We start from the raw sequence: 57,671 nt of genomic DNA on the forward strand, positions 1-57,671 counted from the left end.
TCGCGTAGTCATCCAAGCGGCGGTCATAGGGCACATCGACCGGTTTGCCGTCGATAAATGCGGTGCCGCGATCGTAAGGAATGTCGTACTTGTATTCGCTGTAGGCGATGTTAAAGGAGGCCTGGTCGCCGAACCAACTGAGCGAGGGGGCGATCAGCGTGTGTTCGTCGCTGCCGAAATTGCGCCAGTAATCTGCGTGCTGGCGTTCGGCGATCAGGCGAAAGGCGAAGCCGCCGCCCAGCGGGCCGGTCACATCGACGCTGCCGCTGCCGCCGCCAACACTGTTGGTGGCGCCGCTGATGCGGGTGTTCCAGTCATATTGCGGTTTTTTGCTGATCAGATTGATGACGCCGCCGGGGCTGAGGATGCCATACAGCAGCGAAGCGGAACCTTTCAGGACCTCAACGCGATCGGTGGTGGCGTCCATGCTCAACCCCTGGTTGCTGCGCACGCCGTCGATGAAGACCGAGCCATCGGAGTTAACCCCGAACCCGCGTTTGACGAAGCCATCCTCCGTGCCGCCGAGCGTGTTGCCCTGGGTGACGCCGCTGACGAACTTCATCGCGTCATTGACGCTTTTGACCTGGAAGTCGTCAATGACCTGAGAGGTGACGACGCTGACCGATTGCGGTACCTCGGCGATCGGCGCGGCGGTCTTGCCGGCGGTCGAGGCGGTGTCGGCGCTATAGCTGCCAGAAGGCTGGGCCGCGGCGGTCACCGTAATGGATTCCTCCGTTTTTGCGCCGGGTGCGGCGGCGATCGCCAGGGCGGGGAACAGGCCGGCGAACAGGGGCAGCGAGCGAAAAACGTGATTTTTTTTGTTTTTGTTGGGGTGGCGAAGAACTGAGTGGCGCATATAATTCCGTAAAAAATAATAAATAGTAACGATTATCATTATAATTATCATTTATGCGTTTTGAATAGTGGGGAATGCCTGTATCCCTTCACTGCGCGATTTAATTTTGTCTTTACGGTAAAAGGCGGCGATTTTGCCGGTAAAAAATCGGCTGGGTGGCAATAACGATCGTAGTGACGGGAGGGGCGCGGCAGTTTGTTCGCCGGAATGGGGATTCCTGTCAATATATTGATACACAAATATATTTTCCCTTGATGAATAAACAGGTGTCCGGGCAGGCAAAACTGGCAATAATAGGCGGGTCGGCCGTTTATCTTCGCCTCATCGCCGACGGTTGTGACGCGAACAGACGGTCACTTTATGCTAGCGGAAGTCTCTGGATCCAAGATGCAAACCACCTCGTTGTCCGATACCCGGAAAATCTGGCCCGCGCTCATCATTTTTTTGCTGGTGTTCACCCTGTGTCTGCTGGGCATCGTGAGTCGCCCCGGCAGCTTTCTGGCGATATTCTGGCCGGTGAACGCCGTACTGCTGGCCGTTTTGGTGCGGCGGCCACAGTGGGCTACGCGGGCCGGCTGGGGCATGGCGGTGCTGGGCTATCTGGCGGCGGATCTGTTGACCGGCAGTTCGCTGCAAAAGACGCTGCTGCTGAACGTCGCCAATCTGACCGGCGTCGTGGTGGGGTATCTGTTGTTCATGCGGCTGTCGCCGCCGGCGCGCACGTTGCAGCGCGGCACGTCCAGCATGTACCTGTTCGGTATCTGCCTGGCTGCCGCCGCCGCGACCGGCGCGGTGGGCGCCGCAACTTCGCAGTGGCTGTTCGGCAGACCGTATCTGACCTCGCTGGCGCTGTGGTTCTCGTCCGAATTCACCAACTACGTCACGCTGATGCCGTTTATTCTGGCGTTTCCCGCCGATTGGCGACGTCGCCTTGCGGCGGCCGGCGCCCTGTTCACCCAGCGCAGCCACTGGCCGCGGGCGGGGCGAAAACTCACGGTATTGGCGCTGCTGTTACTGGCGGCGGTGTGTAGCGTGCTGATTGGCGGCCCCGGGGCGGTGATCTTTCCCATGCCGGTGCTGCTGTGGCTGGCGATGTCCTTCTCATTGTTCTGCACCATGATTGCGGTGCTGATTTATGTGCTGTGGTGCCATCTGGCGATCGATTTCGGGTTGCTTAGCACGACGCTCGACATGAAGGTGTTGCAAAACGCGGTATCGATGCGTTTGGGCATCGCGCTGCTGGCGCTGGGGCCCATCGCCGTGGCCAGCATGAACTATGCGCGTAATGCGCTGCTGCGCACGCTGGAGCACGTGGCGAATCACGATGCGTTAACGCACGTGCTGACGCGCAATGCGTTTATGCAGCGCGGCGAACGGTTGATAGACCAAAAGGGCGAGCTGGTGTGCGTCATGATGCTCGATATCGACTATTTCAAATCGATTAATGACCGTTTTGGCCATGCCGGCGGCGATCAGGCACTGATGGCCTTTACCCGCGCGATCGCCGCCGATCTGAGCGTCGGTGACCTGTTCGGCCGCATGGGGGGCGAAGAGTTCGCCATCGTTTCGACGCTCGGCCAGCCGCAGCAAGGATGGCAATTGGCCGAACGCCTGCGGCAACGCATCGAAACGGAGTCTATCCTCATGCCGGCCGGGCATCCGCTGCAGATCACCGTCAGCATCGGCATGGTGACCTGCCCGGGCGGCGCCGGCCAAAGCCTGGCGGATCTGCTGAAGCTGGCGGATCTGGCGGTGTACAAAGCGAAAAACTCCGGCCGTAACCGGGTTGCCACACCGGAATCGTCTCCGCCGGCTGCTCATGGCCGCTGAACTTCCGATCCGCGCTCTGCCCCGGCCGTCTAAACTGGTAGGGGGCGCGGGCATTTCCGCCTGCGCCGAACCGACTGTCCTTAATCAGACAAGAGGATGCCAGAATGAAATACGTAGACGGGTTTGTGGTGGCGGTACCGGCCGCCAATAAGGAGGCCTATCACCGGTTGGCGGCCGCAGCGGCGCCGCTGTTCAAAGAGTTTGGCGCCACGCGCATCGTGGAATGTTGGGGCGATGACGTGCCCGACGGCAAACTTACCGACTTTCGCGGCGCGGTGAAAGCCCAGGAAGACGAAGTGGTGGTGTTCAGTTGGATAGAGTACCCCTCCAAGGCGGTACGTGACGCCGCCAACGAAAAAATGATGAACGACCCGCGCATGAAAGCGCTGGGCGAGATGCCGTTCGACGGCAAACGCATGATCTTCGGCGGTTTCGCGCCGATCCTCGATGCGTAAAGGAGGCACAGATGGCCAGAATTACGCAACATCTGTGGTTTGAAAAAGACATGGAAGCGGCGCTGAATTGCTATGTCGCGTTGATCCCCGGTTCGTCCGTGAACTGGTTTTCCGAGCTGCCGGCGGATACGCCGAGCGGCCCGGCCGGCAGCGTGAAGCTGGCTTCCTTCACGTTGGGCGACCAGCGCTATGCGGCGATCGAAGCCGGGCCGTTGGATCCGTTCAATCACAGCTTCTCCGTGATGGTGGAATGTGACGATCAGGCGGAGGTCGACAGGCTGTGGGACGCGTTGAGCGAGGGCGGCGAGGCGGAGCAGTGCGGCTGGCTGCGCGATCGCTGGGGGCTTTGCTGGCAGATCGTGCCGCGGCGCCTGACGGAGTTGATGAACGATCCCGACGCCGCCCGCGTGCGGCGTGTCACGGAAGCGATGCTGTTGATGGGCAAAATCGACATCGCCGGGTTGGAAGCGGCGGCGCGCGAGTAGTGCAACGCTCACTGAGGGAGAGAACGGATGCACCGAGAACGGCACAGTATTGAACGCATCGGCTGGCTGCGGGCGGCGGTGCTCGGCGCCAACGACGGCATCGTTTCAACGGCCAGCCTGCTGCTGGGCGTCGCGGCGGCCAGCGCCTCGCATTCCGCGCTGATGATCGCCGGTGTCGCCGGGTGGGTGGCCGGCGCAATGTCGATGGCCACCGGCGAGTATGTGTCGGTCTCGTCGCAGGCGGATACCGAAAAGGCCGCGCTGGCAGAGGAACAGGCGGAACTGCTTGAAGACTACCCGGGGGAGTTTCGCGAACTGACGTCAATCTACGTGCATCGCGGTCTGGATCCGGCGTTGGCCCGGCAGGTGGCGGAAAAGCTGATGGCGCATGATGCGCTGGAGGCCCACGCGCGCGACGAGCTGGGCATTTCCTCTGCCACCCGCGCCCGGCCGCTGCAGGCCGCGTTGGCGTCGGCCCTGAGTTTCTCTCTCGGCGCGCTGTTGCCGCTGCTGGTGGCGCTGTGGGTACCGGTCGCCTGGACGCGGCCGGCGCTGGTGGCGTCGGCGCTGATTTCCCTCGGCGTTCTCGGCGGCATCGCCGCGAAAACCGGCGGGGCGCCGATCTTGCCGGGCGTGGCGCGCATCCTCATCTGGAGCGCACTGGCGATGGCAGTTTCTTCCGGCGTCGGCCTGCTGTTTGGCGTTACGGCCGGCTAACGTCGCACTTGCATCAATCTATTGCACCTCAAGCTCAGAATTTATCATTTGTCAGCCGCCGGCGTTCGCGGCAAGGTGACGGCAACGCCAACCTCAGTCAGGGACACTTATGCAGAAATCACAGATCCTATCGTGGGTCGCCCAGCATCCGCTGTTGCAACGCATGGTCGCGCTAGAGCCAATCACCTGGTTCAATCCACGCGCGACAACGTTGGCCGCAGGGCTGCCCCACGTCGGGTTGACCGCCGCCGACGTCGCCGACGCGGAGCAGCGCCTGGCGCGCTTCGCGCCTTATCTCGCCGCCGCCTTCCCGGAAACCCAACCCACAAAGGGGATCATCGAGTCCGAGCTGGTGGCGCTCCCCGTCATGCAGCTCGCGTTGGATCGGCGCTATGGGCAGACGTTGGGCGGACGCCTGCGGTTGAAAAAGGACAGCCATCTGCCGATTTCCGGCTCGATCAAGGCGCGCGGCGGCATCTATGAGGTGCTGACGCACGCGGAAAAGCTGGCGCTGGAGGCGGGGCTGCTGCACACCGGCGACGACTACGCCCGGCTGTTTTCCGACGAGTTCCGTCAATTCTTCAGCCAGTACCGCATCGCCGTCGGATCGACCGGCAATCTGGGATTATCCATCGGCATCATCAGCGCCCGGTTGGGGTTTGACGTCAGCGTGCACATGTCGGCGGATGCGCGAGAGTGGAAAAAACAGAAGCTGCGCGAAAATGGCGTGACGGTGGTGGAGTACGCCGACGATTACGGCGTGGCGGTCGAACAAGGGCGCAAACAGGCGGCGGACGATCCGAGTTGCTTCTTTATCGATGATGAAAACTCGCAAACCCTGTTCCTCGGCTACGCGGTGGCCGGCGGTCGCCTGAAGCGGCAATTTGCCGAACAGGGCATTGTGGTGGACGCGCAGCATCCGCTGTTCGTGTATCTGCCGTGCGGCGTTGGCGGCGGGCCGGGCGGTGTGGCCTTTGGCCTCAAGCTGGCGTTCGGCGATCACGTTCACTGCATTTTTGCCGAACCGACCCATTCGCCCTGCATGCTGCTCGGCGTCTACAGCGGGTTGCATGACGGCATTGCGGTGCAAGATCTCGGCATCGACAACCGCACGGCGGCGGACGGGCTGGCGGTGGGGCGCGCCTCCGGCTTTGTCGGCCGGGCGATGGAACGTCTGCTGAACGCGTTTTACACTCTCAGCGATGAAGAGATGTTTGCGCTGCTCGGGTTGTTGGACCGGTACGAGCATATCCAACTGGAGCCGTCCGCGTTGGCGGGCATGGCCGGACCGTGGCGCGTTGCCGCCCATGCGAAGGCGCTCAGCGAGCAAGGCATCAGCGCCGAGCACCTGGCGCAGGCGACGCATCTGGTGTGGGCGACCGGCGGCGGCATGGTGCCGTCGGCGGAAATGGCGAAGTACCTCGCCGCCGGGCAGGCGGCGGAGTAAGGCACAGTAAAAAGGGGCGAAAATCGCCCCTGATTGTCTGTCGTGCGGTTACAGCTGTTCGCCGTTGCTGGCGATCACCTGGCGATACCAGTCGAAGCTTTTCTTGCGCGAACGTTCGAGCGTGCCGGTACCGTCGTCGTGTTTGTCGACGTAGATAAAGCCGTAGCGTTTGCTGTACTCACCGGTGGTGAACGACACGCAGTCGATGCAGCCCCACGGCGTGTAGCCGATCAGATCTACGCCGTCTTCAATCACCGCTTTCTTCATCTCTTCGATATGGGCGCGCAGATAGTCGATGCGATAGTCATCGTTGATCTGGCCGTCCGCCTCCACCTTGTCGAAGGCGCCGAAGCCGTTTTCCACGATAAACAGCGGCTTCTGGTAGCGTTCATACAGCACGTTCAGCGAATAGCGCAGCCCGACCGGATCGATCTGCCAGCCCCAGTCGGAGGCCTTGACGTGCGGGTTCGGCACGTTGCCCGGGAAGCCGAACATGCCGTCGCTGCCGTCCACCGCGTTGGCCTGCAGCGCATTGCTCATGTAGTAGCTGAAACCGATGTAGTCGGTGCAGCCCTCGCGCAGGATCTGCGCGTCCTGCGGCTGCATCTCGATCTTCAGCCCTTTGCGTTCCCAATCGCGCAGCAGGTAGCTTGGGTAGTAGCCGCGCATCTGCACGTCGGTATACAGATAGCGCTGGTGCATCGCCTCGACGGCGTACATCACGTCGTCCGGCTTGCAGGAATAAGGATAGAACGGCACGCAGGCCAGCATGCAGCCGATTTTGAATTCCGGGTTGATCTGATGGCCGAGTTTGACCACCTGCGCGCTGGCGACGAACTGGTGGTGCAACACCTGGTACAGCGCCTGTTCCGGGTTGTCTTCCTGGGTGTAATCCACGCCGGAACAGCAGTAGCCGAACAGCGGGTAGCGGTAGTTGCTCTGGTTGTTGATCTCGTTGAAGGTCATCCAGTACTTCACTTTTTCGCGGTAGCGACGCATCACCACCTCGCTAAAGCGCACGAAGAACTCCACCACCCGGCGATTTTTCCAGCCGCCGTAAGCTTTCACCAAATGGTAAGGCATTTCGAAGTGGGACAGGGTGATCACCGGCTGGATGCCGTATTTCAGCAGTTCGTCGAACAGGTCGTCGTAAAACTGCAGGCCGGCCTCGTTCGGCGTCGCTTCGTCGCCGTTCGGGAAAATGCGCGTCCAGGCGATCGAGGTGCGAAAACACTTGAAGCCCATCTCGGCGAACAGTGCCACGTCCTGCTTGTAGCGGCCGTAGAAGTCCACCGCTTCGTGGTTGGGGTAACGATAGCCGTCGAGCACGCCGTCGGTCATCACGCGATCCACGCCGTGCGAGCCGCCGGACAGCACGTCGGCGATGCTTGGCCCTTTGCCGCCCCGATCCCAACCGCCTTCAACCTGGTGCGCGGCGACCGCGCCCCCCCACAGAAAATCCTTCGGCAACTGTTTCATCGTCAATGTCTCATCGGTTTATTTAATGAAGGGTAATAACGCTGCGTTGAGAACAGAGTAGCAAGACCGAAAGAAATGTCACGATATAACAAATCACCGTGAAAAGTGATTTGTCACAATAAAAAAACAGCCTGTTTTATTTTTCCGAATTAATATGCCCGAGCCGTTTGCCGATGGTTTCAATAATGTAAAGTACGGGGATCTGCGTGGTAATATTGTGATGCCCGCCGATCAAATGCTGCGGAACGTGGTAGGAGAGGTTGAAGTCCGCCAGCCGCGCCAGCGAAGAGGTTTCGTTGTTGGTGATGCTGATGATCTTGCAGTGGTGCAGGCTGAACTGGCTGGCCAAACGCAGGATCTCTTCGGTCTCGCCAGAGACCGACAGCATGATCGCCACCGCGTTTTTATACATATCGCTGTTGACGGGATAATAAGGATCGTCGATATGGGTGCTGAATTTCCCGACGTTGGAAAAGAAACGCGCGCCATATTTCCCCAATGCGCCCGACGTACTGATGCCGACGAAAATAATTCGCTCGGCGGCGGCGATATGTTGCACCGCCTGATCGATCAGCTGATTAAATTCTTCGTTGCTGACGCTTTTAAAAAAGCTGAGGATTTCGCCGATGCCAGAATCGACCGGTGGCGCATCGGTTTGTTCCAGATACAGCTTGAAACGGATGCGAAATTCCGAATAGCCGTCACAGCCCATTTTCTTGCAAAACCGCAGCACGGTGGTGGTGGAGACGCCGGCGGCCTCGGCCAGCTCGCGGATGGTCATGTACATCACTTGATTCTTGTGTTTGCTGACGTAGGTATAAACCATCAGCTCCAGGGCGTTGAGCTCGGCGATTGCTTTATGGGTAAACATGAGTCGGTCCGGCGGCTGAAAACGGGAAGCTTATCTGCGGGTTAACATAGCAAAATTCACCGCCGCTGGCACTGCCGGGCAAAAAGAAAAGCCGCACCAGTCAGGCGCGGCCCAGGGTTCACGACGAACAAATTAAAGCAAAACGTTCCGGAAGACATGCCATGAAAACGCGTTTCATCACACAGGGTTAGCATAGGTCAGCTTATTCCGGTGGCAAAATGCCGGTTTCTGCTTTCTAAAGCCAAAGCGCGGCAAAGGCTATGGCGTCTCGGGTTTATCTTCGGACCAGCGGGCGGCGTTGACGTCCACCTTAACCGGCAGCAGCCCGATGGCGGTGAATTTATCCGCCAACTGCTGTTGCTGCCTGAACACCTCCGGCGACATGCGCTGGCTGCCGAACGGCATGCGGGCGATGGCTCTGGCCCAAATGGCCTGATCCAGGCCGGTGCTCTGCGCGAGGATCGCCGCCGCTTCCTGCGGATGGCCGTTGGCCCAGTCGCTCAGCACGCCGAGCTGTTGAATCACCTGCTTGGCGCTGTCCGGGTAGGTTTCGGCAAAGCGGCGGCTGGCGAGATAGAAGGTGTAGTGCGGCACCAGGCCTTCCGCGTCTTTCAGCAGGCGGGCGTTAGCATGGGTTTCCACCTCGGCGTAGTAGGGATCCCAAATCACCCAGGCGTCGACGCTGCCGCGCTGGAAGGCGGCGCGGGCATCGCTCGGCGGCAGATAGACCGGCGTGATGTCCTTGTAGCTCAAGCCGGCCTGTTCCAGCGCGCTCACCAGCAGGTAATTGACGTCAGACCCTTTGTTCAACGCCACGCGTTTCCCTTTCAGATCGGCCACGGAGCGGATCGCCGAATCCTGCGGCACCACGATGGCTTCGGTTTTCGGGCTGGGCGGCGAATGCGCCAAATAAACCAGATCGGCCTTGGCGGCTTGCGCGAAGGCCGGCGGAGCGTCGCCGGTCGCCGCCAGATCGATGCTGCCGACGTTCAACCCTTCCAACATCTGTGGGCCGGCGGGGAATTCTATCCAGCGAACCTTGATACCCTGCGGCTCCAGGTTTTTTTCCAGCGTACCGCGGTATTTCAGCAGCGCAAAAATGTTGGCTTTCTGGTAACCGATGGTGATTTGCTGCGGTTTCTCCTGCGCGCCGGCCGGCAGGCTAAACAGGCCGAGCAGCAGGGCGGCGATCAGCGGCGTTGTGAGTTTTCTCATCATGATCTTCCGATAGGCGAAGTGAACGGTAGCGATGACGCGCTGGGCGTAACGCCATGAAACGGCATTTAAATTTTCCTGCGGCGGGATAAGGGCGATGATAATGAGCGGCGCAGTGGCGTGTAAAGCGCCCGCTTATGCTGAATAATGCCTTGCTTAGCCATAAATCAGCTTAATCGGGAGAGGGTGAGCTCGACGCTACGCCGCGTCACGCTCACGCGAACGCGCCAGCAACAGCGGAACCAACAGATACAGGGCGGCGGCCAACGCCCAGACCAGGCCGGGCCAGACATCGCGCGTGGCGGCGTACAGCGCCGTCGCGACCAGCGGCCCCGCGACGCCGATCAGGCTGCCCATGCTGGCCAGCGTCCCTTGCAGCTCGCCCTGATGATCGTCGTCCACCTTGTGCGCCATCAACGCCTGCAGCGCCGGCAGCGCCATACCGCCCGCGGCGAAGAACGGCAGCAGCGCAAAGGGCGCCCAGCCGCGGGTGGCGATCGATAACAGCACCAGACCCAGCGCGTCGGCCGCCAGGCCGATCAGCAGTGCCTTGCGCTCGCCGAGCCGTGCGACCAGCGGGCCGATGGCGAAGGCCTGCGACAGCGCGTGGCAGGCGCCGTAACCGGCCAGCGACAGGCCCGCCACCATCATGCTCCAGCCGAAACGATCCTGACCGTATAAAATCCACAGCGTGGCCGGCGCCTGTGAAACCAGCGCCATGATCAGGTAAATACCGGCCAGCGGCAGCAGGCCCGGTTTGCCGTGCAGCCGACGCAATGACGAAAACGGATTAAGGCGGATTTTCTCGGCGGCGCGGGCGCGGGGTTTACGCGATTCCGGCAGCAGGAAAAACGCCATGATCAGGTTGAGGGCATTCATCGCCGCCGCCGCCAGGAAGGGGGCATGCAGATGCCATTCGCCCAGCGATCCACCGAGCAGCGGACCGACGATAAAACCGACGCCGAACACCGCGCCCACCAGGCCAAAACGCCGCGCGCGCTGGCCGGCGGGGGTAATATCGGTGACGTAAGCGGTGGCGACCGCCATGTTGGCGCCGGTGATGCCCGCCAGCAACCGGCCCAGATAGAGCCAGGCCAGCGTCGGCGCGAACGCCATCAGCAGATAGTCGGCCGCCGCGCCGGCGAGCGAAATCAACAGCACCGGACGCCGGCCGAAACGATCGCTCAGTGCGCCGAGGATCGGTGAAAACAGGAATTGCATCAACGCATACGCCGCCAGCAGCGCGCCGTAATGCACGCTGCCGGCGTCGAGGCCGCCCAGTGAGCGCAACAGCGCCGGCAGGATAGGCATGATCAGGCCGATGCCTACCGCATCCAGCAATACCGTCAACAAAATAACCAGCATAGGTTTTTTCAAAATTGCGACTCTAACAGTGATAGAGTATTGAGTATTCCATAGTAACCCTATCAGTGATAGAGAGATGAGCGAAAAAAATACCGCGACGCGTTTAACGCGAGAGACCGTCCTGCGCGGGGCGCTGGCGTTGTTGAATGACATCGGCATCGATGCCCTGAGCACCCGTCGCCTGGCACAACATTTGGGGGTGCAATCTCCCACGCTCTATTGGCATTTCAAGAACAAGGCCGAACTGCTGAAGGCGATGGCGGAAACCATCATGTTGGATCACCGTGAAGAGGTGCCCGCCGACATGCCCTGGCAGGATTGGGTCGTTACCAATGCGAGCCATTTCCGTCGGGCGCTGCTGGCTTACCGCGACGGCGCGCGTCTGCATGCCGGCACCCGGCCGCAGGAACCGCAATTCGCCATCATTGAGGCCAAGGTGGCGCTGTTGTGTCGGGCGGGGTTGACGCCGGAACGCGCCGTTAATCTGCTGTTCGCCGTCGGACGTTTCGTGGTGGGCTGGGTGCTGGAAGAGCAACAAATGCAGTCGGACGATGCGCTGAATGACGCCGATCGCCAGCGTTACCCGCTGCTGTGCGAAGGCTGGGAAACATTGCAGGATAAGGGCGCAGACGCGCTGTTCGAAGCCAGCGTGCGGCTGTTGGTTGACGGCGCCGAGGCCGAATTGACGATCGACAATAATCACGGCCAGCAATCATAAAACCGGGCTTATCTATAGGAAATTTATAGGAAATACCCACTTTTCGTTAAAGCCATGGCGGCTACATTCCCTTAACATCATCATGTCTTTTGATGATAATTATTAGCACGCTGCTCAATTGTTCTTCGCAGTGATGTTACGGATTAAATCCGTTTGTTTAAGGGATAGTTTCACCATGGAAATCAATGTTAATGGCCGGGTGGTTCCACTCGGCAATCTCGCGCCCGACACGCCGCTGCTGTACGTTTTACGCAACGATCTGCAATTGAATGGCCCCAAATACGGCTGCGGCCTGGGGGAATGCGGCGCCTGCACGGTGCTGATCGACGGCGTCGCCGCGCGCTCTTGTTCAATGCCGCTGTCCGCCGTAGGAAGCAAATCCGTCACTACCCTGGAAGGCTTGGGCACACCGGACGCGCTGCATCCAGTGCAGCAGGGGTTTGTCGATGAGCAGGCGGCGCAGTGCGGTTACTGCACCAACGGCATGATCATGACGCTGGTCGCGTTGTTCGAACGCGAGCCGGAGGCGGACGAGCAAACGATCAAGAAAGCGCTGGCCTACAACCTGTGCCGCTGCGGCACTCACCTTGAGATCTTGCACGCCGCCGAGCGCGCCCGCGATCTGTTGGCAGCACGGAGGCAAGCATGAGCCGCCTCGAACTGACTCGCCGCCAGTTGTTGCAGGCCGGCGGGGTGGTGATGGTCAGCAGCCTGCTGCCCGCGCCGTTTAACGCCTTCGCCGCCGAGGCGATTGTAGCGCCTGCCGATCTGCCGCTGGATCGGGTGGACAGCTTTATCAGCCTCACCGCCGACGGCCGGGTAACGGCCTTCAATGGTCACGTCGATCTGGGTACCGGCATTCGCACCGCGCTGGCGCAGATCGTCGCCGAAGAAATTTGCGTGCCGTTCGAGCACGTCACGATGATCCTTGGCGATACGCAGCGCACGCCGGATCAGGGGCCGACCATCGCCAGCGCCACCATTCAGGTCACGTCGGTGCCGCTGCGACAGGCGGCGGCGCAGGTGCGGCACATGCTGACGGCGTTGGCGGCCAAAGCCTTCGAACTGCCGGCCGAACAGCTGACGGCGGCGGCGGGGCAGGTATTTGTGACCAAAAAACCGGGGCGCTCACTGAGCTATGCGCAGCTGGCGAGTGGGCAGAATCTGCACGTGATGCTGGATAAAAACGTTCAGTTGAACAGCGAACGCCAGAATCGCTACGTCGGCCGCGCCGTTGCCCGGGTCGACATTCCGGCCAAAGTGAGCGGTGGGCTGACCTACGTGCACGACCTGCGCTTGCCCGGCATGCTGCATGGCCGGGTGGTGCGCCCGCCTTACGTAGGCGCCGACAGCAGCGCCCCGCTGGGCGGCGGCCTGCTGTCGGTGGATGAAAATTCGATCGCGCACCTGCCGGGCATCGTGAAACTGGTAGTGATCAACGATTTCATCGGCATCGTGGCCGAGCGCGAGGAGCAGGCGATCGCCGCCATGCGCCAGCTGAAAACCAAATGGAAACCCTGGGCCGGGTTGCCGGATCTGTCGCCGGAAGCGCTGCCCGCCGCGCTGGAAGCCAACCCGAAAACCGACCGCGTCCTGCGCGACGATGCGGGAACGGACGCCGCGCTGGCGGCGCTGCATACCGAAGTGCAGGCCGACTATGTCTGGCCCTACCATCAGCACGCCTCGATCGGCCCTTCCTGCGCGGTGGCGGAGGTTAAAGACGGGCGGGCGCAGGTGTGGTCCGGCACGCAAAACCCGCACGATCTGCGCAAAGACATCGCCACGCTGCTGGAATTGCCGCCTGAGCAGGTGCACATCACCCGCATGGAGGCCTCCGGCTGCTATGGCCGCAACTGCGCCGACGACGTCTCGGCGGACGCGGCGCTGTTGGCTCGGGCCACCGGCCGCCCGGTGCGGGTGCAGCTGATGCGCGAACAGGAATCTGGCTGGGAGCCGAAGGGCACCGGCCAGCTGATCCGGGTGCGCGGCGGCCTCGACGCGCAAAACCGGGTGGCGGCCTACGAATTGAAAACCAGCTATCCCTCCAACAATGCGGTGACCTTGCCGCTGGTGTTGACCGGCAAGGTGGCCAACCGGGCCGACGTGCAACAGATGGGCGATCGCACCGCCATTCCGCAATACGCGTATCCGCACATGCGGGTGATCTGTCAGGACGCCGCGCCGATCGTGCGGGCGTCGTGGATGCGCGGCGTTTCGGCGCTGCCCAACGTGTTCGCCCATGAATCCTGGATCGACGAACTGGCCTGGCACGCCGGCGAGGACCCGATCGCGTTTCGCCTGCGTTACCTGAGCGATCCGCGCGCGGTGGCCTTGATTGAGGCCCTGAAGCGGCAAGCCAACTGGCAAGACGGCCCGGCGCACCGCTCGCACGCCGCCGGCGCCGAAGTGGTGAGCGGCCGCGGCTTTGCCTATGCCCGCTACTTCCACAGCAAATTCCCCGGCTTTGGCGCCGCCTGGGCGGCCTGGGTGTGCGATCTCAGCGTCAACCGCCTTTCCGGGCAGATCACGCTCGATAAAATCTTCGTGGCGCATGACTGCGGGCGCATGATCAACCCGGCCGGGGTGCGCCATCAGGTGCACGGCAACATTATCCAATCCGCCAGCCGGGTACTGAAAGAGTTTGTGACCTTTAACGAGACGGGGGTGACGTCATTGGACTGGGGCGGCTATCCGATCCTGCGCTTCGACGAATTGCCGCAGATCGATATCCAGCTGATTGACCGCCCGGACGAAGCGCCGATGGGTGCCGGCGAGTCCGCCTCGGTACCGAGTGCGGCGGCGATCGGCAACGCGCTGTTTGACGCGCTCGGCGTGCGTCTGCGCGAGGTGCCGTTTACGCCGGCACGGGTGCTCGCCGCGCTGCGCGCCCAGGCCGGCCATTAATCCCCCGTAACGAACAAGGACAGCAAAGATGAGTAAGATGAAAAAAATCGTCGGGTGGGGCGGCGTCACGGTGATCGCCGTTGTGGTGGCCGGCGTGGTCGCGAGTTGGCAGCCGGAAATCGCGCCGCTCGCCGCCGATGCGACCCACCGTTTCAGCGAGGCGCAGATCGCGCGCGGCAAAACGCTGGCCGACCTCGGCGACTGCGCCGTGTGCCACACCCGTGCGGGCGGCGAGCGCAACACCGGCGGGCTGGCGATGGAGATCCCCTTCGGCACCATTTACACCACCAACATCACGCCGGACGTGGAAACCGGCATCGGCAGCTGGAGTTACGCGGCGTTCGAACGCGCCATGCGGCACGGCGTCGATCGCCAGGGCCGCTATCTCTATCCGGCGTTTCCCTATACCGCCTTTACTCGCACCCGCGACGAGGATCTGCAGGCGCTGTACGCCTACCTGATGTCACAGCCGGCGGTCAAATACCGGCCACCGGCCACCGATTTGCACTTTCCGTTCAATATTCGCCAGGGCATCTTTGCCTGGAACCTGCTGTTCCTGACGCCGGGCGCGATGCCGGAACAGGCGGCCCAAAGCGCCGACTGGAACCGCGGCGCGTACCTGGTCGAAGGGCTGGGGCACTGCAGCGCCTGCCATTCGCCGCGCAACGTGCTGTTCGGCGAGAAAACCGGCGGCGAGCACCTGGCCGGCTGCGTGGCGGAAGGCTGGACGGCGCCAGCGTTGACCGGCCGCTCACCCGCGCCGCTCGCCTGGACGCAGCAGGATCTGGTCGATTTCATGCGCACCGGCTACTCGGCCAACCACGGCGTCGCCGCCGGCCCGATGGCGCCGGTGATCGAAGAAGGGCTGTCGCGCTTGCCGCAGGCCGATTTGCAGGCGATCGCCGTCTATCTGCGCAGCTATCATCCTGAAACGGCGGCGGGCGCTACGGCGGCCACGTTAAACGCTCAGGCGGAACGGCAGGTGGAGCCTCTGAGTTCGGAAGGGGCACGGCTGTTTTCCGGCGCCTGCATGGCATGCCATGCGCAGGAAAAAGGCGCGCAGATGGCGGGGGTGCGGCCGTCTCTGGCGCTGAACACCAACCTGTTCGCCGATGCGCCGGACAACGCCATTCGTGTGGTGCTGGACGGCATACAGCGGCCGGCGAACGCCGAGCTGGGCTATATGCCGGGTTTTCGCCATAACCTGAATGACGCGCAGATCGCCATTCTGCTCAACTACCTGCGGCAACATTACGCCGGTCAGGCGCCGTGGCCGGACTTGGCGGCGCAGGTCAGCCGTTTGCGCACCGAAACCGCGCAGAAATAGCCGCCTGGGGCTGGACAGCCGCGCCGCGGTGACGACAATAGACCTTTTCACATGGACAGAGGCAGTAAAATGAATACGTTAGACGCGATCCGCCAACGCCGCGCCACCAAGCAGTTCGATACGCAGTACGTGATGACGCTCGAAGAGAAAAAAGCGCTGTTGAACATTGCGCTGCAGGGCGCACCCAGCGCGTTTAACCTGCAGCACTGGCGCCCGCTGCTGATCGAAGATCGCGCGCAGCGCGAGAAAATTCGCGAAGCGGCGTGGGGGCAGGCGCAGGTGACCGACGCATCGATGCTGGTCGTGCTGTGCGGCGATCTGTCGAGCTGGGAGTCACAGGTTAAAAACGTCTGGGCCGAGGCGGCGGAGCCGGTACAGCAGTTCATGATCCCGGCCGTCGATCAGTATTATCGCGGTAAGCCGCAGGTGCAGCGCGACGAAGTGATGCGCAGCAGCGGCATCTTCGCCCAGACGCTGATGCTGGCGGCCAAGGCGCAGGGCTACGACTCTTGCCCGATGGACGGATTTGATTTCGACGCGGTGGGTGAGATTATCAATAAGCCGGCGCACTATCAGATCGCGCTGATGGTCGCCATCGGCAAGGCGGCGGGGCAGCCTTATCCGCGCATCGGCAAACTGCCGTTCGACGACGTGGTGAAAACCGACCGTTTCTGATCTGAGCGGTGAATGACAAAAGGGAAGGCTTGCGCCTTCCCTTATTTTTTGGTGACGCACAGTTCGTTCCAGTAGCTGAAACGGATGCGCCGTTGCAGGCGGTGATGCCACATAGAAAACTCCTTCTACCCTACACGGTTTAAATAAATAGCACCGCGCCGGACACAAGGCGAATGCCTTATTGTGCATAGCTTGCCCGTCGGGCGGGATTAACCGATTTTACCGGCCCGGTGCGCGGCGAGCGTCCATCGCCAGCCGAAGTTCATGCCCGCTGCCGCGCCGAGAATGGCCAGCGTGCCCAGCAACTGCAGCAGGCTGAGACGGTGCCCGAACACTGCCCAGTCCACCACGATCGCCACCGCCGGGTAGATGAACGACAGGGCGCCGACCAGGGCCGTGGGGATCTTCTGAATGGCGCCATAGAGCAACGTGGACATCAAACCGGTATGCACCAGGCCGAGGGTTGCCAGCAGCAGCCAGTCGATGGGGGCCGCAGGCGAACGGTGCCAGTGCCAACGTGCCAACGGTCAGTTGAATCAACACGATGAGCTGCGGCGGCAACGCGGCCAGCCGTTTGACGATCGCCGCCGCAATGGCGTACATCAGGGCCGCACCGAGCGCCAGTACCACGCCGAGCAGGTAGTCATCGCCGCTGCCGCCGCTTTGCCGGCCGGCGACGATCAACACCATCCCCGCGAACGCCAGCAGAAGCCAGCCCAGCCGGTTAGCCGTTAGTTTTTCGCCGAACAGCAGCGCCCCCAGCGCCACCAACATAAACGGCTGAACATGGTAGGTCACGGTGGCGACAGCGATCGAAGCATGCTGATAGGCAGCAAACAATAGCGTCCAGTTGAGCACCAGCGCGATACCCCCGAGGATGGCGACAGCCAGCTGCCGCCGGTTGATTGCGCCGGGTTTCAACTGCCCAAGCGCGGCGCAGGTCGCCAGCATCGCCAGCGCGCCGAACGCGCAGCGCCAAAACACCACCGTTGTGGGCGGCTGCCCTAAAACGAGTACCGGCCAACCGACGGTGCCTGAGATGGTCATGGCGAGGATCATTTGCACTGCGCCACGCGTCTTTGTTTTCATGTTGTTGCCCTCGCTGCCTGACCATGCTTGTGGTGAAGCCGCTTAATCATTAAAATGAACAATTGGACATTATGATGAACACGCATGCAGCTGTTCGTCAATTCGAACAAGCGGATGATATAGCGAACGATGAGCAATAACCTGATGCAGAACATTACGCCGATCGGCCTCTTGTCGGCGGCGATCCGCCGCGAGCGTGAGCGATTGAACCTGTCGGTGACCGAGCTGGCGAAGCGCGCGGGCATCGCGAAGTCCACGCTGTCGCAGCTCGAAGCCGGCAGCGGTAATCCCAGCCTGGAAACGCTGTGGGCGTTGGCGATGGCGCTGGACGTGCCGGTCAGCCGACTGATTTCGCAACCCAGCAGGCCGGTGCAAGTGATCCGCGCCCATGAGGGAACGCCGGCGCTGTCGGAGCAGGGCAACTACGCCGCCACGCTGCTGGCCACCTGCCCGCCGGGCGCGCAGCGCGACATTTACCGGCTGCGGGTGCAACCCGGAGAGGCGAAACTTTCCCGGCCACATCCCCCCGGCACCGTCGAGCATGTGATCATCAGCAGCGGGCGAGCGCGCCTCGGGCCGGCGGAGCAGCCGCTGGAGCTGAGCGTCGGCGATTACATCAGCTACTCCGCCGATCGCGAGCACGTTTTCGAAGCGCTGGAGCCGGAGACCACCGCCGTGATGTTGATAGAACAGGGTTAGCCCGGGCGTTGAAGGTCCGTTTATTGAAAATGATTCTCAATTATATTAGTGTGCCCGCCTGTTTTGACGCCGGGGCAGGCGCGTAGCCCGGCGTCGCCGTTTATTGCCCTTCAAGGACCGAAGATGAAAATCGCTATTCCTTCCCTGCTGTTATTCGCCGGTTTGACGGCAACGCACCCGGCCACCGTGTTGGCCGCTACACCGCCCGTCGCGGCGGATCAGGGCCAGAACGACACGGCCAACAACGATTTCAGCTTCGTGCGCTATCGCGCGGATTACCGCGTCAACGCCAACGCCACCAACGTGAAGACGGAAAGCTACGAAGTGCTGCTGAAGACCAAGGCGGCGGTCGAAAAATTCAGCCAGATCCGCCTGAGCTACAGCGAAAAAATGGAAACGCTGGAGGTGGTCGCCGCCTACACGCTGACTGCCGACGGCCAGCGGCACGACGTGGCGCCCGATCGCATCTATACCCAGGAGAGTTACTCCAGCGCCACGGCCCCGCTGTATGCCGACCGCAAAGTGCGCGTCATCGTGTTCTCCAACCTGGCGCCGGGCTCGCGGGTGGTGTATGAGCTGCGCCGCACGCAAAACACCCCGTATTTCCCCGACTATTTCGGCCTGTGGGAGACGTTCAGCGTTTTCGATCAGTTCGACGACGCCGAAGTGACCCTGCAGGCACCGGCCAAGCTGCCGATGCATATCTTCACGCGTGGCGTGGAAGGCGGGGACAAGCCGCAGATCCGCAACGGCCAAGCGCACTGGCGCTGGCATTATTCGCGCAGCGCGCCGATGAAATCACAAAACTGGGCAGCGGACAGCTGGACCTTCAGCCCGACCATCATGGCGAGCACCTACCGCGAGTGGCCGCAGTTGGCCAAGGCCTATCAGCTGAAGGCCGGTGCGGCGGCGAAGGTGACGCCGGGCATCCAGGCACTGGCAGACAACATCACCGCCGGCATCAGCGATCGGCGCGAGCAGGCGGAGGCCCTCTATCGCTGGGTGGCGCAAAACATTCGCTACGTGGCGGTGTATCTTGGCAACGGTGGGCTGGAGCCGAATTCGGCGCAGAGCATTCTCGACAACCACTACGGCGACTGTAAGGACCACGTGGTGATCCTGGAGGCGCTGCTCGCTGCCAAGGGTATTGAAAGCTCACCGGTGCTGATCGGTATGGATGAAGGCCCGTTACTGCCTAAAGTGCCGCTGCTCAGCCGCTTTAATCACGCCATCACCTATGTGCCGGAGTTCAAACTGTACCTGGACTCCACCAATCCCTGGGCGCGGTTCGGGCAACTGCCGCAAGGCGATCTGGGGGCGCCGGTGCTGCTGACGCGCGACGCCAAGCTGGCGCGCACGCCGGGCAGCGATGAGCAGCCGGTCAAGAGCGCGCTGAGCGTCGATTTCGTGTTTGACAAAGCGGGCAATCTGCACGGACAAACCGAGCGTCGGCTGAGCGAAGTGGAAGAAATTGACCTGCGGGGCTATTTCTCGCAGATCAACCGGCAGAACCGGGCGCAGGCCGAAGCGTCGATCATGTCCGCCTCCGGTATCGACGGCAGCGGCGAAGTGGCGATGAACAGCGATCCGCTGGATCTCAAAAAACAGTTCGGTTACCGTTTCCGCTTCAAGGCGGACGACTACGTCGATTTCGGCGTGGTGGGCGGCATGACGCTACCTAATCCGCCCGGTGGCAAATCGTTCCGCACGCTGTATACCACCACGGCGGCACCGGACAACGAAACGCCGTTCTACTGCAGCGCGCAGCGCTACGACGAAACCTACCGTCTGCAGCTGCCGGCCAACGTGCCGATCATCGCCATTCCGCAAGACAGACAGTTCCGCAATGCGGCGGGCGACTATCGCGTGGCGTGGCGGCGCGACGGGCAGCAGGTGACCGTCAATCACCACCTGCAGGTGAACGCCATTCGCGGCAAGGAAGCGCTGTGCCAGGCGCAGGATTACCCGGCGTTCCGCGAGCTGTTCCAGCAGGTGCGGCGCGGTTTCCGCGGCCAGGTGGTGTACGGCGAATTGGCCAACGGCAAATAAGCCGCTGCCCCGTCGCGCTTAGCGGCGGGGCGCACGCCTCAGTTGAACTCGCCCGCGACCTCAGACCACAGGCTGACGCGGCAGCCGCGTGCGGCGAAAGCGTCCATCTCGCGCTTGATGCCGCCGCTCTCTTGCCAACCCGGCAAATCGAGCACGATCAACTCATCCATCGCCGCCATGAACAGGGCGTCGATCGGTGCCCACAGCTTGCCGATGGCGGTTTTGTCGAGCTCTTGCAAACACAGGTTGATCGGATGTGACATGCTGACCTGGCTAAAAACGGCGCTGCCGGCGCGTACGATAGCGGCGGCGACGTCGTTGCACGCGATAAAGCGTTGCTGCACGACGTTGGCGTCGGCGTGGCTGTAGGGGCAGGCTAAAAATATTTTTCTCATTACCGTTTGTTCTCTCAATAATTGATGGTCGGGGCGAAAAAAGGGCGCAGCTTCCCCGTGAGGCGGCGCCCCGTTTATTTTTATGGCTTAGGGATAAATTTAGCGAGCGGCGGCGGCGATGGCCGTCGACTGCCTTTGCGTCTGTTCTTTTTCCAGCAATTCGGCTTCCGGCACCGAGATCTTGATGGCGATCAGGACAGCAATCATGCCGCCGAGGAATTTGCCCATCATGATCGGCAACACCAGCGAAGGTTGGAAGTTGGCGGTAAACGCCAGGTGATCGCCCAGCGTGGCCTGTGCGCAGATGCCGAAGGCCACGCACAGCACCTTATCGCGGGCGCGCATGCCTTTGAACAGGTGATAAACGGCGATGATATTGGCCAATACCATAATAAAGCCCAGCGCGCCGGTATCCGATAAACCGAGCTTTTTACCGATGAAATGCATCGGCTTGCGGCAATAGCGCTGGAATAAATAACAAATGGGGAATGTGCCCGCCAACATAATGCCGATATAACCGGCGATCTCGATAGCGCGGAATAATTCGTCTTTGTCGGCAAATAACGGATCGAATACCCAGCCGCCGAACACCTTTTTAAACACACCGGTGAAATGCTCGATGATGCACAGCGCCAACACCAGCTTGATAAAGGCATCCGCCGCCTTGCCGAAGATCAGGAACCCTTTCACCATCGCCGCCGGCCGCAGCTTCAGCCCCAACGCCAACAGGAAGCACAGGGCGAACAGCGGGGACAGCAGCCGCAGCGCCTGCAGCAAGTCCAACTGCAGATAGTGCGCGGCAGGTGACGTGGTGGAGATAATCTCCCTGACCGGCAGGTTGTTGAAGGTGATGGTCACCAGGGCGATCAGCACGGCGAACGGAATGCTGATCAGGCCCGCCATGGCGCCCAGCGCCAGATATTTATGGTCGTCGCGGTTCAGCATGATAAGCCCGACCGGGATCAGGTACACGATGCTGGCGCCGGAGGTGTAGCCCACCAACATGGCGACGATCCACATGTCGCGGTTGGCGGCGATGGCGTCAGCCAACTGATAGCCGCCCATGTCCACGGCGATCACCGCCAGCGCCGCGATCGAGGCGTCGGAGCCGAGCGCCGAGAAGAAGGGGCCGATGCTGTACATGATCAGGTAAGAGATGATTGGGATCGCCGCCATGATGCCCGCCTGGGCGAGAAACACCGGGCCGATGGCGTGAATGCCGTTGACGAACTCACGTCCCAGTTCGCCTTCCGGTTTGACGATCGACGCCAGCGCACCGATCAGAGTGCCGGCCATGATGATATAGATGATGAAATTACCGAACTCAGCCATGGTGTTCCTCCTGCGATGAACGTAAGCCGCGCGAACGCGCGATGATTTCCTGATAGCGGGCAAACCAGACCGCCATATCGACCTCGGTGGGCTCCGTCACTTCATAGCGGTTGAGCACCTTGAGCGGCTGTTCCACGCCCAGCCCTTTACGCGCCAACAGCGCCACGCCCTGAGCGGTGATCTCTTTATTGGCGGGCGTAACGATGCGCTTTTGGATCAGGTTGGCGAGGAACTGCGTGAAATAGCGGTTGGCGGACAGACCACCGTCCACCGAAATGCTGTCGCCGATCGGTTTCAACTTATCCATGGCGTTGATCACCTCGGCGGAACGCATGGCGATGCCTTCGAGTATTGACTGCAGCAGATCCTTGCGTTCGGTTTCCAGCGACAGGCCGGCCCACATCCCGGCGGCGGAGCGATCCCAGTACGGGCAGGCCAGCCCGGAGAGCGCCGGTACAAAGGCCAGGCCGCGCGCGATGGCCGGCTGGGCCGGGAAATCGCCGAATTCATCGAAATCGTTGAACAGGCCTATCTTTCTCGCCCAGTTAATGGCGGAGGCGGCGTTATAAACGCCGCCGTCCAGGCCATACACCGGCTCGCTGCCGGGCAGCTTCCAGCACAGCGTGGGCAACAGGCCGGACTCGCCGGCATCGATCGGACGCGGCCCGGTGATCGCCTGTAAAAAAGCGCCGGTACCGAAGGTGATCTTCATCTGCCCCGGTTGATGGCAGCCGTGGCCGTATGTACCGGCAAACTGGTCGACGATGCAGGCCGTCAGCGGCACCGGTTTGCCGTTGAGCACGACGTCGCCGAAGTGGCCGATGTTGTCTCTGACCTCGGGCAGGCTGTCGATCGGCACGCCGAACAAACGGCACAGCTCCTCGTCCCACTGCAGGGTATGAATGTTGAACAACGAGGTGCGCGAGGCCGAGTTATAGTCGGTGAGATGCCGGCCGCACAGGTGGAACAGGAAGAAGGCGTCCATGGTGCCGAGCCGCAGGCGGCCGCGTTGCGCCAACTGCCTGGCCCCCGGCGCGTTATTCATCAGCCAGCCCATCTTGCTGGCGGAGAAGTAGGTATCGAGCGGCAGGCCGGTTTTCGCCATCACCAGCGGTTCGACGCCTTCGCGTTTCAGGCGCTGGATCTCCGGCTCGGTGCGCTGATCTTGCCAAACGATGGCGTTGTACAGCGGCAGGCCGCTGTCGGCGTCCCAGGCCAGCAGACTTTCGCCCTGATGCCCTAAACCGATGGCGTCCACCATGTCGCACTGGCTGAGACAGCGGCGGATATTCGCCAGAATCTCCAGGGCGTCGTGTTCCACCCAGCCCGGATTGGGGGTGATCTGCTTGTGCGGCATGCTGGCCGGCGAATGGTGCCTGCCGTCTTCGCCGAACACCACGACCCGGGTGCCGGTGGTCCCCTGATCAATCGCGGCATAACGTTGATTCATCATTGCTTCGCTCTCTTATAGGTTTTGTTTTTTATTGTGCCTGGTGTTGGTTGTATGACTGTTTTAATAATCTATCTTCAATTTCACACATTAAAGCAACATAAATCACAAGATAAAATAACCCCGCGTGATCGACCTCATACTTTTTGCTTATCACCGCGTTCTGCGGCTTTTTTTTGGGAGTTGTGTTGTTTTTACCATTTCAAATGCGGTTATTGTGTGGTTTTATTGTGGTTATCACATCAAAACGGGACATCAGCATGATGGAAGAACAAACGGATTGGGACATTGTCGTGATTGGCGGCGGTGTGGTCGGGTGTGCGGTATTCCGCCAATTCTGCCTGATGGGCGCCCGAACGCTGCTGTTGGAAAAGGGAGGCGATATCCTGTCTGGCGCCAGCAAAGCCAACAGCGCGCTGCTGCACACCGGCTTCGATGCGCCCAGCGGCAGCCTGGAACTGCATTGCATGCAGGCCGGGTACCGGGAATTTATCGCCATCCGCGAACGGATGAATTTGCCGCTGTTACCCACCGGCGCCTTGGTTGTGGCCTGGGATGAGCAGCAGTTGGCGGCGCTGCCCGCGATCGTGCAGCAGGCGCACGACAATGGCGTGCTGGACGTGGCACATATCGACGCCGCCGAGCTGTATCGCCGTGAGCCACAGCTGGCGCCCGGCGCGTTGGCGGCGGTCGAGGTGCCGGGAGAGAGCGTGATCGATCCCTGGAGCACACCGCTGGCGTACCTGACGCAGGGCGTCAAACACGGCGGCAACTATCGCTTCAATACCGAGGTGACCGGCGCCGAACGCGTGCCGACCGGCTGGCGGCTAACCAGCAACCGGGGTGAGTTTCACGGCAAAATCGTCATCAACTGCGCCGGCAATCAGGGCGACCGGGTAGAAAGTTTCTGCCATCAGCCCGAGTTTGAAATTCGCCCGCGCAAAGGGCAGTTTCTGGTGTTCGACAAGGCCGCCGCCGGGCAGGTCAACGCCATTATCTTGCCGGTGCCGACGGCCATCACCAAAGGGGTGCTGCTGTCGAAAACCATCTTCGGCAATCTGCTGCTGGGGCCGACCGCCGAAGAACAGCAGGATCGAGAAACGGCAACGGTAGACGAAACCAAAATGCGCGAACTGATCGAACAGGGCACCCGGCTGCTGCCCTCGCTGGCGAATTACAGCGTGACCGCTAGCTATGCCGGATTACGCCCGGCGACCGAACAGAAACACTACCGCATTCAGCACTATCCCGAGCGGCAGTGGATCTGCGTGGCGGGCATTCGCTCCACCGGCCTGACGGCGGCGCTCGGCATCGCGCAATACGTGGAGCAGCTTTACCGCGACCATTTTACGCCGTGCTTCACGCCGACGGCGCCGCAAACCGTGCATTGGCCGCAGATGCCGATGCTCGCCGACTACGCGCTGCGCGATTACGCGCGCCCGGATAACGGCGGCATCGTTTGCCATTGTGAGCTGGTGACTCAGCGGGAGATTGAGGCGACGTTCGATTCCGCCGTGCCACCGGAGTGCATCGGCGGGCTGCGGCGCCGCACGCGCGTGATGATGGGGCGCTGCAACGGGTTTTATTGCAGCAGCCGGGTGGCGGAAATGGTAGGCGATCGTTTTGGCCAGACGCTGGCCGTAGGGAGCATTGATGAAAACTGAGTATCAGGTGGCGATTGTCGGCGCCGGGCCGGCGGGGATCGCGGCGGCGACCGCGCTGCGGCAAGCGGGGATCGAGGATGTGGTGATCCTGGAGCGGGAACGGCAGGCGGGCGGCGTGCCCAGACACTGTCGGCACCCCACCTTTGGGCTGCAAACGTTTTATAGGCCGATGCTGGGATCCACCTATGTCGATAAAATACTGGCGCGCGCCGGGCAGGTGGAGATCCGTACCGGCGTGACGGTGCTCGCCATCAAGCCGGACGGCGAGCTGACCATCACGGATCGCCGCGGCGTCAGCACGTTGAAAGCGCAGCGGGTGATCCTGGCGACCGGCGTGCGCGAGACGCCGCGCCATCCGCGACTGGTGAGCGGGCTGCGGCCGCAGGGCGTACTCACCGCCGGTGCGCTGCAGCAGTTCGTCTATCTGCGCGGGCTGCAGCCAGGTAAGGCGCCGGTGGTGGTCGGCACCGAGCTGGTCAGTTTCTCCGCGCTATGGACGCTGCGCAACGCCGGCGTGCGCGCCGTCGCCATGATTGAAAGCGGCGGCAGGCCCGTCGCCTGGAGGTTGAGCGCGCTCTATGCGCGTCTGATGGGGGTGCCGATTCATTATTATTCGCGGGTGACCGATATTGCCGGCCACGATCGGGTTGAGTCCATCGAGGTGGAAAACCGCCAGGGGGAGAAGCAGCGCATCGCCTGCGACAGCCTGATCTTCACCGGCCGCTTCACCGGGGAATATACGCTGATCCGCCAGAGCCACCTGGCGCAACGGCCGGAGAGCGGCTGCCCGTTGACCGATCAGTTCGGCCGCTGTTCCGACGCCGCCTATTTCGCCGTCGGCAACATGCTGCATCCGGCGGACATGGGCGACCAGTGCTATCAGGAAGGGCTGCGCGTTGGCGAGGCCGTTGCCCGTTCGCTGCAGCGCACGCTGCCACCGGCGCGGCAAATCCTCCCGGTGCGGCATGACGAACGGATCCGCCTGACCGCGCCTACCAACGTGGCGCTGTCAGGCAAAGCCACCACGGTCACGATCAATATGCGCGTGGAACAGGCGGTGTCCGGTTCGGTGGTGGTGCGGCTGGGCGACGAAGTGCTGTATCGCAAAACGCACCGCTGCCTGCCGGAACGGCGGATCCTGCTGCGCAACATCGCCTTGCCGCCCGACGGCGAGCGTGACGCACTGCACATCAGCATAGAATCCGCCGGGTGAACGATGGCAACGGCTTGCGTCTAACGCCCTGAAACCCGTAGTATTCCGTCAGTTAACGCCGCAAGTCTCGGCGGAGGCAGTCACTCTTACTAAAGGCAGCGAGTGTAATGTGAATGGATATCTCTAATTCCGTGGAAAGGCGCAATGAAATACTGGCGCTGATCCAGGCCAACGGCCGGGTTTACGTGAATGAGCTGGCGGATAAATTCCAGGTTTCGCAGGAAACCATTCGGCGCGACCTGAACAAGCTGGAAGACTATCGGCTGATCAAGAAGATCCACGGCGGCGCAGTGAGCAGCCAGTTTAAATTCGAGCATGAATTCAACGAGCGGGCCAAAATCGCCGAGGCCGAGAAGCGCGCCATCGCGGAGAAAGCGGCGACGCTGCTCCAACCGGGCGATACGGTGTTCGTGGATTTCGGCTCCACCACGCTGGAGTTTGCCCGGCAGTTGGCGACGATCGATCAACTGACGGTCATCACCAACTCGCCGTTGATTGCCAACGTCTGTCTGGAAAATGACTCCATTGACGTGGTGCTGATCGGCGGGCAGTTCATCGACTCCAAAATGGCGTGCCTGGGTGCAATCGCGTTGAATAACATCGAGGCATTTTTCGCCGATTACGCCATCATCGGTGCCGGCGCGGTCAACGTGCAGACCGGCGTAATGGATCAGAACGTCAATGAAGCGGCCATCGCGCGCAAAATGATTGCCCAGAGCCGCAAGTGCATCGTGCTGGCCGACGAAAATAAGCTGCGCGGGCATGCGATGACCCTGGTGGCCAAATGGCCCGAGGTCGATTATCTGGTGACCTCCGACAGCGGTAACGCATTAGAAGGCTTGGTTTTCCCCGCCAACGTTAATGTGTTGGTGGCGCAGGTCTAAAGGGGGAGAAGCCTTTCTCCATGCGGAGAAAGGCTCAAACCGCTTCCGTCAGGCGATATCGACCGCGCGCACCTCTTTGGATCTCAACTTCACGCGGATCGGCACCGATTTATACGAAGGCGTGCCGCTTTCCTCATCGATGTAATGCAGCGGTACCAGCACGTTGGCCTCCGGGTAGTAGGCGCCGACCGAACCGGCTGAGATGTTGTAGGCGATCACCGTGATGCCCTCCAGGCGCAGGGTGCTGCCGGGCAGCGCCGTTTCCAGATCGACCACGTCGCCATGTTCCAGCCCCAAACGTTGCAGATCGCTGTCATTCATGAACAGCACGTCGCGCCGGCCGAAGACCCCGCGGTAGCGATCGTCCAGAGCATAGATGGTGGTGTTGTACTGATCGTGGCTGCGCAGCGTGATCAGCCGCAGCGTGTCTTTGTCTGTCGTTATCTCGTCCTCATGCAGCCCGCTGAATACGGAAAACATCGCCTTGCCCGTCGCCGTCGGCCACTGGCGTTCGGTCGGCGGCAGCGGCATGCGGAAGCCGCCGGGTTGGCGAATACGCGCGTTGTAATCGTCGAAGCCGGGAATGGTTTTTTCGATCAGCTCGCGGATCACGTCGTAATCTTCGATCAGCTCATCCCAGGGCACCTTGCTGGCGGGCATCACCGCTTTGGCCATGCCGGCCACAATGGCGGGTTCCGAACGCAGCAGTTCCGACGCCGGTTTTAATTTGCCGGATGACGCATGCACCATCGACATCGAATCCTCCACCGTCACCGATTGCCGCCCGCCGGCCTGCATGTCCAGTTCGGTGCGGCCCAGGCAGGGCAGAATGAGGGTTTCTTTTGCCACCAACAGATGGCTGCGGTTGAGTTTGGTGCCGATATGCACGCTTAACTCCAGGGCTTTCATCGCCGGGAAGCTCTGCTCGGGGTCCGGCAATGCTACGGCGAAGTTGCCGCCCAGGCAGATCAACGCCTTCGAGGCACCATCGATCATCGCCTGCATGCATTTCACGGCATCGTGACCATGGGCTTTGGGCGGCGTGAAGCCAAACACCGTTTCCAGCTTTGCCAAAAAATCGGCCGACGGTTTTTCGGTGATGCCGACGGTGCGGTTGCCCTGCACATTGGAGTGGCCGCGCAGCGGGCAGATGCCGGCGCCCGGTTTGCCGATGTTGCCGCGTAGCAGCAGCAGATCGGCGATCAGGCGCACATTGGCCGTCCCTTTATTGTGCTGCGTAATGCCCATGCCGTAGGTCACGATGGTGGCGTTGGATTTTGCGTAGGCGGTGGCGACCCGTTCCAGGTCCTGGCGCGCCAGGCCGCTCTCCGCTTCGATAGCCTCCCAATGGGTGGCCGCCAGATCGGCGGCGAAAGCGGCAAAGCCTTGCGTGTGCTCGGCAATAAAGGCGTGATCCACGGCGTTGCCTTGTGTTTCATCCAGCTGCAGCAGCGCTTTGGCGATGCCTTTGAGCGCTGCGGCGTCGCCGCCGGCCTTGACCTGATAGTAGGTGGACGCGATAGGGGTCGAACTGTAGGTCGCCATTTCGATGACGTTTTGCGGATCGGTGAAACGCTCGAGCGCCCGCTCGCGCAGCGGGTTAAACACGATAATCGGCACCTTTTTACGCGCCAGTTCATGCAGCGTGCCCATCATGCGCGGGTGATTGGTGCCCGGATTGTGCCCGATGGAGATAATCAGCTCCGCGCTGTCAAAGTCGTCCAGCGACACGGTGCCTTTACCGATGCCGATCGACTGGGGCAGGCCAACGCTGGTCGGCTCATGGCACATATTGGAACAGTCGGGGAAGTTATTGCTGCCGAACTCCCGCGCAAACAGCTGGAACAGATAGGCCGCCTCATTGGACGCCCGGCCGGAGGTATAAAACTCCACCTGCTCCGGCGGCAGCGTTTGCAAAACGGCGGCGATGCGTTGAAACGCCTCATCCCAGGCCAGCGGGCGCAATGTGTCCGTCCCGGCGTCATAGCACAGAGGGGTTGTCAGGCGGCCATAGTCTTCCAACTGGTAATCGGTTTTCTGCAGCAGCGACGTTACGGTGTTCTGCGCCAGAAATTCGGGCGTCACGCGCTTGCTGGTCGCTTCCCAGGTCACGGCTTTGGCGCCGTTTTCACAAAACTGGAAGGTAGATCGATGTTCTTTATCCGGCCATGCGCACCCCGGACAATCAAAACCGTCGGGTTGATTGGTGCGCATCAGCGTCACCGGCGCTTCTAAGGTGTCCATCTGCGTGCGCACGGCGATGGCCGTCGCTTTTAGTGCGCCCCAACCGCCGGCGGGCCCATCGTAGGGATGCACCCCGGGTACTGCTCGTCTTTTCGCCATTGTTGATTGCCTCCGACATCGCTTACGATAAATGCAGGTGATTGATTTACTGAAAATATTATTTTTATCGTCCAAGATGGAACGCAAGCGCCGTCGCCGTTAAACGCGAGCCTGTCGATTCAGTATAGATGAGTGAAAAAGGGAGCAACGTCAGTCTGTGCGGGGAGAACGGCGGCCCGGCGTGGCTGAAGCGGGCCGCCGGCGCGTTACTTTTTCACCACCAGTCCGACGCCGCGGCCGCGCGGATCTGATGCGGTTTCCGGCGTGCGGCCATCGATGCGGATAGCCTGAATATCCCCCATGTTCCAGCCCTGGTCTTCGAGGGTGTAACCCATGGCCTTCAGCTCGTCCGCCGGTTTGCCGGTCAGCGGCGCAAAGCTGTCATAGTAGACGGTGTCCTTCGGCAACAGCTGATGGTGCACGCGCTGGGCGGCGACCGCCTGCGCCAGCGGCAGGTGGTAATCGTAGAGGTTGTTGATCACCTGGAAGATCGAGGTGAAGATGCGTGAACCGCCCGGGGTGCCGATCACCAGGGTGACGTCGCCGTCGCGGGTGATGATGGTCGGGCTCATCGAGGAGAGCATGCGCTTGCCCGGCTCGATGGCGTTGGCGTCGCTGCCCACCACGCCGAAGGCGTTGGCGACGCCGGGTTTGGCGCTGAAGTCGTCCATCTCGTCGTTAAGCAGGAAGCCGGCGCCTTTGACCACCACGCCGCTGCCGAAGTCCCAGTTGAGCGTATAGGTGTTGCTGACCGCGTTGCCGGCGGCATCGACGATCGAGAAGTGGGTGGTTTGGTGGGTTTCCAGCCCCGGCCGCACCTTTTCGGTCGGCGAGATCGCCGTCGGGTTGATCTCGGCGGCGCGTTTTTTCAGGTAGTCGGGGGCGATCAGCTGCGCTTCCGGCACCTGGGTGAAGTCCGGATCGCCGAGGTAGTCGGCGCGATCGGCGAACACGCGTTTTTCGATTTCCGCCAGCAGGTGGATGTAGCGCGCCGAGTTCAGCGGCACGCCCTTGAAGTCGGCGGCGCGATCTTCTTTGATCCCCAGCAGCTGCGCCAGCGCGATGCCGCCGGAGCTGGGCAGCGGGGCGGTATACACGGTGTTGCCGCGCCAGCTGATGCGCATCGGTTCACGCCATTTCACCCGATAGTCGGCCAAATCCGCCGCGCCGATCAGCCCGTTGTCGCGCTGCATTTGCGCCACCAGCAGGCGAGCGGTTTCGCCGTGATAAAAATCGTCGGCGCCCGATTTGGCGATGCGCTCAAGGGTGGCGGCCAGCTCCGGCTGCTTGAACACCGTGCCGGGCTTCATGGCGCCGAAATAGTCGCCGAAGTTGGTTTTACCGGCGAACAGCTTGTTGGCGTCTTCGCGGTACTGATACTGCTGATCCGCCACGGTGAAGCCTTGCCGGGCGTAACCGATCGCCGGCGTCAGCAGCTCGGCCCAGGGCAACTTGCCGAAGCGTTTATGCGCTTCCCACAATCCCAGCACGGTGCCCGGCACGCCGGCGGCGCGGCTGCCCACCAGGCTGAGATTCTCGATCACTTCGCCTTTCTCGTTCAGATACATAGTTTTGCCGGCGGCCTTGGGCGCCACTTCGCGGTAGTCGAGGAAATAGGGTTTGCCGTCGACGTACAGCGTCATAAAGCCGCCGCCGCCGATATTGCCGGCTTCAGGGTAGGTAACGGCCAGGGTAAAGGCGGTGGCGACCGCCGCATCGACCGCATTGCCGCCGGCCTGCAGAATGTGCGCGGCGACCTTGGCGCCATACTGATCCGGGGCGGCGACCGCGCCGGCGGTCAGTTCGGCGGCAAAGGCAGCGGGAACGGTGCAGGCAAGGGCCACGCTCAGAGCTATCGTTTTCAATAAACCGGCAGACATAGAAGATCCTTTTAGCGATGTTCAGTTATCAGGTGAATTCAACTAATTATTTTGAAACAGCAGGTTAGCGCGTTTTCTTCGGGCTGTTGCGACGCTTTATTGAAAGTAGCAGCGGGCAGGCGGGGCCGCCTGACCAGAGTAGCAAATCGTGACGTGGCGCGTTATGCGCCGGCGGGCAGCGCCGACTGCAGCCATTGGCAGAAGTGCCGGGCGAGCGGATTGTGTTCGCTGTCGCGGTGCAGCAGCCACGCCCAGTTGGCGCCGCGCACGCGTTGCTCGGTTAACGGTTGCAGCAGCCCGGCGTCGCGCGCGTGTTGCGCCAGCAATTGGCTGACCAACGCGATGCCGAGGCCATTGCAGGCGGCGTCCAGCAGCAGACCAGGATCGGAGAAGTTCAGCCCGCTGTCGCGCTGGCCGACGTGCGCGCCGCCCGCCACTGCCCAGTGGCTCCAATCCATCTCGCGTTCGCCGTGCAAGGTCACGCGCTGCTCCGGCGTCAACGCCAGCAGGCTGGGGTGGCAGGCGGGGTAGAGTCGGTCGGTACAGAGAACGTTAAAGGTGCAGTCCGCCTGCGCGCTGAGATCGTCACGGATCGCCAGATCGATGCTGTCCGTCGCCATATCCGGCGGTTCAAAGCTGGTGAACAGCCACAGATCGATCTGCGGATGCTGCCGATTGAAATCGCCCAGCCGCGGCGTCAGCCAGTGGCGGGCAAAGGCCGGGGTGGTGTTAACGATCAGTTGGTTGGGTTTGCGGTACTGATCCAAACGGCGAATGCCGACGGCCAGCTGTTGCAGCATCACCTGTGCGGTGCTGAACAGATCGTGGCCGGCGTCGGTCAGCGCCACGCTGCGGCCGGTGCGGAAGAACAGCGGTTGCTCCAGAAACGCCTCGAGGCTGCGGATTTGCTGGCTGATCGCCGACTGAGTCAGGTGCAGCTCTTCGGCAGCCTGATGAAAACTGCCCAGGCGCGCCGCCGCTTCGAAACCGCGCAGGGCGCTCAAGGGGGGCCAGTGTTTTAACATTATCGATAAGCCTGTCTAATCAGATATCCGCTAAATATATCGTTTGTCGCGGTGGCAGGGGAAGACTAGCATGGGATTCAAGCGCTGGAGCGTAAAAAAACCGGCTAACAGTTTGAATTTAAATCAATTTAAAGAGGCTATTTATGTCAACGCGTCGCACCTTTATCAAGCAGCTTTCGGCGGTGGCCGGTGTGAGCTTGACGGCATCATTGGGCATCCCGTTACGCGGTCACGCGAAAGCTGCGCTTAATCCGGCCTGGCGGATGCCCGACGAAGGGGAACCGCAACAGCGGGCGTTTCTCGCTTTCGGCGCGCAGCGTGCGATTTGGGGCGGGTTCACCGCGGACGTGCAGGCAGCGCAGGGGCGCATCGCCCGCGCCATCGCCGACTTTCAGCCGTTGACGGTTTTTTGCCGCGGCAATGAACGGCAATTGGCTGAGGCCACCTGCGGCAGTCACAACGTCAGCTATGTTGTCACTGAGCTGGATGATATCTGGATGCGCGACATCGGCGCCAATTTCGTCGTCAATGACGCCGGCGAACTGGGCGCGGTGGATTTCAACTTCAACGGCTGGGGCGATAAGCAGCAACATGCCAGGGATGCGCGTCTGGCAGGGTTTGTCGCCAGGCGATACGGCGTCGCTCAACCGCGCCGCAGCGCGCTGGTAGGCGAAGGCGGCGGCATCGAGGTGGATGGGCACGGCACCGGCATCATGACCGAGAGCAGTTGGGTGAATGCGAACCGCAACCCGGGCTGGAGCCGAGACCGGGTTGAGCAAGAGCTGAAGGCGATGCTCGGCCTGCGCAAAATTATCTGGCTGCCGGGTATTAAAGGCCGGGACATCACCGATGCCCACGTCGATTTTTATGCCCGTTTCGTGCGGCCTGGCGTGGTGGTGGCCAACCTGGATACCGATCCGGCCTCTTATGATCATGCGGTTACCCAAGCGCATCTGGCGATCCTCAAAGCAGCGACCGACGCCGACGGCCGCACGCTGCAGGTACATACGCTTTCGCCGCCGCGGGCACCGCGCGAAAGCCGATTCAGTCGCCGCAACCCCGATTTCGCGGCGGGCTACATCAACTATTTCGTCATCAACGGCGCGGTGATCGCCCCTGAATTTGGGGATCCGCAGGCGGATAAGGCGGCGTTTGCGCTGCTGTCGGCGCTCTATCCGCAGCGCAAGGTGGTGCAGCTGGAGATCGACGCCATCGCCGCCGGCGGCGGCGGCATTCACTGCGTGACCAGCCAACTGCCGGTGCATGGCAAGCCAGACCAGTGAGTGTTCAAAAAATGCGCACGCGGTTGTTTGTCACCATAGGGTGTGATTGGCTGAGTGGAAACATAAGGAGGCCATAATGAACGACTCACCCTTGAGCATTCCCACCTGGTATCGCGATCCGCACGCAGAACAGGCCATGGCCGAAGGCCATGCGCCCATCTGGCGGCATCTGCTGAGCCTGGTGCCGGAACACGAATTGTCCGGCGTCAAGGTGCTGGACTTCGGCTGCAATCAGGGCGGTTTTCTGCGTCTGTTGCACCAAATCCGGCCATTTCGTGAAGGACTCGGCGTCGATATCGCCCGCCAGTCCGTCGAACAGGCCAACCGCCTGAAAGGAAACCTGCCGATCGGATATCAGACCGACACGCGGTTGACGGGTTATGAGAACCACTTCGATATCGCCTTCAGTCATGAAGTCATCTACCTGATCGAAGATATCGCGCAGCATGCCGCCGATATGCTGCGGGTGCTGAAGCCGGGCGGCGTTTATTATGCGGTGACCGGTTGCCACACCGACAACCCGCTGTGGCCGCAATGGCGCGAAAGGGTGGCTGAACAGACGCATACCGTGGTGCAGGATCGCGCTCTGGACGACTATGCGCGCATTTTCTCCGCCGCGGGATTCCAGGTCTCTGCCCGCCGGCTGGGCTTTTCCGGCTTCGTGCCCTATGAGCCGGACGGCTGGATGCCGAATATCGCGGCGGCGATCGACTACTATTGGCACACCAAAACGGTGTTTAGACTGGTTAAACCCCCAGTGCCGGTGAGTTAACGCGCCGGGCCGATGCCGTAGCGCAGCAGGGCAATGGCGTGGCGGGCGATATCCTCGGCGTTTAGCTGGCCTTTATCCCGTTCGCGCCGCCATTTGGGTGCGGTGGCCAGCGGCAGCAGCGTGATGCCGAACAGCGTAAAGAACAGCAGGGCAGGCTCGAGATCGGGATTGAGTTTACCCTGCGCCTGCCAGCGTGCGATGGCTTGCAACGCGATCTGATGGCGTTCATTACCGAATCGTTCATCCATTCTCTGTTTCAATACGCCACTTTCACTCATGACCTCCCGCAGCCACAGCGGGGCGAACCAAGGGTGTTCCAACGCGATGTCGATAAAACGTTGCGCTAGCTGGGTGAACGCGGTGACGGGATCGTCCGCGTTGGCGTCGAACACCTCGCCGGCCATCTTGCGCACTGGCAGAAAGCGCTCTTCGATCAGCACGTCCAGCAACTGTTCCCGGTTATGAAAGTAGTAGTGCAGCATGGCCGGGGTGACGTTTGCTTCGCGCGCAATGGCATTCAATGAGGTGTCTACGATCCCCTGGCGGGCAAACAGGTTCAGCGCGGTATCAAGCAAATGCTCGCGTTTGTCCGCCCCTTTGGCACCGCCGCTCGGCCGGCCGGGGCGGCGAGGCTTGGCGGGAGTTTGAACGTTTCGTGCTGTCATCGCGATAAGATCCATTGACCGGAAAAAAGGATGACTCATATATTAATTATGCGATTAATTAATTACAAGTGAACTGACTCCGATGACGATTGAAAACCCGACAATCCGGCCCGATCACGGCGGGGCGCCTGCCAAGGCGCCTTCGCTCCCGTTGCTGTTTTCCGCGTTGCTGCTGGTGATGCTACTGGCGGCGCTGGATCAAACCATTGTCTCCACCGCGCTGCCGACCATCGTCGGCGAGTTTGGTGGTCTTGAGAAACTGTCCTGGGTGGTGACAGCCTATCTGCTGTCTTCCACTATCGTGGTGCCGCTGTACGGCAAATTCGGCGATCTTTTCGGCCGCAAGATTGTGCTGCAAATCGCTATTTTGCTGTTTTTGCTTGGGTCGGTACTGTGTGGGCTAGCGCAAAACATGACACAGCTGATTATGATGCGCGCGCTGCAAGGGTTGGGCGGCGGCGGGCTGTTGGTGGTCACTTTGGCGGTGGTCGGCGACGTGATCCCGCCGGCGGAACGCGGCCGTTATCAGGGGCTGTTCGGTGGGGTATTCGGCCTGGCCACGGTGGTGGGGCCGTTGATCGGCGGCTTACTGGTGCAGCATTTTTCCTGGCGCTGGATTTTCTACATCAATCTGCCGCTGGGCCTGTTCGCCCTGCTGGTGATTGGCGCGGTATTTCAGTCGCAGGTTAATCGAGTGCGACATGAAATCGACTTCCTCGGCGCCGGTTACCTGGCGATGGCGCTCACCTGTATCATCCTGTTCACCAGCCAGGGCGGCACGGTAATGGCCTGGTCGGACGGCCAGCTGTGGTGCATTCTGGCCTTTGGCCTGGTGTCGCTGGGCGGCTTTATCTATGAGGAACGTCTGGCCGGTGAACCGATCATTCCCCTCGGGCTGTTTCGCAACCGCACCTTCGTGCTGTGCGGCCTGATCGGCTTTATCGTCGGCATGTCGCTGTTCGGCTCCGTAACTTTCCTGCCGCTGTATCTGCAGGTGGTAAAAGGCTCGACGCCATCGCAGGCCGGGATGCAGCTGCTGCCGTTGATGGGCGGCCTTATGGTCAGCTCGATCATCAGCGGGCGGATCATCAGCAAACGCGGTAAATATCGCCTGTTCCCGATCGTCGGTACCCTGTGTGCGCTGGGGGCGATGACGCTGCTCGGCACCCTGACCAATAACACGCCGGTGCAACAACTGTATCTGTACCTTTGCCTGCTGGGATTGGGGCTTGGCATGGTGATGCAAGTGATGATTTTGGCGGCGCAAAACAGCGTGGAGCCCCGACATATCGGGGTCGCGACGTCCAGCGCCACGCTGTTCCGCTCTATCGGCGGTTCGATAGGCGTGGCGGTGTTCGGGGCAATTTTCACGCAGGTGTTGCACACCCGTTTGGCGGCGCTGTTGCCGGAAGGCGCGCAGCTGCCGCGCGCGCTCGGCGCAGAAGCGGTGCACCATTTGCCGGCGGCGCTGCAGCAGGATTACCTGCAGGCCTTCGGCGGGGCGATCCATTCGGTGTATCAAATTGCCGCCGGGGTGATGGCGCTGGCTTTTGCGCTGACCTGGCTCTTGAAAGATGTGCCGCTGCGGCACAAATAATCCCGATACCGGCCGCTCCGGCCGGCTCAGCCCGACGGACTTTTACCGAATCCTTACGCAACCCTTTCAGAAGCGAATGTCTGCATTCGATATATTGAGAATAGTCATTCTCAATGGGATCGTATTGCAATGCAGAGAAAAACGCTTTTGGTGCTTGGGCTGTCGCTGTTGCTGGCTGCCTGCGATGGGCAAAACGCCGGTGCGCCGACGGGCGCAGGCGGTGAGCAGGAGGTCGGCGTCGTCACGCTGCGCGGCCAGTCAGTGACCCTGAGCAGCGAGTTGACCGGCCGGGTCAACGCCACCATGACTTCCGACGTGCGGCCGCAGGTCGACGGCATCATCAAGCAGCGGCTGTTCACCGAAGGGGCCGAGGTGAAAGCCGGGCAGGTATTGTACCAAATTGACCCCGCCAGCTATCAGGCCAGCTACGATCAGGCCGCCGCCCAGCTGAAAAACGCCCAGGCCACGGTGCAATCCACCCGGCTCAAATCACAGCGCTATGCGGCGCTGGTGAAAGAGAACGGCGTTTCTCAGCAGGATGCGGACGATGCCAAAGCCGCCTATTTGGCGGCCGTGGCGTCGGTGGCCCAGTATCAGGCAGCGCTGGAGACGGCGCGCATCAACCTCGCCTATACCCAGGTGCGGGCACCGATCGCCGGCCGCATCGGCATCTCATCGGTGACGCCGGGCGCGCTGGTCACCGCCAGCCAGACCGATGCGTTGGCCACCATCCGCGCGTTGGATCCGATCTATGTCGATCTGACCCAGTCCAGCGCCCAGTTGCTTAAACTGCGCCGTCAGCAGGCCGCTTTGCAGCGCGGTGCGGTCACGCCGGTCGCCATCAAGCTGGAGGACGGCACGCCTTATGCCCACGCCGGCAAGCTGGAGTTGACCGAGGTGGCGGTGGATGAGGCCACCGGTTCGGTCACGCTGCGTGCGGTGTTCCCCAACCCCAAGCATGAGCTGCTGCCCGGTATGTACGTCCACGCCACGGTGGATAATGGCGTCGATCCCAAAGCCATTCTGGCGCCGCAGCAGGGCATCACCCGCAACGCCAAAGGGGAAGCCACCGCGTTGGTGGTGGACGAGCAAAACAACGTGGCGCAGCGCATCGTCAGCGCCGAACGGGTGGTGGGCAGCAACTGGCTGATCGGCAGCGGGCTGAACGAAGGCGATCGCCTGATCGTCGAAGGCACCGGCAAGGTCACGATCGGCGCCGCGGTGAAGCCGGTTGAGGTTTCAGTCGACAAAACCGAACGCGGGGAGCAGTGATATGGCGCAGTTCTTTATCCAGCGGCCGGTATTCGCCTGGGTGATTGCCATCATCATCATGCTGTGCGGCCTGATGTCGATCAATTCATTGCCCGTCTCGCAGTACCCGGATGTCTCACCGCCGCAGATTTCCATCTCCGCCACTTACCCGGGCGCGGACGCGGAAACGCTGGAAAACAGCGTCACGCAGGTGATTGAGCAGCAGCTCACCGGCCTGGACGGCCTGCTGTATTTCTCTTCGACCAGCAGCTCCAGCGGCTCGGTCAGCATCAACGTCACCTTTGATCAGGGCACCGATCCGGATATCGCTCAGGTGCAGGTGCAAAACAAGGTGCAGCAGGCGGAAAGCCGTTTGCCGAGCGCGGTCACTGCGCAGGGCGTGACGGTCAAGAAATCCCAGAGCAGCTTCCTGCTGATCGTCGGGCTGTATGACGAAAGCGACAAGGCGACAATGGCCGATATCTCCGACTATCTGGTCAGCAACCTGCAGGATCCGCTGTCGCGCATCGAGGGCGTGGGGGACGTGCAGGTGTTCGGCTCGGAATATGCGATGCGTATCTGGCTGGATCCGACCAAGCTGGCGAGCTATGCGCTGATGCCTTCCGACGTGCAGACGGCGATCGAGGCACAAAACACCCAGGTGTCTGCCGGCAAGATCGGCGATCTACCGGCCGCCGCCGATCAGCAGCTGACCGCCACGGTAAAGGCGCAGTCGCGGCTGCAAACGCCGGAACAGTTTCGCAATATCATCCTGAAAAGCGACAGCAGCGGCGCGCTGGTGCGGCTGGGTGACGTGGCACGGGTTGAGCTGGGCAACGAAGACTACTCCGCCAGCGCGCACCTCAATGGCCACCCGGCGGCGGGGATCGCGGTCAAGCTGGCGGCGGGCGCCAACGCCCTGAGCACCGCCAAACTGGTTAAGGCCAAGGTGGCGGAATACCAAAGCGCGATGCCGCAGGGCTACAAGGTGGCCTACCCGAAAGACAGCACCGACTTCATCAACATCTCGATCGAGGAGGTGGTGAAAACGCTGTTTGAAGCGGTGGTGTTAGTGGTGGTGGTGATGTTCGTGTTCCTGCAAAACCTGCGCACCACGCTGATCCCGACCATCACCGTGCCGGTGGTGTTGCTGGGCACCTTCGGCGTGCTGGCGGCGTTCGGCTATTCGATCAATACCCTGACGCTGTTCGGCATGGTGCTTGCGATCGGGCTGTTGGTGGACGACGCCATCGTGGTGGTGGAAAACGTCGAACGCGTGATGCGTGAAGATAAACTGCCGCCGCGCGAGGCGACGGAGAAATCGATGCGCGAGATCACCGGCGCGCTGGTCGGCATCGCGCTGGTGCTGTCGGCGGTGTTTCTGCCGATGGCGTTCTTCGGTGGTTCCACCGGGGTGATCTACCGTCAGTTTTCAATCACCGTCGTCTCCTCGATGGTGCTGTCGGTGGTGCTGGCGTTGACGCTGGCGCCGGCGCTGTGCGCCACATTGCTGAAATCGACGCATGAAGAACAGACCGACAAAGGGCTGCTGGGTAGATTCAACCGCGGTTATAACCGGCTGCAGGAGAAGTACGCCGACAAGGTCGGCGCAGTGATCCACCGGCCAACGCGCTATCTGCTGCTGTACGGTCTGCTGTTGATCGCCGCGGCCGTGATGTATCTGCGTTTGCCGACCGGTTTCCTGCCCAATGAGGATCAGGGTTCGGTGATGGTGCAGTACACCTTGCCGGCCGGCGCCACCAACGCCCGCACCTCGGCGGTGAGCGAGGCGGTGACCGCCTATTTCCTCGATCAGGAAAAGGCCAACGTCAGCACCATTTTCACCATCAACGGTTTCGGCTTCAGCGGCAGCGGGCAAAACGCCGGCATGGCGTTCGTCAGCCTCAAAGACTGGATCCAGCGCAGCGGCAGCGAGAACACCGCCGACGCCATCGCCAAACGCGCCATGGCGCACTTCGCTTCGCTGCGCGACGCCCAGGTGTTCTCCATGAGCCCACCGGCGATCGACGGTTTCGGTCAGTCCGACGGCTTCACTTTCGAGCTGCAGGCCAAAGGGGCGACCACCCGCACCGAGCTGCAGGCGATGCGCGACCAGATCGTCGCCGCCGCCGGCAACAATCCGGCATTGCTGGCAGTGCGCGCCAACACCTTGCCGGACACCCCGCAGCTGCAGGTGGTGATCGACAACGGCAAGCTGCAGGCGCTCGGCCTGAGCGCCGGTGACGTCAACAGCACCCTCAGCAGCGCGTTCGGCAGCACCTACATCAACGACTTTATCGACCGCAACCGGGTGAAAAAAGTCTATATGCAGGGCGACGTGCAGTACCGCGCCAAGCCGGAAGACCTCGACCGCTGGTTTGTGCGCGGCACCAATGCGTCGGGCGCCAGCAGCATGACGCCGTTCTCCGCCTTTGCGTCTTCGCACTGGATCTACGGGCCGGAGAACCTGTCGCGCTATAACGGGCTGTCGTCGTTCGAGATCACCGGGCAGGGCGCCGCCGGCGTCAGCTCCGGTACGGCAATGAGCGAGATGGAGAAACTGGCGGCGAAATACTCCGCCGGCAGCAGCTATTCCTGGAGCGGGCTGTCCTATCAGGAACGGCTGACCAGCGGCCAGGCGTCGTCGCTGTACGCCATTTCGCTCATCGTGGTGTTCCTGTGCCTGGCGGCGCTGTATGAGAGCTGGTCGATTCCATTCGCGGTGATGTTGGTGGTGCCGATGGGCGTGGTGGGCTCGCTGCTGGCGATCACGCTGCGCGGGCTGGAAAACGACATCTACTTCCAGGTGGCGCTGCTCACCATCATCGGCCTGTCGGCGAAGAACGCCATTTTGATCGTCGAGTTCGCCGAGGAGATGCACCAGCGGGGGGAAACGCTGATTGGCGCGGCGGTCCACGCGGCACGCATGCGCCTGCGGCCGATCCTGATGACCTCGCTGGCGTTCACCGCCGGGGTGCTGCCGCTGGCGGTATCCAGCGGCGCCGGCGCCAACAGCCGAATCGCCATCGGTACCGGCATTATCGGCGGTACGATCACCGCCACCGCATTGGCCATCTTTTTCGTACCGCTGTTTTATGTGTTGGTGCGCCGCATGTTTACCCGCCGGCCCACCAACTCGCCGTCTCAGGCAGGAGAATAACGTGTTGCAACGAGTCATGATGTTAACTTTACCGCTGCTGCTGAGCGGGTGTCTGTCGCTGGATCCACACTACCAGCGCCCGGCGGCGCCGGTGCCCGCCAACCTGCCGCAGGGCGAGGCCGCCGGCAAGCAGGCGTTGAGCTACCCGGACGTCGCCTGGCGCGACTATGTGCAGGACGCCAGGCTGCGGCAGGTGGTGGCGCTGGGGCTGGACAGCAGCCGCGATCTGCGCGAGGCGATCGCCAATATCGCCTCGGCGCGCGCCCTGTACGGTGAGCAGCGCTCGGCGCTGTTCCCGACGATCAACGCCACCGCCGACGGCAGCCGCGGGCGTTCGCTGAACGGTAGCGGCAATGCCACCGCCATCAGTCAGAGTTATGAAGCGCAGGCCGGCGTCAGCGCGTTCGAGCTGGATCTGTTCGGCAAAAACGCCAGCCTGTCGCGCGCGGCGTTCGAAACTTACCTGGCCAATTCGGAGGCGGCAAAAAGCACCCGCCTGACGTTGATCGCCGATATCGTCACCGACTGGGTGGCGGTGGCGGCCGAGCGCAGCAATTTGGCGGTGGCGCAGCAGACGATGGAAAGCGCCAAACGTTCGCTGGAGGTGACGCGCAAGAACCAGCAGCACGGCATTGCGTCGCGGGTTGACGTGGCGTCGGCGGAGACCGTTTATCAACAGGCGCGATCGGACGCCGCCAGCTATGCGACCAGCGCCGCGCAGGCGAAAAACGCGCTGGATTTGGCGGTGGGGCAAAGCGTGCCGGAAAATCTGCTGCCGAGCGGTATCGATGGGCTCGGCGAAATCATGCGCAATCTGCCGGCTGGGGTGTCTTCGCAGGTGCTGCTGACGCGGCCGGACGTGCTGCAGGCTGAGCATAACCTGAAATCCGCCAACGCCAACATCGGCTCGGCGCGGGCGGCGTTTTTCCCGTCGATCAGCCTGACCGCCAGCGGCGGCGTGGGCAGCGGTGAACTCTCGTCGCTGTTCAGCCACGGCGCGGGCGTCTGGTCGTTCGCCCCGAGCATCAGCCTGCCGATCTTCAGCGGTGGCTATAACACGTCGCAACTGAACTACAGCAAAGCGCAGAGAGATCTGTATGTCGCCACCTATGAGAAAGCGGTGCAGACTGCATTTCAGGAAACCGCCGACGCGTTGGCGCGTAAAGCGACTCTGCAGGAACAGCTGGCGGCGCAAACCGGCTATGTGGCGGCGGCGCAGCAATATTATCGCCTGGCCGAGTTGCGTTACCGCCAGGGCGTGGACAGCTACCTGACGCTGCTGGACGCGCAGCGCACGCTGTACACGGCGCAGCAGTCGCTGATCGCCGCGCAGCAGACCGCGTACGACAATCAGGCCACCCTGTATAAAGTGTTGGGCGGCGGCATTGCCGCCGAGCGGCAGGGGGACGGCGTCATCGCCGACAAGACGACGCTCAGCCGCTAACCATCGACCGCGCGCGCCAGAAGTGTGGCTGCGCGCGGTTTTTTATGGAAAGTGTAAAGAAACAGAAAACCCGCGCGGCGGCCCGAACTCGCCGCGGCGAGCAGAGTCAGACAGAGAACCGCATTCATCTTTATTCATACCGGCTTGAGGTCGTCATGGCAGAAGACATTCAGCAACAGGTCATCGCGCTTATCGCCGCATTCAACGCGCCTGGGCGGCAGAAGAAGGGCGTGGTCATCACCCCGGAAACCGAGATCAACACCGCGCTCAGTCTGTCGTTCAGCGACTCCAACACGCTGATGCGCCGCTACTTCGATACCTTCGGCGTCGACAGCAGCAATTACAACCACGAGCTGTATTTCCAGCCGCCGGCCAACACCGGGCGCTGGTTTTCCCCCTCCGCCTGCAAAGAACACCCCCGGCCGCTGTGCGTGTCGATGCTGGTACGCTCCGCACGCGCCAAACGCTGGCTGTACGACATCCATTTCCTGATCGAGCAATTGCGCTAAGCCTGATGCGGCGCTTAATCCGCCTCGGCCGGAGGAAAACCGGCTTCGTCCAGCGCGGCGATGAAGGTATCGCTGTGTAACAGACTCTCGATGAGCACTTCCCGTTTGGCCGGCTCGGTTTGAATGCGCGCCTGCGGGTCAACGCTCAGCAGCGTCTGGGTGACAGATTTAGCGCAGCCGCCGCAGGTCATGGCGGGAATATGAAAACGAATCATTTTACTCTCCTCGTCGATTACGGTGTTTGATAACGGTAAAGCTTGCCAGCATGGCAGGGTCAAACTCTTTTTACGGCGATTCACGCAGACGCCTTGGTTTCGGCTCGCGCATCAGCCCGAAACGCGGCGTTTGGCGCGGTATGGCGGCGGCTTCCGGCTCCGCCAAATCGGCCAGAATAGGGCAGTCGGGGCGCGCATTGCCGCGGCAATGGCCGGCAAGGCGTTCCAGTGTTTGCGCCATCGCCTGCAGTTCAACAATCTTGGTTTTCAGCACCGCGATATGTGACAGCGCGACGGCTTTAACATCAGCGCTGGCACGTTCGCGGTCGTGCCACAGCAGCAGCAATGCAGATATCTGCTCAACGGAAAAACCCAGGTCGCGTGAGCGCCGGATAAAGCGCAGGCTATGCACCTCAGGCATACCGTAGTGGCGATATCCCGCATCGGAGCGAGCCGCTCTCGGGATCAGGCCTATTTGCTCGTAATAGCGAATCATCTTCGCCGAAACGCCGGATAATTTGGCGGCTTGTCCGATATTCATCCTGTCCTCCTGTTACGATGATGCCGATATCCCGGTGGGGGGGCTGTTTCTGCCACCGCTGCTGCGCGGCTCTCGACGGCCATCGGCGCGTGGAAACGTTTTAGCCGCAGCGCATTGCCAAGGACGAACACGCTGGAAAGCGCCATCGCGGCGGCGGCGAAGATCGGTGAAAGCAACGTGCCGTTCAACGGATAGAGCAGGCCCGCCGCCACCGGGATCAGTATGGCGTTGTAGGCGAAGGCCCAAAACAGGTTCTGCTGAATGTTGCGGATCGTCGCCTGGCTGAGCGCAATGGCGTTCGCTACGCCGCGCAGATCGCCCGACATCAACACCACGTTGGCCGCTTCTATCGCCACATCGGTGCCTGTGCCGATAGCCAACCCAACGTCCGCTTCCGCCAGCGCCGGCGCATCGTTGATGCCGTCGCCGACGAAGGCGACTTTCGCGCCGCGACTGCGGAAGGATTTCAACGCTGCCACCTTGCCCTCGGGGAGCACTTCGGCCGCGATTTCATCAATCCCCAGTTGCCGGGCGATCGCCGCCGCCGTTGCGGCGTTGTCGCCGGTGATCATCGCAACCTTGAGCCCGAGCGCATGCAATGCCGCGATGGCTTCCGGCGTTGTTTCCTTAATCGGATCGGCAACGGCGATCACCGCAGCCAAACGGCCGTCGATGGCGGCATAAAGCGGGCTTTTACCTTGGGCGCCGAGGCGTTCGGCGACGGACTGAAAACTTGTCACATCAAGCCCGAGCCGTGTCATGAAGCGATCCGCACCGACGGAAACCGCCCGGCCGCCGAGGCTGGCCGAGACGCCGAAACCCGGTACGGCATCAAAACTGTCGACGATGGCGAGCGTGAGATCACGCTGTTTTGCCGCCGCGACGATCGCTTCCGCGATGGGGTGTTCGGATCGCGTCTCGACCGCGGCAACCAGGGCCAACACCTCGTCATAGTCGAAGCCCTCTGCGGGTTCGAGGTCGGTCAGCTCCGGGCGGCCTTTGGTCAGCGTGCCGGTTTTATCGAGAGCGATAACGCTGACATCGCGCAGCGCCTGCAGAGCCTCACCTTTGCGGAACAATACGCCCAGTTCGGCGGCGCGCCCGGTGCCGACCATGATCGAGGTTGGCGTCGCCAGGCCCATGGCGCAAGGGCAGGCGATGATCAGCACCGCGACCGCATTGACCAGTGCGAACGTCAGCGCCGGGGTGGGGCCGAGGACCAGCCAGATCAGGAACGTCAGCGCCGCAGCGGCCATCACAGCAGGAACGAACCACATGGTGACCTTATCGACCAGCGCCTGAATCGGCAGCTTGGACCCCTGCGCTTCTTCCACCAGTCGGATGATTTGCGCCAGGACGGTATTCGCGCCGACTTTTGTCGCCCGGAAACTGAACGCGCCGGTTTTGTTGATGGTGCCGCCGACCACGTCGGCCCCCACGATTTTCTCGACCGGCACCGGTTCACCGGTGATCATGCTTTCATCGACATAAGACGCGCCTTCGATGACCTCGCCATCCACCGCGATTTTCTCCCCCGGCCGGACGAACACCACATCGCCGGCAACCACCTGCTCGAGTGGGATTTCGACCGTTTCGCCATGCCGCTGGACGCGCGCGACCTTGGGTTGAAGGCCGACGAGCCGTTTGATGGCCTGCGAGGTACGCCCCTTGGCGCGCGCCTCCAGCACGCGTCCGAGCAGGATCAGCGTGATGATGACGGCGGCGGCTTCGAAATAAACGTTGGCGGTGCCCTGCGGCAACACCTCGGGGGCGAAGGTGGCGACCAGCGAATAGCCGTAAGCCGCCGCCGTGCCGACCGCAACCAGCGAATTCATATCGGGGGCGCCGCGCAGCAGCGCCGGAACGCCTTTGCGGAAGAAGCGCAGGCCGGGGCCAAATAAAACCAAGGTGGTGAGGACAAACTGGATGTACCAGCTCGTCTGCGCGCCCAACACCTGCATGACCCACTCATGTATGGCGGGAATGAGGTGCGAGCCCATTTCCAACAGGAATACCGGCAGGGTAAACAGGGCGGCACCGAACAGGGCGCGCCGCAACGCGCGCGCCTCGTTTTCGCGCTGTTCGGCGGCCTGGTCGCCCGCGCTGGCGCTATCCGCCGTCAAGCGACGAGACGTATAACCGGCACGGGTGACGGCGGCTTCCAGATCGCCTGCGGATACGGTGCCGGCCAGGTAGCGCACCCGCGCGCGTTCGGTCGCCAGGTTGACATTGGCCTCGATCACGCCGGCAACCTGGGCCAACGCTTTCTCCACCCGGCCGACACAGGAGGCGCAGGTCATGTTTTCGATCGCCAGTTCGGCGGTTTCCTCTCGCACCGTATAGCCGGCGCCTTCAATAGCGCGAACGGCTGCCTGCGGATCGGCCTGACCGTTGAACGTGATGTCGGCGCGTTCGGTCGCGAGATTAACCGTTGCCGCCTGTACGCCTTGAATCGCGGTCAAGGCACGCTCGACGCGCCCGACGCATGAGGCGCACGTCATGCCTTCAACCGGCAGGCTCAGACGCGCGGACGAAGGCTGAGGTAAGTGGGTATGGGATGAGTTCATGTTACGTGCCCTTAAAAGAGTAACGGATATCAAAAGGCTAGAGCTTCCCATCGCGGGAAGGTCAAGGTTTACCGCCAACTTTTTTCGCTATGGCCGAATTGCCTGCGCCGCGGCAGTCGCTCATCGCCGTTGCGCACACTTCCCAGCCACCGCCGAGCGCTTTATAGATGCTCACCACGGCAAGCCGCTGCCGGGTGTGTGCGAGCTCCACCGCCCGCCGACTGCTGAAGTCGGCCCGTTCGGCTTCGAGCACCTCCAGGTAAATGCCCTGTCCCGCCGCAAAGCGCAGCCGTGAGAGCCTTGCCGCCTCGCGGTTCGCCGCCGCTTCGAGCAACCGCAGAGCAAGCAGGTCGGCCGCTTCGGCGTAGGCTTTGAAGGCATCATCCGTTTCACGCAGCGCACGCAGCACCGTCTGGTCATAAATCAATAACGCCTGTCGCGCCTGCGCCTCGCTGGCAGCGATCCTGGCGCGCACGCGGCCGATATCAAGAAATGACCAACGAATGATTGGCGCGATGAAGCCAGACAGCACGCCGGCGCCATTTATCGCATCGAGATTGCCGGCGACCAGCCCGATCGAGCCTCGTGCCTCAACATGCGGGTAGAGATCTGCTGTTTCAACGCCAATCCGGGCGGTGGCCGCGGCCAGCTCCCGCTCCGCCGTCGCAATGTCGGCGCGTCGGGCAAGCAGGGCGCCGGGCGTACCCACGGCGATAGTCCGCAGCGCAGGCAGCTGACTCCCCCGTTCGGTGGCCGGAGGACGGAATGTTTGGGGCGTTTCGCCAAGCAGCGTCGCCAATACGTTGACGGCGGCGGATCGGCGGCGTTCCAGTTCCGGCGTCGTCGCCTCGACGCTGAGCAAGAGCGCCTCGGCGCGCAATCGGTCAACTTCGCTGGCGACGCCGGCGCGCATTTGTCTTTCAACCTGCGCCAGGCTTTCACGCTGGCTTTGGTTGATGTCGGCGACCACCTTAAGTTCGGCCTCAAAACCGCGCAGTTCGAACCAGGTGGCGGCCACTTCGGCGGCGACGCCCGCCTGAACGCCCCGCAGCACTGCTTCACGGCTCCCTGCTTGCGCCTGAGCGAGTTCAACCGAGCGCCGAACGCGCCCAAAGAGGTCGATTTCCCATGCGGCGTCAAGCGCGCCGCGGTAGGTTTCCGCATGGCGCGGCTGGGCGGCCATTTTTTCTGCCTCCCCCCGTCGACGCGTCTCATAACTCAACGCGACGTCGCCGCGCGGCAGGAAATCCTGCCGTTGTTCACGCAACAGGGCCTTGGCTTCGTCTAACCGGGCGACGGCGATGCCGACATCATGGTTCGCCGCCAACGCGCGCCGAATCAATTCGGTGAGCGCCGGATCGTCGAAGATGCGCCACCATGCGATCTCGACATCGCCGGCGCCGAGTCCCACCGGCGATGGGCCGAAGCCGGAGAGAGCCCGGGGGGCGGGCGGCGAGTAATCTGGACCGACCGCTGCACACCCGGCTAACAAGGCGATCGCACTCAGCGGCAATAAAAAGGTTCTACGAAGATTTCTCATCAGACTCGCTCCTTACGCTGGCTTTGCCTTTGGTACGGTATTGCTCGAATCGCGCCGTCAGGCCGCGAATCACCACATAAAACACCGGTGTCAGGAACAGGCCGAACAAGGTCACGCCCAGCATGCCGGCGAATACCGCAACCCCCATGGCATGGCGCATTTCCGCACCCGCGCCGCTGGCGAAGATCAACGGAATGACGCCGGCAATAAACGCGATCGAAGTCATCACGATCGGTCTTAACCGCAGCCGGCAAGCCTTAATCACAGCCTCGAGCGTGTTAGCACCTTCATCCTCCAGACCGCGGGCAAACTCGACGATCAGGATGGCGTTTTTAGCGGCCAAACCGACCAGCACAATGAGGCCTATTTGCACGAAAACGTTGTTGTCGCCCCCCAACAGCCAGACGCCAATCATGGCGCTCAACAGACACATCGGCACGATCAGCAGTACGGCCAAAGGCAGCAGCCAGCTGTTGTATTGCGTGGCCAGAATGAGATAAGCGAGCAGTACGCACAGTGGGAAAATGAACAGCGCCGCGTTGCCCGCGAGCTTTTGCTGATAGGTGAGATCGGTCCATTCGACGGTCATGCCTTCCGGCAGCGTCTCTTTTGCCAGTTGCTCCATCAAGGCCACCGCTTGACCGGAACTGACACCTATCGCCGCGCCGCCCGAGATATCAGCCGATGGGTAGCCGTTGTAACGGATGATGCGATCCGGGCCGGAGCCGGGCGTCACGGTAACAAAGGAAGACAGCGGCAGCATGTCACCGGCCGCGTTGCGCACCTGCAGTCGGCCGATGGCTTCCGCCTGCATGCGATGGTCGGCATCGGCCTGGGCGGTCACCTTGTAAGTGCGGCCAAATCGGTTGAAGTCGTTGATGTAAAGCGAGCCGAGGTAAATTTGAAGCGACTCGAACACATCCGCCAGGCTGACACCCTGACTTTTCGCCTGCGTACGGTCGATAACCACATCAAGTTGCGGCGCATTGATGTCCAGGCTGGTCATCAGACCGGCGACCTGTCCCGATTCGGTGGCTTTCACCATCAGGAGCCGCGTGTGCTCAACCAGAGACTCAAGCCCCACGCCGCCGCGATCTTCCACCTGCATCTTGAATCCGCCGGTGGCGCCGAGACCGGGGACGGGCGGTGGCGGAAATACGCCGAGGAAACCATCGGGAATGTCGGCGAACTTCGCCTGCAGCCGACCCGCTATGGCTGACGCGGCCAGATCGGGCGTGGCGCGCTCTTTAAACGGATCGAGCATAACGAACATCACGGCGGCGTTCGGCACATTGACGAAGCCGTTGATAGACAGCCCCGGAAAGGCCACGACGCTTTCCACGCCGGGTTCCGCCAGCGCGATCTTCGACATCTGTTTAACGACCGCATCGGTGCGATCCAGCGAGGCCGAGTTGGGCAGTTGGGCGATGCCGACGAGATAGTACTTATCCTGCATGGGCACGAAGCCCGGCGGTACGGCCTGGAAGCCGAAAAACGTCAGAACGAGCAGCCCGCCGTAAATGGCCAGCGCCACGCCGCTGACGCGCACCGTTTTACGTACGGCATTGGCATACGCGTCCGGCGCGCGTTGGAAAGGCCGGACGGCGGCTTGCAAGATACGCTGAATGCGGCCGGGAGCGCGATGTTCCGCCGGGTGCGGCCGCAGCAGCAAGCCGGCCAGCGCCGGGCTGAGCGTCAGGGAATTGAGCGCCGACAGCAGGGTAGAAATGGCGATAGTCAGTGCGAACTGCCGGTAAAATTCCCCTTGTAAACCGCTCAGGAACGCCGTTGGGATGAACACAGCGGCCAACACCGAGGTGATGGCGACGATCGGCCCGGTGACTTCATCCATGGCGAGCCGTGCGGCTTGCTGCGGCGTTTTACCGTTTTCGATGTGCCGTTCGACGTTTTCCACCACCACGATCGCGTCATCGACGACGATGCCGATAGACAATACCAAACCGAACAGAGACAGCGTATTGAGAGAGAAGCCCATCAAATGCATGATGGCGAACGTGCCGACCAGCGAGACCGGCACCGCGAGCAGCGGAATGAGTGAGGCTCGCCAGCTACGCAGGAACACCACCACCACGATCACCACCAGCAGGATCGCTTCCAACAGGGTCGTCACCACCGACTCGAGCGATGCCCGCACGAAAACCGTGGGATCATAGGCGATTCGTGAGCTGAGCCCGGCTGGGAAGTCGCCTTCCAGGCGTTTGACGGTCGCTCTGACCGCCTGAGCGACGTCCAGCGCGTTGGCGCCCGGGCTCTGAATGATTTGCAGCGCGACGGCCGGCTCGCCGTCGAGCAGGCTGCGCAGCGCATACGCATCGGCGCCCATGTCTATACGGGCGACGTCGCGCAAGCGGGTCACCTGGCCGTCGCTGCCGGTGCGGATGATGATATCGCCAAACTGTTTCTCATCGGCCAGCCGCCCCAGGGTATTGACCGTAACCTGAAATGCGGCATTGGAATCGGGCGCCTGACCGACGGAACCGGCCGCCACCTGCACGTTTTGCTCGCGCACCGCAGCGATCACATCGCCGGCGGTTAGCCCGCGTGCGGCGATCAGATCCGGATCCAGCCAGAGCCGCATGCTGTATTCGCCGGCTCCCCAAACCTGGACATCGCTGACGCCCGGAATACGGGACAGCTCATCACGAACCTGCAGGTAAGCGTAATTCGAGATATACAGCGGATCGTAGCGTTGGTCGGGCGACAGAAGATGCACCACCATCAGGATGTCCGGTGAGGTTTTCTGCGTCACCACGCCCTGATGCTGCACCTCTGCAGGCAACCGGGGTAACGCGCGCGCCACCCGGTTTTGCACCTGGATCTGCGCCATGTCGGCATTCGTTCCTTGCGCAAACGTGACGGTCAACGTCATTCGGCCGTCGGTCGCCGCCTGTGAAGACATATAAAGCATACCTTCGACGCCGGTGATGGCTTGCTCCAGCGGCGCGGCCACCGTTTCCGCGATCACATTGGGATTGGCGCCGGGGTAAGAGGCGGTCACTTGGACGGTGGGCGGCGTGACCGCCGGATATTCGCTCAGCGGCAATTGGAACAGCGCCACGATGCCGGCGATCAACGTCAAGATGGAAAGAACAATGGCGAAGATCGGGCGTTTGATGAAGAAGCGGGGAAACGTCATGTCGCATCTCCCATCGTGTTCGGTTGTGTTGCAGGCGTGCCGTCAATCATCGAAGGGCGGGGTGTGACCGCCATGCCGGGGCGCACCAGCCCTTTCACCACGATGCGTTCTCCCGGTTGCAGCCCTCGCTCTATCACGCGCATTCCATCAACAACCGGGCCAAGTTCTACCGGGCGGTATTCGGTCTGGTTGTTTTTATCGACGACCAGGACATAACGACGGCTTTGATCGGTGCCAATCGACAGATCGGCGATCAACACCTTGGCCTGTGGCGCGCCGGTTTCCAGCTTGATCTTGGCGAACAGCCCCGGGGACAGCCGTCCATCGGGGTTATCGATCACCGCGCGCAGGCGTACCGTGCCGGTCGTCCGTTCAGCAGCATTGGCGATAAAGTCGACGCGGCCGGGACGTGAGTATGTTTTGTCGCCGATCAACGCCGTCATGACCTTGATCTCATGCGTTGCCGTCTTGTCGCGCCAGGCGGCCAGCGATTGCAAATAGGTGCGTTCATCGACGTCAAAGTAGATGTGGAGTGGGGTGACGGAAACGATGGTGGTGAGCGCCGTGACGCCGCTGGCGACATAGTTGCCTTCGGTGATGAGCGTCCGCCCGACTCGCCCGGTGATTGGCGCGGTGACGCGCGTAAAGGTCATGTCCAGTTGCGCCGCCGTCAACGCCGCCTTTGCCGCGTTGACCTGCGCTTTACTCACATTCATCGCGGCAGTGGCGGCATCAAAACGCTCGCGGGCGATGACTTTTTGGTTGAACAGCGTTCGGGCGCGCGCAAAGTCGGCCTGGGCGAGCATAGCGGTGGCTTCAGCCTCTTGCAGCCGCGCCGCTGCGGCGTCCAGCGCCGCCTGGAAGGGCCGCGGATCGATACGAAAGAGCGGATGGCCTTTTTCAATGACGCGCCCTTCAGGGACGTTCACGGCCTGTATGTACCCGGCGACCCGCGGCCGCAGCTCAACGCGCTGGACGGCGGTCAGGTAACCGCTGAATTCGACAAAAGGGGTGACCGGACGCACCAGCACCTCGGCCACCGGTACGGCGGGTGGCGGCGGTGCGGTGGCGGACGGTGCGCTGTCGTTGCATCCGGCAACGGCGAAAGCGATGCTTACCGCCGCTGCCGTCGAGAGGAGAGTTTTAGCTTTCATCATTTGACCTTTTCTACCGACGTCGACTGTGGAATTGACTGCGTAGCAGCAGCTCATCCTGCGTTATCCGGCTTCCAACGTTGGCAAGGTCAAGCGATTTAGGGCGGGGGCACTGATACCCGCATGACGAGTGACAATAACCTCGTGCCGCAAGAGCGGTACGAGGTTGCGCGTTTACTGCTCCAATACCTCGGCGAATTTCGCCAGCCACTGCGGATGCGCCGGCCAGGCCGGGGCGGTGACCAGATTGCCGTCGACGTGCGCCTGATCGATGCCGATCTCCGCATAATGGCCGCCGCCGAGTCGCACCTCCGGGGCGCAAGCCGGGTAGGCGCTGCAGGTGCGGCCCTTCAACACCCCGGCCGCCGCCAGCAGCTGCGGGCCGTGGCAAACGGCGGCGATCGGTTTTTTCGCGGCGTCAAACGCCTGCACCAGCGCGATCACCTCGGGGTTCAGGCGCAGGTATTCCGGCGCCCGACCGCCGGGGATCAAGAGCGCATCGTAGTGCTCTTCTTTGGCGGCGGCGAAGTCGGCGTTCAGGGTGAAACGGTGGCCGGGCTTCTCGCTGTAGGTCTGCGCGCCGTCAAAGTCGTGGATCGCGGTCTGGATGTAGTCGCCGACGGCTTTGCCGGGGCACACGGCGTCCACCCAATGGCCGATCATCTGCAATGCCTGAAACGGCACCATGGTTTCGTAATCTTCGGCGTAGTCGCCGACCAGCATCAGGATTTTTTTCTTGCTCATGATCACAACTCCTGCAGGAGGGGGAATGCCTAAGGTATAGCCCAGCGCCCCTGGGAATGCGAACCGCAAAGTGCTGTGGAATACACGATTAAAAAGCGTAAAAATTGAGTTGACTTTCTTGGCAAGAATAAAGGCCATAATTATCTTGGCGGTCTAATCAGTAATGAATTTGATTTTCGTTTGTTTCCTATGGTAGAAAAACGGCTCCCCACTAAAATGGAAGAGAAATCTGTTAGCACGCTTCATACGAATACTTCAGAGTTCTGTGATTATGACCATTGCGTAATAATGGAAAGCACTTGTTTAATTTTTTTATTATTTTGAAGGAACAAAAAAATGCCTATTTTAAATCGCTGTGCCACAGCCTGCGCACTGGCGCTGAGCCTGCTGGGGAGCTCGGTTGCAGCACACGCTGGGGAACAAGAGGAACTTACCCAAAAACTCGATGAGTCGGTAATGACGTATGCTTACTCTAAGAGTAGTAGCGATATGGACACCATTAATGAACTGATAAAAAATGGCGCTCACCCTACTATTCAAACGTTATGGTATGCCGCCTATTACAAACAGCCGGCGCTGCTCGATCGTTTTCTTGATATGTCGGTGAATGTGAATCAAGCCATCAGTGACAATGGAGAAACCGTATTGTTGTCAGCGTTGGGAAATACCGACAAGTCTGAATTATCCGATGATGACCTTCACATTTTACAGAGCTTGCTAAAAGCAGGTGCCAATACCAACGTCATTGCACAAGGGGGGACTAATACACCACTTATTGCCGCCGCCCAAAGCCAAGGAGCCGCGCCCGCGCTGGTAAAACTGTTGCTGCAATCTGGTGCGGATGCCAAGCAGGTTACCCCGCAGGGATTCTCACCGATAATGGGGGAAGGGGCGACTAATCTGGAGGTCATCAAACTGCTGGTAGCCGCCGGTACAGATCCTTATGGCGTCAGCAAGGTAGGATCAACGCCTTTGCACTTTGTTTGCACGCGGGATGCTTCCCAAGACGGCCAGCCGGACCCGCAAGCGGCACAGCGTATCGCCTTGTTGCATAAACCCGGAACCTCTATCGATGCTCAACCGCCCCAGCAACAGGCCTGGCCTGTTGGCACACCACTGCTGGAAAGCCTGACCAGCAATAATCCTGACTGCGTCAAGGCGTTGTTGGCTGCGGGTGCCGATAAAGATGCGCTGGCTTTCCCGGCAGAGTATGTGGCAGCAGATCCAAGCGTAAAAGGTAAAACGGTTCGTCAGAATATACTCGGGTCGGCAGAAAAATATCCCGACCTGTATTCGCCAGAAATCGTGGCCTTGTTTCAAAAATAGGTGAAACGAAAAAGGGGGCTTTCGCCCCCTGAAACAATGGCCCGCTCGCAGGCCAAATAAGCCGGCATCAACCTGGGTAGATGCCGCGCTCTTTACGTGCGGTCAGGATGCGCTCACAAGCCACGATGTAAGCCGCGGTGCGCAGGCTGCACTCTTTCTCTGCGGCCTTGTTCCAGACGTGGACCATCGCGTCGGTCATGATCTTGTCCATACGCTCGTTGATCTCGGACTCGCTCCAGAAGTAGCTCGCCATATCCTGCACCCACTCGAAGTAACTGACCGTTACGCCGCCGGCGTTACAGATAACGTCCGGAACTACGGTGATGTTACGGGAGCGCAGAATGTCGTCCGCTTCTGGGAAGGTTGGGCCGTTAGCCCCTTCCAGCACCAGCTTGGCGCTGAGGATTTCGGCGCGCTGGCGGGTGATCTGGCCTTCCAGCGCCGCAGGGATCAGGATGTCCATGTCAACCGACCAGAACGCTTCGCTCTCGATCTCGCTGGCACCCGGGAAGCCGGCGATCTGCTTGTGCTTGGCCTGGTATTCGGTCAGCGCGACCAGATCGATACCGTTGGCGTTGAACAGGGTAGCGGAGTGGTCCTGGATGGTGACGACGCGAGCGCCGACGCCGACGAACAGACGGGCCGCTTCGCTACCCACGTTACCGAAGCCTTGTACCGCCACTTTGGCGCCTTCGATCTGCACGCCCAGACGCTTGGCCACTTCGCTGCCGGTGACGAACACGCCGCGGCCGGTCGCTTTCTCACGGCCCAGGGAACCGCCGAGGTGGATTGGCTTGCCTGTCACTACGCCGGTGATGGTGGTGCCGTGGTTCATGGAGTAGGTATCCATCATCCAGGCCATCACTTTGGCGTTGGTGCCGACGTCCGGCGCAGGGATGTCTTTCTGTGGCCCGATGATGAAGCCGATTTCGCTGGTGTAGCGGCGGGTCAGTCGCTCCAGTTCACCTTCAGACAGTTTGAACGGATCGACGCGGATGCCGCCCTTGGCGCCGCCGTACGGCAGGTTGACCGCGGCACACTTGATGGTCATCCAGGCGGACAGGGCCATCACTTCGTTCAGATCGACGTCAGGGTGGAAGCGGATACCGCCTTTACCCGGCCCGCGCGACAGGTTGTGCTGTACGCGGAAACCTTCGAAGTGACGGATGGTGCCATCGTCCATCTGCAGCGGGATATCAACAATCAAAGCGCGTTTAGGGTGACGCAGCGTATCAACCCAGCGTGAGAGGTCGCCGAGGTAAGGGGCGACGCGATCGATTTGTTGCAGATATGTAGCCCAAGCGGTGGTGCTGCTGTCTGAAGCGTAGGATAGCTTTTCCATAACCAACCTTTATATTTTAGAGGTATTTATTTCGTTTAACCGTGGATTAGCAAGCGCATAACACTTTGCGACGCTAAATTTACCACTAATTATGCCGGTTGTTAGCCCCCCTCTCATCGGGCCAGCGGACGGTTTTTCGCCGCCTGCAGGGCGGCAAATGAATAGTTAATTACTTTTTGTCGACGGTGAGCGAGCTCATGCATATTTTATGCATATAAAGCGCATAAAAACCCTTTTTATCTATTTTTCAGAAGCTTGAATGTGATCAAAAAGTTTCATTTTATTTAACTGCCATGTTGACAATGGCATTTCCCCTCGCCAGAGTTAAATTAATGTTAAAACGACTCCGGCATCGTTTTTTTGTTGCACAAGGGAAAGTATAACCATTTGATATTTTAGTGTTTACCCACCACGCTCAGGCTATGTTCGCCAAACGTGGGCGATACGACGGCTCACGAGAGCATTTTCTCGGTACCCATTATTATTACCTCCCTGTCACAACAGGGCGGGCAGCGTTCGGTCTCACTTTTTTGCCGGTTAGAACGCCCACGGGCGTTTCACTCCTGCTGCAGCCGCATATCGGTTGCTTAATCGCCTTAATGACGGACAGGTAACACCATGACAAAAAATCACTGCGATCGGCTGAACCCAGGTTCAGCCGAGGGGCCAAACTGTGCCCAAACCTTGCAGCGCGGGCTGAGCGCGCGCCACATTCAACTGATTTCGATCGGCGGCGCCATCGGCACCGGGCTGTTTATGGGCGCCGGGAAAACCCTCGCGCTGTCGGGCACCTCCATCGTACTGACTTACGCCATCGTCGGCTTTTTCATGTTCATGGTCATGAGGGCGATGGGGGAGTTGCTGCTCACGCGGCTCGATTACCGTTCGTTCGCCGATTTCGTCTCCGAATACCTGGGGCCGCGCGCCAGCTTTTTTCTCGGCTGGTCCTACTGGCTGAGCTGGGTCGTGACCTGCATTGCCGACGTGGTGGTGTGCGGCGGCTACGTGCAGTATTGGCTGCCTAACGTCTCGCCCTGGTTGCCAGCGCTGCTGACGCTGGGGTTTCTGTGTCTGTTCAACATGCTGTCGGTCAAGATGTTCGGCGAAGCCGAATTCTGGTTTGCGATGATCAAGGTGGTGGCGATCGTCGCGTTGATCGCCACCGGCGCCTGGATGGTGTTCAGCGGATGGACCTCGCCGGACGGCGTGACCGCTTCGCTGCATAACGTCACCGATCCCGCCATTTTCATGCCGCACGGCATCTTCGGCTTTTTCGCCGGGTTCCAGATCGCCATTTTCTCCTGTACCGGCATCGAGCTGTTGGGCACGATGTCGGCGGAGACCAAAAACCCGCAGAAGGTGTTGCCGAAGGCGATCAACGCGATCCCGGCGCGCATCATCGTCTTCTACGTGTGCTCGATGCTGACCATTATCGCCGTCACCTCGTGGAGCCACATCTCGCCGGACAGCAGCCCGTTCGTGATGCTGTTCGATCGGGCGGGGCTGCCGGCTGCCGCCGCGGTGATCAACTTCGTGGTGCTGACTTCGGCGATGTCCTCGGCCAACAGCGGGGTGTATTCCAGCACCCGCATGCTGTACAGCCTGTCGATGGAAAAGCACGCCCACGGTCAGTTCCGCATTCTGTCTCGCACCACGGCCATTCCGATCCGCAGCCTGCTGTTTTCCTGCTTCTGCATGGTGGCCGGCACCTTGCTGCTGATACTGGTGCCGAACGTCATGACGCTGTTCACCATCGTCTCTACCGTGGCGGCAATCCTGGTGGTTTACAGCTGGGGCATGATTTTGGTCGCCTACCTGGTGTATCGCCAGAAGCGACCGGATCTGCACGCCGATTCCAATTTCAAAATGCCAGGCGGGGTCGCGATGGCCTGGCTGACGCTGGCATTCTTCGCCTTTACGCTGGTGCTGATGGTGTTCGATAGCGAGACGCTGATCGCGCTGTGCAGCATGCCGCTGTGGTTTACCACGCTCGGGCTGATCTGGCGCTATCGGGTCCGCGACAGCGTGGCGCGCGAG

44 protein-coding genes and 1 pseudogene (2 of these 45 only partly in view) are annotated in these 57,671 nt (G+C 61.3%); 24 read left to right on the forward strand and 21 right to left on the reverse strand.

Annotated elements, in window-relative coordinates; translation table 11 throughout:
- On the reverse strand, positions 1–778 hold the start of the coding sequence (locus tag BVU99_RS15605; RefSeq protein WP_099817289.1) for a TonB-dependent siderophore receptor. Its footprint begins 1,283 nt before the window's first position; only the first 778 of its 2,061 coding nucleotides appear in the window; its start codon is at positions 776–778; its stop codon lies beyond the left edge, outside the window.
- A gap of 465 nt (positions 779–1,243) precedes the next feature.
- Here BVU99_RS15605 and BVU99_RS15610 point away from each other — a divergent pair, with 465 nt between their 5' ends.
- From BVU99_RS15610 to BVU99_RS15630, 5 genes are all read left to right on the forward strand, one after another.
- Positions 1,244–2,686 carry a GGDEF domain-containing protein gene (locus tag BVU99_RS15610; protein WP_099817253.1) on the forward strand — a complete coding sequence of 481 codons (1,443 nt, stop codon included), beginning with the start codon at positions 1,244–1,246 and terminating at the stop codon, positions 2,684–2,686.
- A gap of 104 nt (positions 2,687–2,790) precedes the next feature.
- Positions 2,791–3,141 carry a DUF1428 family protein gene (locus BVU99_RS15615; protein ID WP_025302905.1) on the forward strand — a complete coding sequence of 117 codons (351 nt, stop codon included), beginning with the start codon at positions 2,791–2,793 and terminating at the stop codon, positions 3,139–3,141.
- Between the two features lie 11 nt (positions 3,142–3,152).
- Positions 3,153–3,626: a VOC family protein gene (locus tag BVU99_RS15620; protein ID WP_099817254.1), complete on the forward strand. Its 474-nt coding sequence runs from the start codon at positions 3,153–3,155 to the stop codon at positions 3,624–3,626.
- A 27-nt stretch (positions 3,627–3,653) separates the two neighbouring features.
- A complete protein-coding gene (locus BVU99_RS15625) occupies positions 3,654–4,343 on the forward strand; it encodes a VIT family protein (RefSeq protein ID WP_025302903.1) in 690 nt (229 codons plus the stop codon).
- Between the two features lie 109 nt (positions 4,344–4,452).
- Positions 4,453–5,790 (forward strand): D-serine ammonia-lyase, encoded by a 1,338-nt coding sequence (locus BVU99_RS15630; RefSeq protein WP_099817255.1) that lies wholly within the window; start codon positions 4,453–4,455, stop codon positions 5,788–5,790.
- 48 nt (positions 5,791–5,838) lie between these two features.
- Here the strand turns inward: BVU99_RS15630 and BVU99_RS15635 are convergent, their stop codons facing one another.
- The 4 genes from BVU99_RS15635 to tet form a co-directional block, all read right to left on the reverse strand.
- A complete protein-coding gene (locus tag BVU99_RS15635) occupies positions 5,839–7,275 on the reverse strand; it encodes a 6-phospho-beta-glucosidase (RefSeq protein WP_099817256.1) in 1,437 nt (478 codons plus the stop codon).
- 130 nt (positions 7,276–7,405) lie between these two features.
- Entirely contained in the window at positions 7,406–8,140 is a 735-nt protein-coding gene (locus BVU99_RS15640; protein ID WP_025302900.1) for a MurR/RpiR family transcriptional regulator, read from the reverse strand.
- Between the two features lie 258 nt (positions 8,141–8,398).
- Positions 8,399–9,355, reverse strand: a complete 957-nt coding sequence (locus tag BVU99_RS15645; RefSeq protein ID WP_099817257.1) for a sulfonate ABC transporter substrate-binding protein — start codon at positions 9,353–9,355, stop codon at positions 8,399–8,401.
- Positions 9,356–9,553: 198 nt separating this feature from the next.
- A complete protein-coding gene (tet, locus tag BVU99_RS15650; protein WP_306789722.1) occupies positions 9,554–10,879 on the reverse strand; it encodes a Tet(A)/Tet(B)/Tet(C) family tetracycline efflux MFS transporter in 1,326 nt (441 codons plus the stop codon).
- Here tet and tetR point away from each other — a divergent pair.
- From tetR to BVU99_RS15675, 5 genes are all read left to right on the forward strand, one after another.
- Complete coding sequence (tetR, locus tag BVU99_RS15655; protein WP_025305231.1) at positions 10,797–11,438, forward strand: tetracycline resistance transcriptional repressor TetR; 642 nt, start codon at positions 10,797–10,799, stop codon at positions 11,436–11,438. The two genes, tet and tetR, sit on opposite strands and share 83 nt — an antisense overlap.
- Before the next feature lie 175 nt (positions 11,439–11,613).
- Complete coding sequence (locus BVU99_RS15660; protein ID WP_025302897.1) at positions 11,614–12,087, forward strand: (2Fe-2S)-binding protein; 474 nt, start codon at positions 11,614–11,616, stop codon at positions 12,085–12,087.
- Positions 12,084–14,342, forward strand: a complete 2,259-nt coding sequence (locus tag BVU99_RS15665; protein ID WP_099817258.1) for a molybdopterin cofactor-binding domain-containing protein — start codon at positions 12,084–12,086, stop codon at positions 14,340–14,342. Before BVU99_RS15660 ends, BVU99_RS15665 begins: the two co-directional genes overlap by 4 nt.
- Before the next feature lie 28 nt (positions 14,343–14,370).
- The gene (locus BVU99_RS15670; protein ID WP_099817259.1) at positions 14,371–15,669 is read left to right on the forward strand and encodes a cytochrome c; all 1,299 of its coding nucleotides are present in this window, start codon (positions 14,371–14,373) and stop codon (positions 15,667–15,669) included.
- 69 nt (positions 15,670–15,738) lie between these two features.
- Complete coding sequence (locus tag BVU99_RS15675; RefSeq protein ID WP_025302894.1) at positions 15,739–16,344, forward strand: nitroreductase family protein; 606 nt, start codon at positions 15,739–15,741, stop codon at positions 16,342–16,344.
- 209 nt (positions 16,345–16,553) lie between these two features.
- Here BVU99_RS15675 and BVU99_RS15680 read toward each other — a convergent pair.
- Positions 16,554–17,433, reverse strand: a pseudogene (locus tag BVU99_RS15680) (DMT family transporter).
- 129 nt (positions 17,434–17,562) lie between these two features.
- Between BVU99_RS15680 and BVU99_RS15685 the strand changes: the two are divergent.
- Both BVU99_RS15685 and BVU99_RS15690 read left to right on the forward strand, forming a co-directional pair.
- On the forward strand, positions 17,563–18,132 hold the full coding sequence (locus tag BVU99_RS15685; protein ID WP_210403911.1) for an XRE family transcriptional regulator: 570 nt from the start codon (positions 17,563–17,565) through the stop codon (positions 18,130–18,132).
- Between the two features lie 123 nt (positions 18,133–18,255).
- Entirely contained in the window at positions 18,256–20,181 is a 1,926-nt protein-coding gene (locus BVU99_RS15690; RefSeq protein ID WP_025302891.1) for a DUF3857 domain-containing protein, read from the forward strand.
- A 38-nt stretch (positions 20,182–20,219) separates the two neighbouring features.
- On the opposite strand, the gene BVU99_RS15695 is transcribed toward BVU99_RS15690, so the two are convergent.
- The 3 genes from BVU99_RS15695 to BVU99_RS15705 all read right to left on the reverse strand — a co-directional run bounded on the left by BVU99_RS15695 (position 20,220) and on the right by BVU99_RS15705 (position 23,361).
- A complete protein-coding gene (locus BVU99_RS15695; protein WP_049205691.1) occupies positions 20,220–20,576 on the reverse strand; it encodes a DUF1937 family protein in 357 nt (118 codons plus the stop codon).
- A 99-nt stretch (positions 20,577–20,675) separates the two neighbouring features.
- Positions 20,676–21,908, reverse strand: a complete 1,233-nt coding sequence (eutH, locus tag BVU99_RS15700; protein WP_033643135.1) for an ethanolamine utilization protein EutH — start codon at positions 21,906–21,908, stop codon at positions 20,676–20,678.
- A complete protein-coding gene (locus BVU99_RS15705; RefSeq protein WP_049205692.1) occupies positions 21,901–23,361 on the reverse strand; it encodes a glycerol kinase in 1,461 nt (486 codons plus the stop codon). Before BVU99_RS15705 ends, eutH begins: the two co-directional genes overlap by 8 nt.
- 257 nt (positions 23,362–23,618) lie before the next feature.
- Between BVU99_RS15705 and BVU99_RS15710 the strand changes: the two genes are divergently transcribed.
- From BVU99_RS15710 to BVU99_RS15720, 3 genes are all read left to right on the forward strand, one after another.
- Positions 23,619–25,022, forward strand: coding sequence for an NAD(P)/FAD-dependent oxidoreductase (locus BVU99_RS15710; protein WP_099817260.1), 1,404 nt, complete (start codon positions 23,619–23,621; stop codon positions 25,020–25,022).
- Positions 25,012–26,235, forward strand: a complete 1,224-nt coding sequence (locus BVU99_RS15715; RefSeq protein WP_099817261.1) for an FAD-dependent oxidoreductase — start codon at positions 25,012–25,014, stop codon at positions 26,233–26,235. The genes BVU99_RS15710 and BVU99_RS15715 overlap by 11 nt, the downstream gene beginning before the upstream one ends.
- A 113-nt stretch (positions 26,236–26,348) precedes the next feature.
- Entirely contained in the window at positions 26,349–27,119 is a 771-nt protein-coding gene (locus BVU99_RS15720) for a DeoR/GlpR family DNA-binding transcription regulator (protein WP_099817262.1), read from the forward strand.
- A gap of 48 nt (positions 27,120–27,167) precedes the next feature.
- On the opposite strand, the gene BVU99_RS15725 is transcribed toward BVU99_RS15720, so the two are convergent.
- The 3 genes from BVU99_RS15725 to BVU99_RS15735 all read right to left on the reverse strand — a co-directional run bounded on the left by BVU99_RS15725 (position 27,168) and on the right by BVU99_RS15735 (position 32,367).
- On the reverse strand, positions 27,168–29,462 hold the full coding sequence (locus tag BVU99_RS15725; protein WP_099817263.1) for an FdhF/YdeP family oxidoreductase: 2,295 nt from the start codon (positions 29,460–29,462) through the stop codon (positions 27,168–27,170).
- A 206-nt stretch (positions 29,463–29,668) separates the two neighbouring features.
- Positions 29,669–31,342, reverse strand: a complete 1,674-nt coding sequence (ggt, locus tag BVU99_RS15730; RefSeq protein WP_043143523.1) for a gamma-glutamyltransferase — start codon at positions 31,340–31,342, stop codon at positions 29,669–29,671.
- 161 nt (positions 31,343–31,503) lie between these two features.
- Positions 31,504–32,367: a LysR substrate-binding domain-containing protein gene (locus tag BVU99_RS15735; RefSeq protein ID WP_025302888.1), complete on the reverse strand. Its 864-nt coding sequence runs from the start codon at positions 32,365–32,367 to the stop codon at positions 31,504–31,506.
- Between the two features lie 143 nt (positions 32,368–32,510).
- On the opposite strand from BVU99_RS15735, the gene BVU99_RS15740 reads away from it, so the two are divergent.
- Positions 32,511–33,650 (forward strand): agmatine deiminase family protein, encoded by a 1,140-nt coding sequence (locus tag BVU99_RS15740; RefSeq protein WP_099817264.1) that lies wholly within the window; start codon positions 32,511–32,513, stop codon positions 33,648–33,650.
- A gap of 76 nt (positions 33,651–33,726) precedes the next feature.
- Positions 33,727–34,422: a class I SAM-dependent methyltransferase gene (locus BVU99_RS15745; RefSeq protein ID WP_099817265.1), complete on the forward strand. Its 696-nt coding sequence runs from the start codon at positions 33,727–33,729 to the stop codon at positions 34,420–34,422.
- On the opposite strand, the gene BVU99_RS15750 is transcribed toward BVU99_RS15745, so the two are convergent.
- Positions 34,419–35,087, reverse strand: coding sequence for a TetR/AcrR family transcriptional regulator (locus tag BVU99_RS15750; protein WP_225735578.1), 669 nt, complete (start codon positions 35,085–35,087; stop codon positions 34,419–34,421). The two genes, BVU99_RS15745 and BVU99_RS15750, sit on opposite strands and share 4 nt — an antisense overlap.
- An 82-nt stretch (positions 35,088–35,169) precedes the next feature.
- On the opposite strand from BVU99_RS15750, the gene BVU99_RS15755 reads away from it, so the two are divergent.
- The 5 genes from BVU99_RS15755 (at position 35,170) to BVU99_RS15775 (ending at position 43,048) form a co-directional block, all read left to right on the forward strand.
- Entirely contained in the window at positions 35,170–36,684 is a 1,515-nt protein-coding gene (locus BVU99_RS15755) for an MDR family MFS transporter (protein ID WP_099817266.1), read from the forward strand.
- A 129-nt stretch (positions 36,685–36,813) separates the two neighbouring features.
- A complete protein-coding gene (locus tag BVU99_RS15760) occupies positions 36,814–37,956 on the forward strand; it encodes an efflux RND transporter periplasmic adaptor subunit (RefSeq protein WP_099817267.1) in 1,143 nt (380 codons plus the stop codon).
- A 1-nt stretch (position 37,957) separates the two neighbouring features.
- The gene (locus BVU99_RS15765) at positions 37,958–41,095 is read left to right on the forward strand and encodes an efflux RND transporter permease subunit (protein ID WP_099817268.1); all 3,138 of its coding nucleotides are present in this window, start codon (positions 37,958–37,960) and stop codon (positions 41,093–41,095) included.
- Position 41,096: 1 nt separating this feature from the next.
- Positions 41,097–42,539, forward strand: a complete 1,443-nt coding sequence (locus BVU99_RS15770) for an efflux transporter outer membrane subunit (RefSeq protein WP_144334744.1) — start codon at positions 41,097–41,099, stop codon at positions 42,537–42,539.
- 155 nt (positions 42,540–42,694) lie between these two features.
- Positions 42,695–43,048, forward strand: coding sequence for a DUF1493 family protein (locus tag BVU99_RS15775; protein WP_025302880.1), 354 nt, complete (start codon positions 42,695–42,697; stop codon positions 43,046–43,048).
- A 14-nt stretch (positions 43,049–43,062) separates the two neighbouring features.
- On the opposite strand, the gene BVU99_RS15780 is transcribed toward BVU99_RS15775, so the two are convergent.
- The 7 genes from BVU99_RS15780 to BVU99_RS15810 form a co-directional block, all read right to left on the reverse strand.
- Entirely contained in the window at positions 43,063–43,260 is a 198-nt protein-coding gene (locus BVU99_RS15780) for a heavy-metal-associated domain-containing protein (protein ID WP_168186799.1), read from the reverse strand.
- A 73-nt stretch (positions 43,261–43,333) separates the two neighbouring features.
- Positions 43,334–43,804 carry a Cu(I)-responsive transcriptional regulator gene (cueR, locus tag BVU99_RS15785; protein ID WP_049295646.1) on the reverse strand — a complete coding sequence of 157 codons (471 nt, stop codon included), beginning with the start codon at positions 43,802–43,804 and terminating at the stop codon, positions 43,334–43,336.
- Entirely contained in the window at positions 43,801–46,371 is a 2,571-nt protein-coding gene (locus BVU99_RS15790) for a heavy metal translocating P-type ATPase (RefSeq protein ID WP_099817270.1), read from the reverse strand. The genes cueR and BVU99_RS15790 overlap by 4 nt, the downstream gene beginning before the upstream one ends.
- A gap of 61 nt (positions 46,372–46,432) precedes the next feature.
- Positions 46,433–47,911, reverse strand: a complete 1,479-nt coding sequence (locus BVU99_RS15795) for an efflux transporter outer membrane subunit (RefSeq protein WP_049295642.1) — start codon at positions 47,909–47,911, stop codon at positions 46,433–46,435.
- Positions 47,895–51,068 (reverse strand): efflux RND transporter permease subunit, encoded by a 3,174-nt coding sequence (locus tag BVU99_RS15800; RefSeq protein ID WP_049295641.1) that lies wholly within the window; start codon positions 51,066–51,068, stop codon positions 47,895–47,897. Before BVU99_RS15800 ends, BVU99_RS15795 begins: the two co-directional genes overlap by 17 nt.
- Positions 51,065–52,225, reverse strand: coding sequence for an efflux RND transporter periplasmic adaptor subunit (locus BVU99_RS15805; RefSeq protein ID WP_275541958.1), 1,161 nt, complete (start codon positions 52,223–52,225; stop codon positions 51,065–51,067). The genes BVU99_RS15800 and BVU99_RS15805 overlap by 4 nt, the downstream gene beginning before the upstream one ends.
- Positions 52,226–52,396: 171 nt before the next feature.
- Positions 52,397–52,966, reverse strand: coding sequence for a DJ-1/PfpI family protein (locus BVU99_RS15810; protein ID WP_043143542.1), 570 nt, complete (start codon positions 52,964–52,966; stop codon positions 52,397–52,399).
- A 336-nt stretch (positions 52,967–53,302) separates the two neighbouring features.
- Here BVU99_RS15810 and BVU99_RS15815 point away from each other — a divergent pair, with 336 nt between their 5' ends.
- The gene (locus BVU99_RS15815) at positions 53,303–54,292 is read left to right on the forward strand and encodes an ankyrin repeat domain-containing protein (RefSeq protein WP_089180916.1); all 990 of its coding nucleotides are present in this window, start codon (positions 53,303–53,305) and stop codon (positions 54,290–54,292) included.
- A 67-nt stretch (positions 54,293–54,359) separates the two neighbouring features.
- On the opposite strand, the gene BVU99_RS15820 is transcribed toward BVU99_RS15815, so the two are convergent.
- Complete coding sequence (locus BVU99_RS15820) at positions 54,360–55,634, reverse strand: Glu/Leu/Phe/Val dehydrogenase (protein ID WP_043143546.1); 1,275 nt, start codon at positions 55,632–55,634, stop codon at positions 54,360–54,362.
- 618 nt (positions 55,635–56,252) lie between these two features.
- On the opposite strand from BVU99_RS15820, the gene BVU99_RS15825 reads away from it, so the two are divergent.
- Positions 56,253–57,671: the 5' portion of an amino acid permease gene (locus BVU99_RS15825; protein WP_025302876.1), read on the forward strand. The gene runs 39 nt beyond the window's last position; the window shows 1,419 of its 1,458 coding nt (coding positions 1–1,419); its start codon is at positions 56,253–56,255; its stop codon lies off the right edge, out of view.

The sequence above is a fragment of the Serratia sp. OLAL2 genome, assembly GCF_002752475.1.
GTDB classification, from domain to species: Bacteria; Pseudomonadota; Gammaproteobacteria; order Enterobacterales; family Enterobacteriaceae; genus Serratia; species Serratia bockelmannii.

What these genes read in the sequence shown, in the direction of transcription:
- BVU99_RS15610 (WP_099817253.1), top strand. Translation starts at nt 1,244, where the DNA reads ATGCAAACCACCTCGTTGTCCGATACCCGGAAAATCTGGCCCGCGCTC.
- BVU99_RS15615 (WP_025302905.1), top strand. Translation starts at nt 2,791, where the DNA reads ATGAAATACGTAGACGGGTTTGTGGTGGCGGTACCGGCCGCCAATAAG.
- BVU99_RS15620 (WP_099817254.1), top strand. Translation starts at nt 3,153, where the DNA reads ATGGCCAGAATTACGCAACATCTGTGGTTTGAAAAAGACATGGAAGCG.
- BVU99_RS15625 (WP_025302903.1), top strand. Translation starts at nt 3,654, where the DNA reads ATGCACCGAGAACGGCACAGTATTGAACGCATCGGCTGGCTGCGGGCG.
- BVU99_RS15630 (WP_099817255.1), top strand. Translation starts at nt 4,453, where the DNA reads ATGCAGAAATCACAGATCCTATCGTGGGTCGCCCAGCATCCGCTGTTG.
- BVU99_RS15640 (WP_025302900.1), bottom strand. Translation starts at nt 8,140, where the DNA reads ATGTTTACCCATAAAGCAATCGCCGAGCTCAACGCCCTGGAGCTGATG.
- BVU99_RS15645 (WP_099817257.1), bottom strand. Translation starts at nt 9,355, where the DNA reads ATGAGAAAACTCACAACGCCGCTGATCGCCGCCCTGCTGCTCGGCCTG.
- tetR (WP_025305231.1), top strand. Translation starts at nt 10,797, where the DNA reads ATGAGCGAAAAAAATACCGCGACGCGTTTAACGCGAGAGACCGTCCTG.
- tet (WP_306789722.1), bottom strand. Translation starts at nt 10,879, where the DNA reads ATGCCGATGTCATTCAACAACGCCAGCGCCCCGCGCAGGACGGTCTCT.
- BVU99_RS15660 (WP_025302897.1), top strand. Translation starts at nt 11,614, where the DNA reads ATGGAAATCAATGTTAATGGCCGGGTGGTTCCACTCGGCAATCTCGCG.
- BVU99_RS15665 (WP_099817258.1), top strand. Translation starts at nt 12,084, where the DNA reads ATGAGCCGCCTCGAACTGACTCGCCGCCAGTTGTTGCAGGCCGGCGGG.
- BVU99_RS15670 (WP_099817259.1), top strand. Translation starts at nt 14,371, where the DNA reads ATGAGTAAGATGAAAAAAATCGTCGGGTGGGGCGGCGTCACGGTGATC.
- BVU99_RS15675 (WP_025302894.1), top strand. Translation starts at nt 15,739, where the DNA reads ATGAATACGTTAGACGCGATCCGCCAACGCCGCGCCACCAAGCAGTTC.
- BVU99_RS15685 (WP_210403911.1), top strand. Translation starts at nt 17,563, where the DNA reads ATGAGCAATAACCTGATGCAGAACATTACGCCGATCGGCCTCTTGTCG.
- BVU99_RS15690 (WP_025302891.1), top strand. Translation starts at nt 18,256, where the DNA reads ATGAAAATCGCTATTCCTTCCCTGCTGTTATTCGCCGGTTTGACGGCA.
- BVU99_RS15695 (WP_049205691.1), bottom strand. Translation starts at nt 20,576, where the DNA reads ATGAGAAAAATATTTTTAGCCTGCCCCTACAGCCACGCCGACGCCAAC.
- eutH (WP_033643135.1), bottom strand. Translation starts at nt 21,908, where the DNA reads ATGGCTGAGTTCGGTAATTTCATCATCTATATCATCATGGCCGGCACT.
- BVU99_RS15705 (WP_049205692.1), bottom strand. Translation starts at nt 23,361, where the DNA reads ATGATGAATCAACGTTATGCCGCGATTGATCAGGGGACCACCGGCACC.
- BVU99_RS15710 (WP_099817260.1), top strand. Translation starts at nt 23,619, where the DNA reads ATGATGGAAGAACAAACGGATTGGGACATTGTCGTGATTGGCGGCGGT.
- BVU99_RS15715 (WP_099817261.1), top strand. Translation starts at nt 25,012, where the DNA reads ATGAAAACTGAGTATCAGGTGGCGATTGTCGGCGCCGGGCCGGCGGGG.
- BVU99_RS15720 (WP_099817262.1), top strand. Translation starts at nt 26,349, where the DNA reads ATGGATATCTCTAATTCCGTGGAAAGGCGCAATGAAATACTGGCGCTG.
- BVU99_RS15725 (WP_099817263.1), bottom strand. Translation starts at nt 29,462, where the DNA reads ATGGCGAAAAGACGAGCAGTACCCGGGGTGCATCCCTACGATGGGCCC.
- ggt (WP_043143523.1), bottom strand. Translation starts at nt 31,342, where the DNA reads ATGTCTGCCGGTTTATTGAAAACGATAGCTCTGAGCGTGGCCCTTGCC.
- BVU99_RS15735 (WP_025302888.1), bottom strand. Translation starts at nt 32,367, where the DNA reads ATGTTAAAACACTGGCCCCCCTTGAGCGCCCTGCGCGGTTTCGAAGCG.
- BVU99_RS15740 (WP_099817264.1), top strand. Translation starts at nt 32,511, where the DNA reads ATGTCAACGCGTCGCACCTTTATCAAGCAGCTTTCGGCGGTGGCCGGT.
- BVU99_RS15745 (WP_099817265.1), top strand. Translation starts at nt 33,727, where the DNA reads ATGAACGACTCACCCTTGAGCATTCCCACCTGGTATCGCGATCCGCAC.
- BVU99_RS15750 (WP_225735578.1), bottom strand. Translation starts at nt 35,087, where the DNA reads ATGACAGCACGAAACGTTCAAACTCCCGCCAAGCCTCGCCGCCCCGGC.
- BVU99_RS15755 (WP_099817266.1), top strand. Translation starts at nt 35,170, where the DNA reads ATGACGATTGAAAACCCGACAATCCGGCCCGATCACGGCGGGGCGCCT.
- BVU99_RS15760 (WP_099817267.1), top strand. Translation starts at nt 36,814, where the DNA reads ATGCAGAGAAAAACGCTTTTGGTGCTTGGGCTGTCGCTGTTGCTGGCT.
- BVU99_RS15765 (WP_099817268.1), top strand. Translation starts at nt 37,958, where the DNA reads ATGGCGCAGTTCTTTATCCAGCGGCCGGTATTCGCCTGGGTGATTGCC.
- BVU99_RS15775 (WP_025302880.1), top strand. Translation starts at nt 42,695, where the DNA reads ATGGCAGAAGACATTCAGCAACAGGTCATCGCGCTTATCGCCGCATTC.
- cueR (WP_049295646.1), bottom strand. Translation starts at nt 43,804, where the DNA reads ATGAATATCGGACAAGCCGCCAAATTATCCGGCGTTTCGGCGAAGATG.
- BVU99_RS15790 (WP_099817270.1), bottom strand. Translation starts at nt 46,371, where the DNA reads ATGAACTCATCCCATACCCACTTACCTCAGCCTTCGTCCGCGCGTCTG.
- BVU99_RS15795 (WP_049295642.1), bottom strand. Translation starts at nt 47,911, where the DNA reads ATGAGAAATCTTCGTAGAACCTTTTTATTGCCGCTGAGTGCGATCGCC.
- BVU99_RS15800 (WP_049295641.1), bottom strand. Translation starts at nt 51,068, where the DNA reads ATGACGTTTCCCCGCTTCTTCATCAAACGCCCGATCTTCGCCATTGTT.
- BVU99_RS15805 (WP_275541958.1), bottom strand. Translation starts at nt 52,225, where the DNA reads ATGATGAAAGCTAAAACTCTCCTCTCGACGGCAGCGGCGGTAAGCATC.
- BVU99_RS15810 (WP_043143542.1), bottom strand. Translation starts at nt 52,966, where the DNA reads ATGAGCAAGAAAAAAATCCTGATGCTGGTCGGCGACTACGCCGAAGAT.
- BVU99_RS15815 (WP_089180916.1), top strand. Translation starts at nt 53,303, where the DNA reads ATGCCTATTTTAAATCGCTGTGCCACAGCCTGCGCACTGGCGCTGAGC.
- BVU99_RS15820 (WP_043143546.1), bottom strand. Translation starts at nt 55,634, where the DNA reads ATGGAAAAGCTATCCTACGCTTCAGACAGCAGCACCACCGCTTGGGCT.